The 54,696-nt window shown below is 59.9% G+C and carries 61 protein-coding genes and 1 tRNA gene (1 of these 62 cut by a window edge); 35 read left to right on the top strand and 27 right to left on the bottom strand.

The genetic code is table 11. The annotated features are described in order from the left end of the window. On the top strand, nt 1-117 hold the 3' portion of the coding sequence (rarD, locus tag AB1462_RS18350) for an EamA family transporter RarD (protein WP_090404011.1). The gene continues 765 nt to the left of window position 1, outside the view; 117 of the gene's 882 nt are visible here — the last part of the coding sequence; the start codon falls outside the window, past its left edge; it ends in the stop codon at nt 115-117. On the opposite strand, the gene AB1462_RS18355 is transcribed toward rarD, so the two are convergent. The 7 genes from AB1462_RS18355 to AB1462_RS18385 form a co-directional block, all read right to left on the bottom strand. Then, nucleotides 86-868 (bottom strand): molecular chaperone, encoded by a 783-nt coding sequence (locus tag AB1462_RS18355; RefSeq protein WP_367247560.1) that lies wholly within the window; start codon nt 866-868, stop codon nt 86-88. The genes rarD and AB1462_RS18355 overlap by 32 nt on opposite strands. Further along, a complete protein-coding gene (locus AB1462_RS18360) occupies nt 865-1,899 on the bottom strand; it encodes a fimbrial protein (RefSeq protein WP_259191107.1) in 1,035 nt (344 codons plus the stop codon). Before AB1462_RS18360 ends, AB1462_RS18355 begins: the two co-directional genes overlap by 4 nt. A 64-nt stretch (nt 1,900-1,963) precedes the next feature. Beyond that, nucleotides 1,964-4,552, bottom strand: a complete 2,589-nt coding sequence (locus AB1462_RS18365) for a fimbria/pilus outer membrane usher protein (protein WP_367247561.1) — start codon at nt 4,550-4,552, stop codon at nt 1,964-1,966. A 152-nt stretch (nt 4,553-4,704) separates the two neighbouring features. Beyond that, nucleotides 4,705-5,481: a molecular chaperone gene (locus AB1462_RS18370; protein ID WP_367247563.1), complete on the bottom strand. Its 777-nt coding sequence runs from the start codon at nt 5,479-5,481 to the stop codon at nt 4,705-4,707. A gap of 108 nt (nt 5,482-5,589) precedes the next feature. Beyond that, on the bottom strand, nt 5,590-6,153 hold the full coding sequence (locus AB1462_RS18375) for a fimbrial protein (protein WP_259191111.1): 564 nt from the start codon (nt 6,151-6,153) through the stop codon (nt 5,590-5,592). A 235-nt stretch (nt 6,154-6,388) separates the two neighbouring features. Continuing rightward, on the bottom strand, nt 6,389-7,465 hold the full coding sequence (gene hppD / locus AB1462_RS18380; RefSeq protein WP_090404003.1) for a 4-hydroxyphenylpyruvate dioxygenase: 1,077 nt from the start codon (nt 7,463-7,465) through the stop codon (nt 6,389-6,391). 246 nt (nt 7,466-7,711) lie between these two features. Beyond that, entirely contained in the window at nt 7,712-8,635 is a 924-nt protein-coding gene (locus tag AB1462_RS18385; RefSeq protein ID WP_259191112.1) for an EamA family transporter, read from the bottom strand. Nucleotides 8,636-8,711: 76 nt separating this feature from the next. Between AB1462_RS18385 and AB1462_RS18390 the strand changes: the two genes are divergently transcribed. The 3 genes from AB1462_RS18390 to AB1462_RS18400 all read left to right on the top strand — a co-directional run bounded on the left by AB1462_RS18390 (nt 8,712) and on the right by AB1462_RS18400 (nt 11,770). Next, entirely contained in the window at nt 8,712-9,638 is a 927-nt protein-coding gene (locus tag AB1462_RS18390) for a LysR family transcriptional regulator (RefSeq protein WP_367247565.1), read from the top strand. 27 nt (nt 9,639-9,665) lie between these two features. Further along, entirely contained in the window at nt 9,666-11,207 is a 1,542-nt protein-coding gene (locus tag AB1462_RS18395) for an EAL domain-containing protein (protein WP_090403998.1), read from the top strand. 197 nt (nt 11,208-11,404) lie between these two features. Beyond that, the gene (locus AB1462_RS18400; RefSeq protein WP_027606583.1) at nt 11,405-11,770 is read left to right on the top strand and encodes a histone-like nucleoid-structuring protein, MvaT/MvaU family; all 366 of its coding nucleotides are present in this window, start codon (nt 11,405-11,407) and stop codon (nt 11,768-11,770) included. A gap of 112 nt (nt 11,771-11,882) precedes the next feature. Here AB1462_RS18400 and AB1462_RS18405 read toward each other — a convergent pair whose 3' ends face one another. Further along, a complete protein-coding gene (locus AB1462_RS18405; protein WP_090403996.1) occupies nt 11,883-12,419 on the bottom strand; it encodes a DUF4946 domain-containing protein in 537 nt (178 codons plus the stop codon). A gap of 199 nt (nt 12,420-12,618) precedes the next feature. On the opposite strand from AB1462_RS18405, the gene gloA reads away from it, so the two are divergent. Next, entirely contained in the window at nt 12,619-13,140 is a 522-nt protein-coding gene (gene gloA / locus AB1462_RS18410; protein ID WP_053129696.1) for a lactoylglutathione lyase, read from the top strand. 64 nt (nt 13,141-13,204) lie between these two features. On the opposite strand, the gene ahpF is transcribed toward gloA, so the two are convergent. The 3 genes from ahpF to AB1462_RS18425 form a co-directional block, all read right to left on the bottom strand. Next, a complete protein-coding gene (ahpF, locus tag AB1462_RS18415; RefSeq protein WP_367247568.1) occupies nt 13,205-14,770 on the bottom strand; it encodes an alkyl hydroperoxide reductase subunit F in 1,566 nt (521 codons plus the stop codon). A gap of 130 nt (nt 14,771-14,900) precedes the next feature. Continuing rightward, a complete protein-coding gene (ahpC, locus tag AB1462_RS18420; protein WP_003173835.1) occupies nt 14,901-15,464 on the bottom strand; it encodes an alkyl hydroperoxide reductase subunit C in 564 nt (187 codons plus the stop codon). Between the two features lie 133 nt (nt 15,465-15,597). After that, nucleotides 15,598-16,530 carry a site-specific integrase gene (locus AB1462_RS18425; RefSeq protein WP_090403991.1) on the bottom strand — a complete coding sequence of 311 codons (933 nt, stop codon included), beginning with the start codon at nt 16,528-16,530 and terminating at the stop codon, nt 15,598-15,600. Nucleotides 16,531-16,700: 170 nt separating this feature from the next. Here AB1462_RS18425 and AB1462_RS18430 point away from each other — a divergent pair, with 170 nt between their 5' ends. Then, the gene (locus tag AB1462_RS18430; RefSeq protein ID WP_315336101.1) at nt 16,701-17,708 is read left to right on the top strand and encodes a DNA-binding protein; all 1,008 of its coding nucleotides are present in this window, start codon (nt 16,701-16,703) and stop codon (nt 17,706-17,708) included. On the opposite strand, the gene gorA is transcribed toward AB1462_RS18430, so the two are convergent. Continuing rightward, complete coding sequence (gorA, locus tag AB1462_RS18435) at nt 17,709-19,067, bottom strand: glutathione-disulfide reductase (protein WP_367247571.1); 1,359 nt, start codon at nt 19,065-19,067, stop codon at nt 17,709-17,711. A gap of 99 nt (nt 19,068-19,166) precedes the next feature. Next, the gene (gene galU, locus AB1462_RS18440) at nt 19,167-20,006 is read right to left on the bottom strand and encodes a UTP--glucose-1-phosphate uridylyltransferase GalU (RefSeq protein ID WP_003212579.1); all 840 of its coding nucleotides are present in this window, start codon (nt 20,004-20,006) and stop codon (nt 19,167-19,169) included. A gap of 310 nt (nt 20,007-20,316) precedes the next feature. Here galU and AB1462_RS18445 point away from each other — a divergent pair, with 310 nt between their 5' ends. Further along, complete coding sequence (locus AB1462_RS18445) at nt 20,317-20,502, top strand: hypothetical protein (protein ID WP_017528082.1); 186 nt, start codon at nt 20,317-20,319, stop codon at nt 20,500-20,502. Between the two features lie 142 nt (nt 20,503-20,644). Further along, nucleotides 20,645-20,926, top strand: a complete 282-nt coding sequence (locus AB1462_RS18450) for a hypothetical protein (protein WP_090403987.1) — start codon at nt 20,645-20,647, stop codon at nt 20,924-20,926. Between the two features lie 9 nt (nt 20,927-20,935). Here the strand turns inward: AB1462_RS18450 and AB1462_RS18455 are convergent, their stop codons facing one another. Next, nucleotides 20,936-21,166 carry a hypothetical protein gene (locus AB1462_RS18455; RefSeq protein WP_027606591.1) on the bottom strand — a complete coding sequence of 77 codons (231 nt, stop codon included), beginning with the start codon at nt 21,164-21,166 and terminating at the stop codon, nt 20,936-20,938. A gap of 20 nt (nt 21,167-21,186) precedes the next feature. Next, on the bottom strand, nt 21,187-21,537 hold the full coding sequence (locus tag AB1462_RS18460) for a hypothetical protein (RefSeq protein WP_027606592.1): 351 nt from the start codon (nt 21,535-21,537) through the stop codon (nt 21,187-21,189). A gap of 212 nt (nt 21,538-21,749) precedes the next feature. Between AB1462_RS18460 and AB1462_RS18465 the strand changes: the two genes are divergently transcribed. The 11 genes from AB1462_RS18465 (at nt 21,750) to AB1462_RS18515 (ending at nt 31,471) form a co-directional block, all read left to right on the top strand. Beyond that, nucleotides 21,750-22,052, top strand: a complete 303-nt coding sequence (locus AB1462_RS18465; protein WP_003173824.1) for a DUF1883 domain-containing protein — start codon at nt 21,750-21,752, stop codon at nt 22,050-22,052. Between the two features lie 25 nt (nt 22,053-22,077). Then, nucleotides 22,078-22,245 (top strand): hypothetical protein, encoded by a 168-nt coding sequence (locus AB1462_RS18470; protein WP_367247573.1) that lies wholly within the window; start codon nt 22,078-22,080, stop codon nt 22,243-22,245. A gap of 4 nt (nt 22,246-22,249) precedes the next feature. After that, nucleotides 22,250-22,915: a DNA oxidative demethylase AlkB gene (alkB, locus tag AB1462_RS18475; RefSeq protein WP_367247574.1), complete on the top strand. Its 666-nt coding sequence runs from the start codon at nt 22,250-22,252 to the stop codon at nt 22,913-22,915. 75 nt (nt 22,916-22,990) lie between these two features. Next, nucleotides 22,991-24,037: a bifunctional DNA-binding transcriptional regulator/O6-methylguanine-DNA methyltransferase Ada gene (gene ada, locus AB1462_RS18480; protein ID WP_315336111.1), complete on the top strand. Its 1,047-nt coding sequence runs from the start codon at nt 22,991-22,993 to the stop codon at nt 24,035-24,037. 105 nt (nt 24,038-24,142) lie between these two features. Beyond that, nucleotides 24,143-25,201 carry an NAD(P)H-dependent flavin oxidoreductase gene (locus AB1462_RS18485; protein WP_367247576.1) on the top strand — a complete coding sequence of 353 codons (1,059 nt, stop codon included), beginning with the start codon at nt 24,143-24,145 and terminating at the stop codon, nt 25,199-25,201. Between the two features lie 118 nt (nt 25,202-25,319). Next, nucleotides 25,320-26,078 (top strand): molybdate ABC transporter substrate-binding protein, encoded by a 759-nt coding sequence (gene modA, locus AB1462_RS18490; RefSeq protein ID WP_367247577.1) that lies wholly within the window; start codon nt 25,320-25,322, stop codon nt 26,076-26,078. After that, entirely contained in the window at nt 26,079-26,759 is a 681-nt protein-coding gene (modB, locus tag AB1462_RS18495) for a molybdate ABC transporter permease subunit (RefSeq protein WP_315336117.1), read from the top strand. Continuing rightward, complete coding sequence (modC, locus tag AB1462_RS18500; protein ID WP_367247579.1) at nt 26,759-27,844, top strand: molybdenum ABC transporter ATP-binding protein; 1,086 nt, start codon at nt 26,759-26,761, stop codon at nt 27,842-27,844. Before modB ends, modC begins: the two co-directional genes overlap by 1 nt. 78 nt (nt 27,845-27,922) lie before the next feature. Further along, nucleotides 27,923-28,951 (top strand): DNA topoisomerase IB, encoded by a 1,029-nt coding sequence (locus AB1462_RS18505; RefSeq protein WP_367247581.1) that lies wholly within the window; start codon nt 27,923-27,925, stop codon nt 28,949-28,951. A 123-nt stretch (nt 28,952-29,074) separates the two neighbouring features. After that, nucleotides 29,075-30,697 carry an ABC-F family ATP-binding cassette domain-containing protein gene (locus AB1462_RS18510; protein ID WP_367247582.1) on the top strand — a complete coding sequence of 541 codons (1,623 nt, stop codon included), beginning with the start codon at nt 29,075-29,077 and terminating at the stop codon, nt 30,695-30,697. A 69-nt stretch (nt 30,698-30,766) separates the two neighbouring features. Then, nucleotides 30,767-31,471, top strand: a complete 705-nt coding sequence (locus tag AB1462_RS18515) for a YoaK family protein (protein ID WP_090403968.1) — start codon at nt 30,767-30,769, stop codon at nt 31,469-31,471. Nucleotides 31,472-31,616: 145 nt separating this feature from the next. On the opposite strand, the gene AB1462_RS18520 is transcribed toward AB1462_RS18515, so the two are convergent. The 4 genes from AB1462_RS18520 to AB1462_RS18535 form a co-directional block, all read right to left on the bottom strand. Beyond that, nucleotides 31,617-31,970: a hypothetical protein gene (locus AB1462_RS18520; protein WP_090403966.1), complete on the bottom strand. Its 354-nt coding sequence runs from the start codon at nt 31,968-31,970 to the stop codon at nt 31,617-31,619. Nucleotides 31,971-32,141: 171 nt separating this feature from the next. Beyond that, nucleotides 32,142-32,453 (bottom strand): AzlD domain-containing protein, encoded by a 312-nt coding sequence (locus AB1462_RS18525; protein ID WP_090403964.1) that lies wholly within the window; start codon nt 32,451-32,453, stop codon nt 32,142-32,144. Further along, entirely contained in the window at nt 32,450-33,145 is a 696-nt protein-coding gene (locus tag AB1462_RS18530) for an AzlC family ABC transporter permease (protein ID WP_315336124.1), read from the bottom strand. The genes AB1462_RS18525 and AB1462_RS18530 overlap by 4 nt, the downstream gene beginning before the upstream one ends. A 71-nt stretch (nt 33,146-33,216) precedes the next feature. Further along, on the bottom strand, nt 33,217-33,432 hold the full coding sequence (locus AB1462_RS18535; protein WP_025856028.1) for a hypothetical protein: 216 nt from the start codon (nt 33,430-33,432) through the stop codon (nt 33,217-33,219). 175 nt (nt 33,433-33,607) lie between these two features. On the opposite strand from AB1462_RS18535, the gene AB1462_RS18540 reads away from it, so the two are divergent. The 8 genes from AB1462_RS18540 to AB1462_RS18575 all read left to right on the top strand — a co-directional run bounded on the left by AB1462_RS18540 (nt 33,608) and on the right by AB1462_RS18575 (nt 39,217). Then, nucleotides 33,608-33,964, top strand: a complete 357-nt coding sequence (locus AB1462_RS18540; RefSeq protein WP_090403959.1) for a metalloregulator ArsR/SmtB family transcription factor — start codon at nt 33,608-33,610, stop codon at nt 33,962-33,964. A gap of 19 nt (nt 33,965-33,983) precedes the next feature. Continuing rightward, nucleotides 33,984-35,267, top strand: a complete 1,284-nt coding sequence (locus tag AB1462_RS18545; RefSeq protein WP_090403957.1) for an arsenic transporter — start codon at nt 33,984-33,986, stop codon at nt 35,265-35,267. Between the two features lie 13 nt (nt 35,268-35,280). Beyond that, nucleotides 35,281-35,751, top strand: a complete 471-nt coding sequence (locus AB1462_RS18550) for an arsenate reductase ArsC (RefSeq protein ID WP_367247584.1) — start codon at nt 35,281-35,283, stop codon at nt 35,749-35,751. 11 nt (nt 35,752-35,762) lie between these two features. Further along, on the top strand, nt 35,763-36,443 hold the full coding sequence (gene arsH / locus AB1462_RS18555; RefSeq protein ID WP_259191147.1) for an arsenical resistance protein ArsH: 681 nt from the start codon (nt 35,763-35,765) through the stop codon (nt 36,441-36,443). A 50-nt stretch (nt 36,444-36,493) separates the two neighbouring features. After that, nucleotides 36,494-37,285, top strand: coding sequence for an AraC family transcriptional regulator (locus AB1462_RS18560; protein WP_090403951.1), 792 nt, complete (start codon nt 36,494-36,496; stop codon nt 37,283-37,285). 74 nt (nt 37,286-37,359) lie between these two features. Further along, nucleotides 37,360-37,971 carry a LysE family translocator gene (locus tag AB1462_RS18565; RefSeq protein ID WP_259191150.1) on the top strand — a complete coding sequence of 204 codons (612 nt, stop codon included), beginning with the start codon at nt 37,360-37,362 and terminating at the stop codon, nt 37,969-37,971. 232 nt (nt 37,972-38,203) lie between these two features. Then, nucleotides 38,204-38,731, top strand: a complete 528-nt coding sequence (locus tag AB1462_RS18570) for a DinB family protein (protein WP_090403946.1) — start codon at nt 38,204-38,206, stop codon at nt 38,729-38,731. 204 nt (nt 38,732-38,935) lie between these two features. Further along, nucleotides 38,936-39,217, top strand: coding sequence for a hypothetical protein (locus tag AB1462_RS18575; RefSeq protein ID WP_090403944.1), 282 nt, complete (start codon nt 38,936-38,938; stop codon nt 39,215-39,217). A gap of 45 nt (nt 39,218-39,262) precedes the next feature. Here the strand turns inward: AB1462_RS18575 and AB1462_RS18580 are convergent, their stop codons facing one another. Then, a complete protein-coding gene (locus AB1462_RS18580; RefSeq protein WP_027606617.1) occupies nt 39,263-39,454 on the bottom strand; it encodes a hypothetical protein in 192 nt (63 codons plus the stop codon). Between the two features lie 94 nt (nt 39,455-39,548). Then, nucleotides 39,549-40,013: a hypothetical protein gene (locus AB1462_RS18585; protein WP_090403942.1), complete on the bottom strand. Its 465-nt coding sequence runs from the start codon at nt 40,011-40,013 to the stop codon at nt 39,549-39,551. Nucleotides 40,014-40,238: 225 nt separating this feature from the next. On the opposite strand from AB1462_RS18585, the gene AB1462_RS18590 reads away from it, so the two are divergent. Beyond that, a tRNA-Leu gene (locus AB1462_RS18590) sits at nt 40,239-40,325 on the top strand. 234 nt (nt 40,326-40,559) lie between these two features. On the opposite strand, the gene AB1462_RS18595 is transcribed toward AB1462_RS18590, so the two are convergent. Together AB1462_RS18595 and AB1462_RS18600 are read right to left on the bottom strand one after the other, a co-directional pair. Next, on the bottom strand, nt 40,560-41,045 hold the full coding sequence (locus AB1462_RS18595; RefSeq protein ID WP_315336271.1) for a GNAT family N-acetyltransferase: 486 nt from the start codon (nt 41,043-41,045) through the stop codon (nt 40,560-40,562). Nucleotides 41,046-41,201: 156 nt separating this feature from the next. After that, on the bottom strand, nt 41,202-41,684 hold the full coding sequence (locus AB1462_RS18600; protein WP_090403781.1) for an Lrp/AsnC family transcriptional regulator: 483 nt from the start codon (nt 41,682-41,684) through the stop codon (nt 41,202-41,204). 143 nt (nt 41,685-41,827) lie between these two features. Between AB1462_RS18600 and AB1462_RS18605 the strand changes: the two genes are divergently transcribed. Both AB1462_RS18605 and AB1462_RS18610 read left to right on the top strand, forming a co-directional pair. Further along, the gene (locus tag AB1462_RS18605) at nt 41,828-42,868 is read left to right on the top strand and encodes a zinc-dependent alcohol dehydrogenase family protein (RefSeq protein ID WP_367247586.1); all 1,041 of its coding nucleotides are present in this window, start codon (nt 41,828-41,830) and stop codon (nt 42,866-42,868) included. A gap of 89 nt (nt 42,869-42,957) precedes the next feature. Then, the gene (locus AB1462_RS18610; protein WP_367247587.1) at nt 42,958-43,563 is read left to right on the top strand and encodes a cysteine hydrolase; all 606 of its coding nucleotides are present in this window, start codon (nt 42,958-42,960) and stop codon (nt 43,561-43,563) included. A 53-nt stretch (nt 43,564-43,616) separates the two neighbouring features. Here AB1462_RS18610 and AB1462_RS18615 read toward each other — a convergent pair whose 3' ends face one another. After that, nucleotides 43,617-43,814, bottom strand: coding sequence for a hypothetical protein (locus AB1462_RS18615; RefSeq protein ID WP_259191215.1), 198 nt, complete (start codon nt 43,812-43,814; stop codon nt 43,617-43,619). A gap of 331 nt (nt 43,815-44,145) precedes the next feature. Between AB1462_RS18615 and AB1462_RS18620 the strand changes: the two genes are divergently transcribed. The 4 genes from AB1462_RS18620 (at nt 44,146) to AB1462_RS18635 (ending at nt 48,558) form a co-directional block, all read left to right on the top strand. Then, nucleotides 44,146-44,997, top strand: a complete 852-nt coding sequence (locus tag AB1462_RS18620) for a sugar phosphate isomerase/epimerase (protein WP_259191217.1) — start codon at nt 44,146-44,148, stop codon at nt 44,995-44,997. 13 nt (nt 44,998-45,010) lie between these two features. Then, complete coding sequence (locus AB1462_RS18625) at nt 45,011-46,063, top strand: 2-oxoglutarate and iron-dependent oxygenase domain-containing protein (protein ID WP_090403771.1); 1,053 nt, start codon at nt 45,011-45,013, stop codon at nt 46,061-46,063. 76 nt (nt 46,064-46,139) lie between these two features. Beyond that, complete coding sequence (locus tag AB1462_RS18630) at nt 46,140-46,943, top strand: ABC transporter substrate-binding protein (RefSeq protein ID WP_259191495.1); 804 nt, start codon at nt 46,140-46,142, stop codon at nt 46,941-46,943. A 106-nt stretch (nt 46,944-47,049) separates the two neighbouring features. Further along, nucleotides 47,050-48,558 (top strand): amino acid ABC transporter permease/ATP-binding protein, encoded by a 1,509-nt coding sequence (locus AB1462_RS18635; RefSeq protein ID WP_367247590.1) that lies wholly within the window; start codon nt 47,050-47,052, stop codon nt 48,556-48,558. 60 nt (nt 48,559-48,618) lie between these two features. Here the strand turns inward: AB1462_RS18635 and AB1462_RS18640 are convergent, their stop codons facing one another. Together AB1462_RS18640 and gabP are read right to left on the bottom strand one after the other, a co-directional pair. Then, nucleotides 48,619-49,698, bottom strand: coding sequence for a GlxA family transcriptional regulator (locus tag AB1462_RS18640; RefSeq protein WP_259191219.1), 1,080 nt, complete (start codon nt 49,696-49,698; stop codon nt 48,619-48,621). Next, a complete protein-coding gene (gene gabP / locus AB1462_RS18645; RefSeq protein WP_259191221.1) occupies nt 49,695-51,104 on the bottom strand; it encodes a GABA permease in 1,410 nt (469 codons plus the stop codon). Before gabP ends, AB1462_RS18640 begins: the two co-directional genes overlap by 4 nt. Before the next feature lie 401 nt (nt 51,105-51,505). Between gabP and AB1462_RS18650 the strand changes: the two genes are divergently transcribed. Then, nucleotides 51,506-51,925: a VOC family protein gene (locus AB1462_RS18650; RefSeq protein ID WP_367247591.1), complete on the top strand. Its 420-nt coding sequence runs from the start codon at nt 51,506-51,508 to the stop codon at nt 51,923-51,925. A 118-nt stretch (nt 51,926-52,043) separates the two neighbouring features. Here AB1462_RS18650 and treS read toward each other — a convergent pair whose 3' ends face one another. Next, nucleotides 52,044-54,107, bottom strand: coding sequence for a maltose alpha-D-glucosyltransferase (gene treS / locus AB1462_RS18655; protein WP_367247593.1), 2,064 nt, complete (start codon nt 54,105-54,107; stop codon nt 52,044-52,046). Nucleotides 54,108-54,696 lie beyond the last annotated feature (589 nt).

The following is a 54,696-nucleotide window of genomic DNA, read 5'->3' on the forward strand; positions in this document are numbered from 1 at the left end:
CTGCTGGGTGAAGGCATCAAGGCGGGCGAATGGTTGACCTACATCCCGATCTGGATCGCGGTCATGGTGCTGGTGTTCGAAGGGTTCAAGCATTTGGTGCGACAGCGCCGGGCTTGACCGATGAACAATCGACAAACTGCAACAGTACCTGATGGTGTTGAGTGGCCCCATCATCGTCCAAGGTGGTGAACTGCAATTGCGCGCCGGACAGGCCCTCGCGAGGCAACCCGGGCATCGCAACCCGGGCAGTCGCATAGGGCGCAACCATCGGCGGTTCTTCGCTGCGATGCTCCACTGCGCTGAGTGTCAGTACCACACCGGACAAGGTCACGTGATACGGCGTGGGGTTAAGCACCTCCAACCCCGTGTCGCCCCCGCAGCTTAAGGACCATTGAAGCGCATGAGCCGCGTCCTGCACCTGTGCTGGCAGTTCGGCAGGCCTGAGGAAAAGCTTGATCCGCGTACGAAAGGCAAATTGCAGGGCGTTGGTTTCATCGGGTGCTTCAACGCTCGGCCTGATTGCCAGCACGTTCAGCCAGTACACGGACTCCCGGTCAGCCACCGGCTTCGGCGTTTGATAATGCATGATCCGCAAGGCGCGCCCGGTGCTCGCATTCATACGCGCGATGGGTGGCGTAATCGTGAACGGCACATCACTGTCCTCGGGCGCCGCCGCGGCGTCGCCGAGATCGATCCACGCTTGCACCAGGCGCGGACTGTCAGCCTCATTGTGCAGATTGACCACCACCGCGCGCGCGGCGACCGGGTAGATGACACGTGTACGGTCAATCACGATTTCGGCCTGCACGGCGATCGCCTGCAAACTCATCAGCACGCCCAGGCCCCTACCCCACAGCGCGATGCTCATCGGTAGCTCATTGTGAATGACGCCAGCCCGTTTGCGCTGCCGGGACGAATCGATGACCCCGTTTGGATATAACGTGCGGTCAAAGGGATCTGCACGGTCGCATTGCCGGTTGTGCCGACCAGCCACTGGTTCGGGTTCCCAATGGTCGTGGAGTCAGCGCCGTAGCGCACCAGCGTGTTCCCACGTAGCAATTGCAGAGCAACGCCGCTGGCCACAGAGGTACGGGTCAGGGACAACACATCGCTGCGATTGGCCGGCGTGGTCTGGTCTGTCACCGTTATAAATACGTCACGCGTCGCACCGGCGGTACCGCCCGTGCATGACAGTGTGATGTTGCGGGTCACGCTGCCGGCGAAGCTGCCCACACCGCGAAAATCACGCGCAGCCACGGCCGGCATAGGCATCGCAACCGAAGGCGTCGTGACGCTGCAGGTGGGTTTGCGGGGCGCATTGATAGTGACGTTGGAGAAGTTCACTGCGTAATAACCAGCGCCGCTGATGGGCGTGCCGGTGACGGTATACCTTGCAAGGTTTCTGGCGGTGATCGTGCCACCCGTTATGGCGCCTGTGGCTACAAAATAAATTCGGGTATCAAGCCCAAGGATAATGGGCCTTGCTCTGGCATCTCCAACAATCAGTGTGACACCTGCGGTGTTGATGGCTGCAAACGGTCGGTTCGGGTCCCTTGCCATCAAGGCAAACCCGACCCCAGGTACATTGGTGGCGTACACCGGCATTGAAAGCCCGTTAGCTGAAAATGTTCGGCCCGTCGGCGTGCTATTGACCAGAGCCAGCCTGGCCTGTGCCCCGATAGCAATGCGTTCGGTACACCGAAGCGCGGATCCTGGAAGGCTGTCAAAGCGATAGCCGCTGGCGGCTCCAATCACTTGCCCGATCTGTTGCCCCGCCGCAACGGTGATCGGGGGAACGGAAATATTCACCGACGAGCCTGGGGCGCAGACGATCGCTTGAGCTTCCAGCGCCACCATCCATCCTCCCAGCACCATGCTGACAAGTGAAAACCTAGTCATGAAAACAACACCTCTGTGAGATTGGATAAGTCACGCATCGCATCAGTCATGAATCGGCGCTCGCTCATGGCTGCCCCGCCACCTGGCGAGGCTGGCTCGCCACACATACCCCTTGCATGAAATCGGTAGTGACCTGTCGCTGGCCCGTGGTGGTCGACGGCATGTGGTAGTGGATGTCGCACTGCTCGGCGATTTTGCTGCCCCACTTGACGGTCAGGCGACCTTCCTGAGGGATGTCCCGGACGAAGGCTTTACTGCCCTGCCCCACCACGCCGACCTCACGCCCTTGCGCATCAAATACCTGTGCGGCAAATGGCAGCGGGTTTCCATTCTCGCGGACGCCCTTGACCACCACCGCCCGGCCGTTGACCGTGTCAAACTTGACCATTGATACCGCGCCCGACGTCGGTACGACGTTGCGAGTCGATTCCTGAAGCTCCACATCCAGCGACATGCCTTCCGGATCGATCTCCACCACATTGTTCTGGAACGCCGTCAGATTGGGCACGACGGCGTATCCCTTGCCGTTGACCCGTGTACCGCTGCCACCGCCAAGCCGGGCACCTTCTGCTCCTGGCACATGCACCAGCGCCGAGGCTTCACCCAGGCTTTGCGAAAACGCCACACCATCGGCGTGAACGACCACCCCTCCGTCGGCGCCAAACGAAAGCTGCGAGCTATCGCGGCTCTGGCCATATCCGGCGCGCAGGTGGGAGGCATCGGTACGATAGCCGGCATAGGTGTTGAACTGGCTGGAACTCGTGCTCTCACTGGTCGCGCGGCTGGCAGAAACACCGTAGTCGAACTCGGCGTTCTCGCCCAGGAAGCCGTTGATGCCCACCTGCTGCTGGCTGCCCCGTGTATCGCCGGTATCCCGGGACAACGAAGTATTCATCGTCGGCGACCTCGGCTCGCTCCCCAGCGGCATTGACAGCGTGAGCATGTAGCGGTTATCGATGCGCCCAGGTTGGCCGATACGCCCGAAAAACACATCGTCACTGAGCTCGCTTTGGGTCAGTTGCCGCGTGTCCTGGACCCTGGAGCGTTGCGCCGAGAGGTTCCAGTTGAGCTTTTTCCAGGTCGAGCCGTAGCTCGCGGTGAATGAAACCTGGCGCCCTTCCTGCCCGCCCCAATAGTCGACAGAGCTGCCGTACAGGCTCAAGGTGCCGATGCCCAACTGCTGGCTGATGGTCAGGTCAAGCCGGCTTTTTTGCCGGGCATAACCGTTGACATCACCGGACTGGCGAGCGATTTCACGCACATTCAATGCATCCGGAAGGTTCAGGTAACCCTCTGTAGAGAACCGGTAGGCACCCAGCGCAAAATGCGTACCCGAGGTGGGCAGACTTTTGTTGTAGCCCACGCCCAGGCTTTGGCCGGACAGGCGTCCATGATCAGCTACCTTGGTATGCGAGGTAGCGCCGTCCAGCGAGAAGGCACCGATGGACGTATTTAACGCAACACCGACCTTTCCCTGCTCATAGCCTTTGGAAAGACTGCCGCCGCCATACACCGTCAGATCATCGGTCAAGCCGTGTTGCAGAGTGCCTTGAAAGACGTTCGCGCCCTTGGCATCGATGCCCTTTTGCTGCACCTCACCCAAGGTGGCGCTGTATTTTGTCGTGTCGGCCCGCAGTAACTCCGGGGCCACCGAATACGGCACGACGAAGGTGTTTCGACGCCCGTCGACTTCCGTCACGCTGACGATCAAATCACCGCCATAACCCGTGGCATGCAGATCACTGATGACAAAGGGACCAGGCGCCACGGTGGTCTCATAAATGGTGTAGCCGTTCTGACTGATCGTGACCGTTGCATTACTGTCGGCGACACCGCGTACCTGTGGTGCGTAGCCTTGCTGCGTCTGCGGGCGCATGCGGTCGTCGGTGGCCAGGGTTACGCCCCGCAGACGTACCCCGTCGACAATCTGTCCGTTGCTGAAGGTGTCTCCGAGGGTCAGTTGTGACTGCCAGGGGATGATGCTGCGTTGCACATAGGTGGCCGTGTTCTGATAGGTCTCAAAGCCTGTGCGATTGTTCCAGCTCTGGGCCCCCTGGTGCCGCAGGCGCCAGGCACCCAGATTGATACCGGCGTTGAGGCCCAGGTAGGTGCGACCGTCACCTTCACCGGCAGTGACCGCACTGGTACTGAAGTTGTAATTGAGCAACCCGGCGGCAATTCCCTCATCAAACGACTCGGGGTCAATGTAGCCACGCATGGAACGCTTCATATAGGCCTGCGGCACGCTGGCGGCCAACTCGAGTGCACCTGGATCGAACGTGCTGGACGCCATCGGAATCCACTGCCCCAGGTCGCCGCAATACTGGCCGGCTGCGGCAGGGTTCGCGAGTTCACGCGTACGGGCATCGGTATCGACCTTATCCATCGCGATACCGATTTTTTCCAATACTTCGCGGCTCAAGCACGGCTGCGCGCCGGCCTTTGCATGGGCTGCGACGAACTCCACCTCCCTGCGCCCCAACGCCTGGCCGTTGACCACGATATCTATACGATATATGCCAGGACTCATCTGGTTGCCGGTATTGAACCGTGACATGTCAACCGACGACGCCAGGCCACTGGAGAATGCATTCAGATCAAAGCTCAACTCAGACGCAAGCGCGGTATCGCTTGCGATTACGGCCGCACTCATCAAACCGCCCAACATCATCTTGCGATGCTGGAATGGCAAAATCGGGGCGCAACGATGCACCCGTACTTGGATGTGACTAGGCATAGTTATGACTTCAGTGGACGCTGGGAAATTTACGTTTGCTTGCCATCAGCAACGTTCCGGGGGCGCGTTCAGCGATGCAAGACAGCAGGCTGCGCCGATGAAAAGCCGCCGAAATCGTTGATATAGGTGAAATTCACCCGTGCATCGGCGGGTATTACCTGCGCGGCGTTCGGTACCGGCACCTTCAACGTGCCTCCCGGCGCCACCATTCCTTCCGGCAGGGATAATTTTTCCGCGCCGGGATGGGAGCCCATAAGCAGGGCAATGTCGTTGAAGGTGACGTGATACGCCGATGGGTTGTGCACCTGTATCACGTTGTCCTGGCCGACCTGCTCCAGGGACCAGCGCAGCAGCCCTGGCGCCTCCTCGGGTGTTCCAGATAACTGCGCCGGGCGAAAAAACACTTTGGTGCGGATACGGAACGCGAACTTGAAGTGATTCCGCTGGCTGTCTTCAAGCGTGGGATCAAACTCACTGGTAGCGCCAGGTACTTCAAGGACGTTCAACCAGAACAGCGATTCTCTATCCGCAGGCAACGGTGCCTTGGTGTAGGACAAGCGCATGGACTGGCTTTTGCCGGCGTCCAGGCGAAATACCGGGGGAGACATCACGAAAGGCACATCGCTCAGTGTCGGCGCGGCCTCGGGGTCACCTGCGTCCAGCCAGGCCTGGACCAGGCGGGGTGCGTGTTTGTCATCATTGGTCACTCGAATGGTGACCTCGCGTCGCTGCTCGGGGTAAATCTGTCGCGTACCGTCGATAACTACCCCCGCCTGCGCCCCATGCGAGGCTATCCCCAAGGCCAGGCTCAACGCGACCGACACCACGCGATGACTTAAGAACATCAGTAAATCCTGCATCGGGTAATCCTTGAAAACAGTTGTCCTGCGCCCGACCGCTGGGTCGAGCGAGGATCTCAGGCAACAAACGCAATGGTCATCAGCGAGGCTGCATCAAGGAAAGGTGACCGAGTACTGCACGCTGCTGGTGACATTACCCGCGCCTGCCGCTCCGCCGTTGGCGATGTAGCGTGCGTAAAACGGCAAGGTCGCCAGACCATTGGTCACGGTGGCAACGGTCGAGTTATTACCTGTGCGCAAGTCCATTGGCGTGTTGGAAGCGCCATCGAGAATTTGTACCTCTACCCGCGAGGCGGGTGTTGCCGTGGCGGTATTACGCAGGTTGCCGGTTGCCGGGTTGATGCCAGGGCTGGTCGGCTCATAACGTACGGCGACCTTGGTCCCGTTCGGGCACCCGCCCGAGCCGCCCACATAGACAAAGTAGCGCTTGCTGCCGGCCGTATCGCCTGCTGCCCTGAGGGACGAGGTTTGCACGCGATCAAGCACTACCGGAAAGTTGGCACCTGAACCTGGCGAGGCTCCGGTACCGCCGCTGATGGTGCAGGTGCTGCCACTGACCGAGCCAGTGATCGTGATGGTGCCGTCTGCCGCATAAGCGGAGCTGGCAGCGAAGCCGCATAAAGCCAGTACTGCAGCCGCCAGAGTCTGTTTTTTCATAATCTGCCTTTCCTTAAAATTTGGGGTCGCGAAACGCATAATTTCGACACAGGAGAAGATCAGCTCTTGCGTCATCCATGGGTGGGAGTCTCGTCAAACTTTGTTCCACAGACCCGAGGAAATGTCCGTTACAAGACTTTTCGGAGCTGTTTGACAGACAAAAAAAATGCTCCGTACCTTTCGATACGGAGCATGCTCCTGAAGCGCCCGGACAGCCTGCCCGGCCTTACATGGATCAGTCGGTGGTCAAGACGCCACGGCGGACTTGATCGCGCTCGATCGACTCGAACAACGCCTTGAAGTTGCCCTCGCCAAACCCATCATCGCCCTTGCGCTGGATGAACTCGAAGAACACCGGGCCCATCAGGGTTTCCGAGAAAATCTGCAGCAATAGGCGCTTGTCGCCCTCAATGGACGAACCGTCCAGCAGGATGCCACGCGCCTGCAACTGATCCACCGGTTCGCCGTGGTTCGGCAGGCGACCTTCGAGCATTTCGTAGTAGGTATCCGGCGGCGCAGTCATGAAACGCATGCCGATCTTCTTCAGCGCGTCCCAGGTCTTGACCAGGTCGTCGGTAAGGAACGCCACGTGCTGGATGCCTTCGCCATTGAACTGCATCAGGAACTCTTCGATCTGCCCGGCGCCCTTGGACGACTCTTCGTTCAGCGGGATGCGGATCATGCCGTCCGGGGCGCTCATGGCCTTGGAGGTCAGGCCGGTGTATTCGCCCTTGATATCGAAGTAACGCGCTTCACGGAAGTTGAACAATTTTTCGTAGAAGCCGGCCCAGTAGGCCATGCGCCCGCGGTAGACGTTGTGGGTCAGGTGGTCGATGACCTTGAGGCCGGCGCCCTGCGGGTTGCGCTCGACGCCGTCGAGGTAGACGAAGTCGATGTCATAGATCGAGCTGCCCTCACCAAAACGGTCGATCAGGTACAGCGGCGCGCCGCCGATGCCCTTGATGGCCGGCAGGTTCAGTTCCATCGGGCCGGTTTCGATATGGATGGGCTGGGCACCCAGTTCCAGCGCGCGGTTGTAGGCTTTTTGCGAGTCCTTGACGCGGAACGCCATGCCGCACACCGACGGGCCGTGCTCGGCCGCGAAATAGGAGGCGATGCTGTTGGGCTCGTTATTAAGGATCAGGTTGATCTCGCCCTGGCGGAACAGCTGCACGTTCTTGGAGCGGTGGGTCGCGACTTTGGTGAAGCCCATGATCTCGAAGATCGGCTCCAGGGTGCCTGGGGTCGGCGATGCAAATTCGATAAATTCAAAGCCCATCAGGCCCATTGGGTTTTCGTATTGGTCGGTCATGGCCGGTGCCTCATCATTCTTGTGGGTAGCAATTGATTATTTGCGAGCAAGGATGAGGTCAGAGGGAGGCGCACACGAAAGGCCTCGCACGCTGCGGGCGAGGAAGTCACCAAAGATGAGAGGGGAGCCGAGTAGCTTCATGGTTACATCAGTCTCTGACGGCCGAGGCTTGCGTGAGCGCAAGTTCATATTCTTGTATGCGTAAATTGATTCTACACAGCGTAATCGTATTTGTCCGAACTCTTATCAAATCCCCATTGCCCTGGCCTGTGCAAGGGGTTTGTTGCACAGGTAAATGCCCAGCAGGATGACGCTTGCGCCCGCCAGCATCGGCGCGGTCAGCTGTTCACCCAGCAGCAGCGCACCGCAGATCACTGCCGTCAGCGGGTTGAGAGCGATAAACACGCCGGCGCGCGTCGCGCCGATGCGCCGGATGCCATCGTAGTAACCGATGTACGCCAGCGCCGAGCCCAAAACGCCCAGGTAGGCCAGGCTCAACCACTGGGTCATCGCTAAGTGAACAAGCGCTTCCAGGCTGACGCTTGCCGTGGCCACTGCGGTCATGGTCAACATCAACGTACCCAGCAGCACCGACCAGGTCACCGTCTGCAACGGCCCCAGGCTTTGGTTGAGCCCACGGGCACACAGCGAATAAACGCCCCACCCTGCCACACAGCCAAGGATCAGCAGGTCGCCGATCCACGCATCGGCGGTGGCCTGCAATACCTGCGGGTTGCGACTGACAATGACCGTCCCGGCACCGACCAGGCACAGCAGGATACCCAACAGCTTGATCCGGCTGAGCCGCTCCTTGAATAACAGCCAGCTCGCCAGGCCGATTACCGCCGGGTTCAACGCCACGATCAACGAGGCCCGCGACGCATTGATGTACTGCAACCCGTAGAAGAAGCACAGGTTGTAGAAAAAAATCCCGAAGAAACCCAATAACGCCAGTTGCGCAAGTTGCCGGAGGTTCGGGCGTGTCAGGCGGATACGCGCGCAGACCATGAACAGCAACAACGCCAGGCTGGCGAGGATAAAACGCAGGCTGGCGGCCAGCAGCGGATTGAGCTGGTCGGCCAGGAAGCGACCGGCGACGAAGGTTCCGCCCCAGATCATGGTGACGGTGGCGAGTTTGCAATAAGTCAGGCGATCGGAGGTGGGGCGCATGAGGATGACTCAAGGGACGGAAGAATTCGCGTATTCTTTGGCTAATACCTGATCATCGTAAAATGAGCGTTTACTCATGACCCTGACCCAACTGGAAATCTTCTCACTGGTTGCCGAGCTGCAAGGCTTCACCAGTGCCGCCCACCGCTTGGGCATCAGCCAATCGGCGGTGTCCCATGCCATCAAGGCTTTGGAGCAGGAGCTGGGTGTGGAGCTGTTTCGGCGCCACCAGTCGCTGGTAGAGCCGAGCGACATCGGCCAGCAACTGCTCGGACGCGCCCGTGCCATGCTCGGCCTGGCCAACACCCTGCAACAAGAGGCGGCCGATGCCCGTGGCATGCGGTGCGGCACCTTGCGCATCGGCTCGTTCGGGCCGACCGCGTCGATTCGCCTGCTGCCGGCCATCCTCAGCGAGTTTCGCGCTGCCCATCCGGGGATTGAGGTGCATGTGGACGAAGGGCCCGACCGCCAGGTGCTGCAGTGGCTTGATGAGCGTCGGATCGACGTGGGTTTTGTGGTGCTGGAACAGGAGCGCTTCGACACCTTCGCCTTGTTCGAGGACCAGATGGTGGCGCTGCTGCCGGCGGGTCATCCCTTGGCTGCGCGAGACACACTGGCCCTGCAGGACCTGTGTGACGATGCCTTTATCCTGACCGAAGCCGGTTCCTCGGAATTGGTCACCCGTCTGTTCGACGCCGGCCAACTGCGGCCAAAGGTCCGTTACCGCTGCGCGCAACTGCTGAGCACCCTCGAAGCGGTCAGCCGCGGGGACGGGCTGAGCCTCGTCGCCGAAGCCTCGCTGCCCCAGGCACATGATCCGCGCTATGTGAGGCGACCGCTTTCGCCCAGAGTGCCGCGCCAGATTGGCCTGGCGGTGCTTGATCGGCGGCAGTCGTCGCCGGCCACCCTGGCCTTTATCGAGATTGCGCAAAGCCTGGGTAGGTCGAGCAAATTCCAGGCGGGCCATCTATCATCGATACATTCCTCACCGGCCTGCCGGTAAAGCCCCCTGAGCAACAGGCCTGAACCCATGCCTCTCACCGTCAAAGGCCCGCGAAAGCTCCTCACCCGCTATTCGATCAGCGTGCTGTCGGGTCTGCTGCCGATCCTGCTGGGTGTGGCCATCCTGTATTGGCAAGCCGAACGCACCCTTGAACAAAGCACGGCGCAAACCGCCCAGGAAGCCGTACGCCAATTCGACCTGATGCTCGACAATACCGCCCTCGCCGCCCAGGCCTTGCTGCCACTGGCCGGACAACCGTGTGACAGTGGCGCGCAACTGGCGCTGCGTGAACAAGTCACGCGCCGCCCGTTTGTGCGGGCGACAACCTTGTCCTGGCAGAAAAACATCTATTGCACCTCGCTGTTCGGCAGCAACTACGAGTCGCCGGTGAATCCGGATGACTACGTCGATGGGCGCCTGTGGTTGATGAACGGCAACCCGGTTACGCCGGACACCGCGCTGCTGGTCTACCGATTGGTCGACGGGGACAAAGCGGCGTTTGCCTCGATTGACGGCTATCACCTGACCAACGCCCTGCGTCTGATCAGCCGCTATGCGCAGCTTGTACTGCAAGTGGGGCCTCACTGGCTCGGCGCCGATGGCAACGTGCATGAGACTGCGGTCCCGGTATTTGCCGTGGCCCATCATCATCTGGCGTCCGAGCGCTATCACTACAGCGTGGATGCCGGCATGCCGGCCGGTGAGGTGTGGCGTTATATGCAGGCCCGCTACCCCGCGTTGTTCAGCCTGGTGGTGTTCTTTGGCGTACTCGCAGGCCTGCTCGCACACTGGCTGCAAAAGCGTTCCTCGGCGCCAACCCATGAGCTGCGGCGGGCGCTCGGGGCCAATGAGTTCATCCCGTACTTCCAGCCGGTGGTACGCGGCGACACCCGCGAATGGGCCGGTTGCGAAGTGCTGATGCGCTGGCAGCACCCCAAGGAAGGCCTGGTCCGGCCCGATCTGTTTATCCCGCTGGCCGAACATTCTGGCCTGATCGTGCCAATGACCCGTGCTCTCCTGCGCCAGACCGCCGCCCAATTGGCGCCCCACGCGATGCGGTTCAGCCCGGGGTTCCATATCGGCGTGAATATCACCGCGCGCCATTGCCACGACCTTGCGCTGGTGGAGGACTGCCGTGAATTTCTCGCTGCCTTCGCACCGGGCCAGGTGACCTTGGTACTGGAGCTGACCGAGCGCGAGCTGATCGAGCCCACGGATATTACCCGTCGACTGTTCGATGCCTTGCATCAACTGGGCGTGATGATTGCTATCGATGACTTTGGTACCGGTCATTCCAGCCTGGGTTATTTGCGCAATTTCAATGTGGACTATTTGAAGATCGACCAGAGTTTTGTCGCCATGATCGGTGCGGATGCACTATCGAGTCACATTCTGGACAGCATCATAGAATTGTCCGGAAAGCTGGACTTGGGCATCGTTGCAGAAGGTGTAGAGACCGCCGAGCAGTGCGAATACCTGGCCGCTCATGGTGTGGATTTCCTACAGGGTTACCTGTTTGGCAGGCCATTACCCAGCGATGAATTCATTAAAAACCTGACCAGCCATTGAATAGCCATGCACTAGCGGGTTGAAATAGTGTTAATAAGGCAAAAGACGTGATTTACTCGTGGTGGATTAACTACTACAATTTTTCTTGCCTGTGCAGAACTCGCAGGACGACTTCTTCTGTGAGTCGCCTTAACGCTATTGGCTTATAGCTTTGTCTGTAGTTGACATCAGCCAAATACACTATTGGAGTACAGATTTTGTCCAGACTCGCCGAATTTCGCGCAGCAGAAAAAGCCCTTCAAGAGCAGCTTGCCCAGCTGGAATCCCTGAAGAACGACGCCGGCCTGAAGAAAGAAATCGAATTCGAAGAAAAGCTTCAAGGACTGATGAAAACCTACGGTAAAGGCCTGCGTGACATCATCCTGATCCTTGATCCAAACCCGGGCAAGACCAGCGCTGCCGCCGCCAGCGCACCAAAACAGCGCCGTGCGCGCGTGGTCAAGGTTTACCACAACCCGCACACTGGCGAGCTGATCGAAACCAAGGGCGGTAACCACCGTGGCCTCAAAGCCTGGAAAGAACAGTATGGCGCCGCCACTGTAGATTCCTGGCTTCGCGGCTGATCACAACGCACTAACAAAGAGCCCCGCACATGCGGGGCTTTTTTTATTCAACGGTTCGAAGCCGAACTTAAATAACATTTCACCTTGCTCAACATCGACGGATGAAATGCACTTAAAGTTTGAGGCTGTCGCGCACCGAACTGACTTCATCCTTGCTGGCTTCGTAAGCTTCGGCTTGACCCGCGTATGAAAAAACATAGGCTTTATCGGTATCAACCGCCCCCACCAATGTTTGTGAAAGCACGTGCCGTCCATTCTCGGTAATCACACACGTAGTTTCCACGGCCTCAAGACGACTCAGTGTTGTCGAGTGCATCTTGCTGCACACACTTTGGTAACCACCCTGGGCAAAATCTTTCTGGATGGACTTGCGCATCTCCAGCAATACGCCCTGAAGATTAACGTTATGCCCGGCCTCGATCGGCGTGCCCGTCAACTCCATCACCATCAATGTGTTGCCATTTTCATCGTTCTTGATCGCACGCTGCCGCGAAACCGGCTGCGGTCTTGCCGGCGCGTCCGCGTCGGGCACCACTTCCTCCACCTGCCAGCCGCTGGGCCAATGAATTTCCGGGTCGCCCGCCCACACCCAGGGGCTGGCCAACAGCAAACACAGAGCGCTCAACAGCGGTGTACGACATTCGATCATTGCAAAAGATACCCAAGGTTCAAGCGCCAAAGTGTGAGCCCCGCCACCGGCTGGTCGCAAGACCCGTGCGCGCTTTTTCATTTGGCGCAGCAGACGGGCCTTGCGTATCATGGCCTGGCTGCACGGACGCCAGCCGCAAGCCAAGGGAACGCTCCTCTCACCTGGAGCCGCGTTTGCCTCATTTTTTTCTGGAGGGCCCATGAGCCTGCACGAACTGAACACCTTTCCGGGCGTCACCGCCCAACCTGACACCGCCACCTCGAACTTCGTGTTCAACCACACCATGCTGCGGGTCAAGGACATCACCAAGTCGCTGGATTTCTACACCCGCGTCCTGGGGTTTTCCCTGGTTGAAAAGCGCGACTTCCCGGAAGCCGAATTCAGCCTGTACTTCCTGGCCCTGGTGGACAAATCCCAGATCCCGGCCGACGCCGCCGCGCGTACCCAATGGATGAAGTCGATTCCGGGCATCCTGGAACTGACCCACAACCACGGCACCGAAAACGATGCCGACTTCGCCTACCACAACGGCAACACCGATCCACGTGGCTTTGGCCATATCTGCATCTCGGTGCCTGATATTGTCGCTGCGTGCGAACGCTTCGAAGCATTGGGCTGCGATTTCCAGAAGCGCCTGACCGATGGCCGCATGAAAAGCCTGGCCTTCATCAAGGACCCGGATGCGTACTGGGTCGAGATCATCCAGCCAGCGCCGCTGTAAGTTTTTAACGCACAACAAAAAACCCCATGATCACTCATGGGGTTTTTCGTTTCCGTGCCGGGGGTTACGCCGGAGCGGACGTACGGATCAGGTGATCGAAAGCACTCAGGGAAGCCTTGGCGCCCTCGCCGACTGCAATCACGATCTGCTTGTACGGCACGGTCGTCACGTCACCGGCGGCGAACACACCCGGCAGTGAAGTCTCGCCACGGGCATCGACGATGATCTCGCCACGCGGGGTCAGCTCCACAGTGCCTTTAAGCCAGTCGGTGTTGGGCAGCAAGCCGATCTGTACAAAGATGCCTTCCAGGTCGATGGTCTTGAAATCGCCAGTATCGCGATCCTTGTAGGCCAGGCCGGTGACTTTCTGGCCATCGCCTTTGACTTCACTGGTCAGCGCGCTGGTGATCACGTCAACGTTAGGCAGGCTGTACAACTTGCGCTGCAAGACCGCATCGGCGCGCAACTTGCTGTCGAACTCCAGCAAGGTCACGTGGCTGACGATACCGGCCAGGTCAATGGCCGCTTCAACGCCAGAGTTACCGCCGCCGATCACTGCCACACGCTTGCCCTTGAACAACGGACCATCGCAGTGCGGGCAGAAGCACACGCCCTTGGCCTTGTATTCCTGCTCGCCCGGCACACCCATTTCGCGCCAGCGAGCGCCGGTGGCCAGGATCACGGTCTTGGACTTGAGGGTCGCACCGCTTTCAAAACGAATTTCATGCAGGTCACCGGCGTTTTTCGCTGGGATCAGGCTGCTGGCGCGCTGCAGGTTCATGATGTCCACGTCGTACTGACGCACGTGGGCTTCAAGGGCGCTGGCCAGTTTCGGCCCTTCGGTTTCCTGTACCGAGATAAAGTTCTCGATGGACATGGTGTCCAGCACCTGGCCGCCAAAGCGTTCGGCGGCCACACCGGTGCGAATGCCTTTACGTGCTGCGTAGATGGCGGCTGCGGAACCGGCTGGGCCACCGCCGACAACCAGCACATCAAAGGCATCTTTGGCGCTGATTTTCTCGGCAGCTTTTTCAATGCCGCTGGTGTCGAGCTTGGCGAGGATTTCTTCCAGGCCCATACGGCCCTGGCCGAAGTTCACCCCGTTCAAGTAGACGCTCGGCACCGCCATGATCTGGCGCTCGTCGACTTCAGCCTGGAACAGCGCGCCGTCAATGGCAACGTGGCGGATGTTCGGGTTAAGCACGGCCATCAGGTTCAGCGCCTGGACCACGTCAGGGCAGTTCTGGCAGGACAGCGAGAAGTAAGTCTCGAAACTGAACTCGCCTTTAAGGGCGCGGATCTGTTCGATTACTTCGACACTGGCCTTCGACGGGTGGCCACCGACTTGCAGCAGGGCCAGCACCAACGAAGTGAATTCATGGCCCATGGGGATGCCGGCGAAACGCAGGCTGATATCGGCACCCGGGCGGTTGATGGAGAACGACGGCTTGCGCGCATCATCGCCATCGGTCTTCAGGGTAATCAGCGTGGTGAGGCTGGTTACGTCCTGCAGAAGGGCAAGCATTTCCTGGGATTTCGCGCCGTCGTCGAGGGAGGCGACGATCTCGATCGGCTGGGTGACCCGTTCCAGGTATGACTTCAACTGAGCTTTAAGATTGGCGTCCAACATACGGGCGATTTCCTATTAATTCGGTTTATTGCAGACAAAAAAACGCCCGAGCGACTCTCGCCCGGGCGTTTTGAGGGCGGATGCAGCTTACTTAAGTGCGGAGTTCCGCCCTTGATACGTCTTCACAGACTTAGATCTTGCCGACCAGGTCCAGGGACGGAGCCAGAGTAGCCTCGCCTTCTTTCCACTTGGCTGGGCACACTTCGCCTGGGTGGGCAGCAACATATTGAGCGGCCTTGATCTTGCGCAGCAGCTCGGAAGCGTCACGGCCAACACCGCCGTCGTTCAGTTCAACGATCTTGATCTGACCTTCCGGGTTGATCACGAAGGTACCGCGGTCAGCCAGGCCAGCTTCTTCGATCAGTACGTCGAAGTTGCGGGAGATGGTCAGGGTTGGGTCGCCGATCATGGTGTACTGGATTTTGCCGATGGCTGGCGAAGTGTTGTGCCAGGCAGCGTGGGCAAAGTGGGTGTCGGTGGAAACGCTGTAGATTTCGACGCCCAGTTTCTGGAATTCGGCGTAGTTGTCAGCCAGGTCTTCCAGCTCGGTTGGGCAAACGAAGGTGAAGTCGGCTGGGTAGAAGAACACTACCGACCATTTGCCTTTCAGGTCAGCGTCGGTCACATCTACGAAGTTGCCGTTTTTGTATGCGGTAGCTTTGAACGGTTTTACTTGGCTGTTGATGATAGGCATCGTTGACTCTCCGTCAGGGGTTAAGAAGTTGATGAGGTGAATCCTACCCACTCTCTCGGTGGATGGCTCATTGGCAAACCTGATGCTGATGATTGGTTTTCTCTATCAGGTGACGGTATTAATAGAAGAAATCTCAAAGCAGCGCTTGGGTGGCCAATGTCATGCCGAGAAAGGGCGTCGCTTCAACATAGCGCATGGCGGATTTCATGTCGCTCCAGCCGACGTAACTCATCAACGACTTCAAGTCCCAGCCGCTGCGATGGGCCCAGGTGGCAAACCCGCGGCGCAGGGAGTGACTGGTGTAGTGCTCGGCGGCGATGCCCGCACGCTCAAGCGCCTGGCGCAGCAGCGGGATCACGCTGTTGGGGTGCAAGCCCTCCTCGCCCAGGTTTCCCCAGCGGTCGATACCCCGGAATACCGGACCACGCACCAGCGCCGAGGCGCTGAGCCATTCACTGTAGGCCTGCACCGGACACAGGCGCAGCAGCGCCGGGGTGTGATAGGTCTTGCCGAGGTTGTCGCGGTCACTTTTGCTGCGCGGCAGATACAGGCTGATGCCGACACTGGGTGTGGCCTGCACGTGTTCGATACTTAACCGGCACAACTCATCGCTACGAAAACCGCGCCAGAAGCCCAGCAGGATAAGCGCAGTGTCGCGCTTGGCGCGCAGCAATCGCGGTGGGTCATGCGCCTCACTGGCCTCTCGCGCCTCAGCCTCAAGGCAGGCCACGACCTGCTCCAGATGCCTGAGCTGCAACGGCTCGGCCTGCTTCTCCTGCACCGGGTGCACGGCGCGAATCCCCTTGAGCACCTTGCGTACCACCGGCGCTTTCGTCGGGTCGGGAAAGCCCTGGCTGGTATGCCATTGCGCTAATGCCGAGAGCCGCAGCTTCAGGGTGTTGACCGCCAGCACGCCTGCATGCGCCACCAGATAACGCGCCACGCTGTCGCTGGTGGCCGGCAGAAACCCGCCCCAACTGACCTCGAAGTGTTCGATGGCCGCACGATAGCTGCGGCGCGTGTTATCGCGGGTGGCGGCGCTGAGGTAACGATCCAGATCGCTCATGGGAGGCCTATTCGTACTACTGGCAGAGGTAAAAGCGTTCCAAACACTACTGACACGGGATAATACGCCAATATCCCATCTGTTGAATCATGAATTTCAACGGGTTTTTATTCGTGATATAGTATGTATATACATAATACATACCACAGTACTAAATCGACGGAGACCCCATGGCTCGCGGCGGCATTAATAAAGCAGTAGTTCAAACGGCACGCCTGGCGATCCTAGCCCGTGGCGAGAACCCCAGCATCGACGCGGTACGCATCGAGATGGGCAATACCGGCTCGAAAACCACGATCCACCGCTATTTGAAGGAGCTGGACGACAGCGAGGCCCGCCTGACCATTACCGAAGCCCCGATTGACGACGAGCTTGGCGAACTGGTTGCACGCTTGGCGCAGCGCTTGAAGGAGAAGGCTCAAGAGCCAATCGACCTGGCCCTGGCGCAGTTCGAACAGCAAAAAACCGCCCTGCTCGCGCAGATCGAGACGCTTGAGGACGCTCACCGCGAACTCAAGCAACAATTCGATATTCAGGCGGCCGCACTGGCAGAAGAAAGCGCTGCCCTGCACACCACCAGCACCAGCCTGCAAACCGAGCAAACGCGCAACGCCGGGCTCAGCCAGGCCTGCAGTGATTACGAACTGCGGATCAATGACAAGGATGAACAGATTCGCTCGCTGGAAGAAAAGCACCTGCACGCCCGCGAGGCGCTGGAGCACTACCGAAATGCGATCAAGGAGCAACGCGAGCAGGAACAGCAGCGCCACGAAGGCCAGTTGCAGCAGGTACAGGCAGAACTGCGCCAGGCCCAGCAAAGTGCAATGGTTCGCCAGGATGAGATCACCCAGCTGCATCGCGACAATGAGCGACTACTGATCGAACAGCGAGTGACGACCAGGGAATTGGCTGCGCTGCAGGAAGAAACCCGCAAAGGCCAGGCGCAGCAACTGAAGCTGAGCGAACACGCGAGCCAGATCGACAGCGAGCGCACTCTGCTTCAGGAGCGTCTGCGGGTTGCCTTGCTTGAAAACGAGTCACGCCAACAAGCGTTGACAGAACACGCGCACACCAACAAGTGCCTGGAACTGGACCTTATGAAGGCCCATGCCACTGTCGAAGCATTGCGCCTGGCCGCCGCCGTTGCAACGGCGCCAGAGGCAATGCCACCAGCCTGATCAGCCCGCCACAGGCGTGCGCATGGTGACGAACTCTTCCGCCGCCGTGGGGTGTACGCCGATGGTTTCATCGAAGTGCTGCTTGGTCGCGCCGGCCTTGAGCGCAATCGCCAGGCCCTGGACGATCTCGCCCGCGTCCGGGCCGACCATGTGGCAGCCCAATACTTTGTCGGTGTCGGCGTCGACTACCAGCTTCATCAAGGTTTTTTCCTGGCACTCGGTCAAGGTCAGCTTCATCGGGCGGAAACGGCTTTCGAAGACCTGCACCTTGTGCCCGTTTTTCTTCGCCTCCTCCTCCGTCAAACCGACGGTACCGATATTCGGCAGGCTGAATACCGCTGTCGGGATCATTGCGTAGTCCACCGGGCGGTATTGCTCGGGCTTGAACAAGCGACGCGCTACTGCCATGCCTTCGGCGAGGGCGACCGGCGTCAGCTGTACGCGGCCGATCACATCACCGATCGCCAGGATCGACGCTTCAGTCGTTTCATACTGGTCGTTCACCTGGACAAAACCGCGCTCATCCAGTGTGACGCCGGTATTTTCCAACCCCAGGTTATCCAGCATCGGACGTCGGCCGGTGGCATAGAACACGCAGTCGGCCTCCAGCACACGACCGTCTTTCAAGGTGGCCTTGAGGCTGCCATCGGCTTGCTTTTCAATGCGTTCGATATCGGCGTTGAATTGCAGGTCGAGGCCGCGCTTGGTCAATTCTTCCTTCAGGTGCGTACGCACTGAACCATCAAAGCCCCTCAGGAACAGATCGCCGCGATACAACAACGAAGTTTGCGCACCCAGGCCATGGAAAATCCCGGCGAACTCAACCGCGATATAGCCGCCCCCCACCACCAGCACGCGTTTGGGCAACGCTTTGAGGAAGAACGCCTCATTGGAGCCAATCGCGTGTTCACGCCCCGGAATGTCCGGAATCTGCGGCCAGCCGCCGGTCGCAATCAAGATATGCTTGGCCGTAAAGCGCTCACCGTTGATTTCCACCTGGTGCGGGTCAACCAGGCGCGCATGACCTTCATGCAGGGTCACGCCACTGTTGACCAGCAGGTTGCGGTAGATGCCGTTCAGGCGGTTGATCTCGCGATCCTTGTTGGCGATCAGGGTCGCCCAATCAAAATTCGCTTCGCCCAGGGACCAGCCAAAGCCACTGGCCTGCTCGAAGTCCTCGGCGAAATGCGCGCCGTACACCAACAGTTTCTTCGGCACGCAGCCGACGTTTACGCAGGTACCGCCCAGGTAACGGCTTTCCGCCACGGCCACCTTGGCGCCAAAGCCCGCAGCAAAGCGCGCCGCGCGAACACCGCCGGAACCGGCGCCAATTACATACAGATCAAAATCGTAGGCCATTTCACTCTCCTCGGCAGGACATCAGCATACCGACTTACATGGGGCTGAAAAACGAAAAAGCCACCCGAAGGTGGCTTTTCAAACGCAGGCAAGCGTGAATCAGTAAGCTTTGCCAGTCTTGTAGAAGTGCTCGTAGCAGAAGTTGGTTGCTTCGATGTAGCCCTCGGCGCCACCGCAGTCAAAACGACGCCCCTTGAACTTGTAGGCAATCACACAACCGTCTTTCGCCTGTTTCAACAGGGCGTCGGTGATTTGGATCTCGCCACCTTTGCCTGGCTCGGTTTCTTCGATCAGCTTGAAGATGTCCGGGGTCAGAATGTAACGACCGATGATCGCCAGGTTCGACGGTGCATCTTCAGGCGCAGGCTTCTCGACCATGTCACGTACGCGGATCAGGCCATCACCAATGTCGTCACCGGCAATCACGCCGTACTTGTTGGTCTCTTGAGGATCAACCTCTTGAACCGCAACGATGGTGCAACGGTATTTCTGGTACAGCTTGACCATCTGGGTCAGTACGCCGTCGCCTTCCAGGTTCACACACAGGTCGTCCGCGAGGACTACGGCGAACGGCTCGTCACCAATCAATGGGCGACCGGTCAGGATGGCGTGGCCGAGGCCTTTCATCTGGGTCTGACGGGTGTAGGAGAACGAGCACTCGTCCAGCAGTTTGCGGATGCCGACCAGGTATTTTTCCTTGTCGGTGCCCTTGATTTGGTTTTCCAGCTCGTAGCTGATGTCGAAGTGGTCTTCCAGTGCACGCTTACCGCGACCGGTGACGATAGAGATTTCGTTCAGACCGGCATCCAATGCCTCTTCGACGCCGTACTGAATCAGTGGCTTGTTTACCACCGGCAGCATCTCTTTGGGCATGGCCTTGGTCGCTGGCAAGAAGCGAGTGCCGTAACCGGCTGCTGGGAACAAGCATTTCTTGATCATATAAGTCCTTACAAAGGGCTGTGCGTACGGAATTCGGCGCAGTCTAATCAGGCCGCAGTCACCTTACAATGGGTCCTGCTGGCGTTGCGATGTCATCATAGAGAAAAAATGTCGGCGTAAGTTCCGCTGATATTACAAAGAGCGACTCCGCCATCACACTAAAAAAAACCGCTTCCTCCTGTTTAAAGGGGTCTGCAACCCTTTTAACACGCTTTTCAGCCCAGAACACTGACCTGGAATAACTTGCGCGGCCCAGGGACATTTGGCGCTATCATTACGCCCTTGAATCAGACCACGAGATTGTTAATAGATGTCAGAACCAAAAGGCGTGAACGGCTACCTGATCACCAAGCGAGCGGATGGCTGGCACCTGATCAACTTCCATGGAGACAGCGTCGCGGGCGTTTTCGAAACCGAAAGCATGGCCATCGCGGTCGCCGAAGTATTTGTGGATGAAGCGGGCCACGCGTCGAGCAAAAGACCGAAGGGCAAGTAAGCCTCCAGGCCCTGCGCAAAAAGCCCCGACTTACGGGGCTTTTTTGGTTTTGCCTGTACCTAGATGGCAGTTCGCTATAATCTTCCAAAAACGCCCCACGACAGTGTCAGCGCCCCTCCCACACCCTCGACGACGAACACACATGAACAAATTTCTGGCACTGACTGCGGTACTGGCACTTGCCGGCTGTACCACGACTTCCGATGTCTACCTCAAAAACGGTGAGCAAGGCCTGACCATCGACTGTTCAGGCGAAGCCAACTCCTGGGCCAGTTGCTACGAGAAAGCCGAGGCCTCCTGCGCAGGCACCGGCTATCGCATTGTCGGCACCGAGGGCACACCATCGCTGAAAGAAAGCGACAAGACCCTGGGCCAGGATGTGGGCAACTACAAAAGTCGCAGCGTGGTGGTGGTCTGCAAGTAACCCTGAGGGTTACAGGTGAATCTCGGCAAATTTGATGCCCAGCTCACGAAGGATCTCGCTTAGCTCGTCAAGGCTGGCAAAGGACTCGACTTCATCCTGATCATCCACCAGAAAAAAGCTGCGCCCGCCGCTTTTCTTGAAGAAGACGATCCACTCGCCCAGGTCGGCTGGGTTCTGGATGACATGGGTGGCCGAGATTTCACCCTCGGCATGACGGGCTTTGACGTGTTCACGCTTCATATCTGCTTTCCCCAGCGGCCTCAACCGGAAATGCACTCTTCTCCGGCCTTCTTCACATCACCCGGACGGATCGGCACGTTCGACATGCTCTCGTAGAGCTTGATGCTGCTACCGCTGGAGCGCTCTTCAATTTCGAAAATAGCCGAAGGATCGGCGGAAAATTTCTGCGGCACGATGACCTGCACACCGTCTTTATGCGGTTCAATCTGCGGCGGCCGACGGGTGGCCGACAATTTTCTTACCACACACGCGGCGTACTCCTGGGGTTTTTTCCCGGAAATGACTGCCAACGTCGGCGGGGTCTGCTTGATATCTGCAACCGAAGCACACCCACCTATCGCCAAGGCCAGAACCAACACACTCCACTTCATACAAATCCTCCAATAAAGACCCTACGACAGCGGGGATGGTAATTTTCTCCCGCCCACGTAGGATTTATCCCTGATAACTCGGTAAATAACTGTTTTAAATTGTCGACGTCATTGAAGACGAGCCGATAATAAACACGCTGGGGCTGATAAACTCTATCTTAACCTACGTATCATTCTGATTTTTCAGAAAAAGCCCTTCTGGAGACACCCTCATGAAATTCATCCACCAGCGCGAGCACCTCAACGAGGGAGACATTGTCGTCATCGAGTGCTCGCAGACTTGTAATATTCGCCTGATGAGCGACGCGAACTTTCGCAGCTTCAAGAATGGCGGTCGCCACACCTACCACGGCGGCGCCTTCGATAAGTTTCCTGCCAAAATCACCGCACCCAGCACCGGGTTCTGGAACATCACCCTGGACGTGGTGACGCGTCGCGCGATCAGTGTCACCCGCAAGCCCGCGTTGTCCCACAAGATCCGCATCGTACGTCGCACCAGCACCAAGCTGAGCTGACTCGAAGACGCCACAGGAAATCACCGTGACTGCTACCACCAAATACGTGATCAAGTACAAGCTCAACGGCGAACGCCGCTTTGAGTTCGCCCAACTTACGAGCAATAGCGTGGAAGAGGCCCTGCAAGCCTTGTCGAAAATTCACGATGCCGGTGATGTGATCACCGACATCAACGTGAGCAAGGCGCTGTAAGGCAATGCCCGGCCCCACTGCAGACTTGTTCGCTGACGACGCCCTGCAACAGCCCGCAGGGCGTGAGCAAATTGGCGAACAGTCCTACGTGCTAAGGGGCTATGCCCTGCCCTGGATTGAGCGACTTCTGCCAGCGTTGCGCAGCGTGCTGGCTCAATCGCCTTTTCGGCAAATGGTCACGCCAGGTGGCTTTACCATGTCGGCGGCGTTGAGCAGTTGCGGCGCCCTGGGCTGGACCACCGACACCACCGGCTATCGCTACAGCCCACTGGACCCGCGCAGCCAGCAACCGTGGCCGGCCCTGCCTGACGTGCTGCGTGAACTGGCGGTATCAGCTGCGGCAGACGCCGGGTTCAGCGATTTCGACCCCGACGCCTGCCTGATCAACCGCTATGTGCCAGGCGCCAAAATGTCCCTGCACCAGGACAAGAATGAGCGCTGCTACAGCGCCCCTGTGGTATCCGTGTCCCTTGGCTTGGCGGCGATTTTCCTGTTCGGTGGTCATGAGCGTGGCGATCGAGCCCAAAAGATCTCGCTGTTCCACGGTGACGTGGTGGTCTGGGGCGGCGTCGACCGCCTGCGCTTTCACGGCGTGATGCCGATCAAGGAAGGCGTGCACCCGATCATGGGCCCGCAGCGCATCAACCTCACCTTTCGCACCGCCGGTTGATTTGACCGCAAGCTTCGGAGTGCCAGGCCAGCACGGCGAGGCTAATCTGGCCAGGATCCGTCAAGAGTGCCGACCATGACTACCGAACACGACCCGCGCTGGGCTGCAATCGTCGCCCGCGACCCCAAAGCCGATGCGCTGTTCGTCTACGGCGTGAAGACCACCGGCGTGTACTGCCGACCCAGCAGCGCCTCACGCTTGCCGCGCCCGGAAAATATCGAATTCTTCGACACGCCGGCGCAAGCCGAAGCGGCGGGTTATCGCGCGAGCAAACGTGCGGCCGGCGACCAGACCCAACGAGCAGCTCAGGATGCACAACGGGTGGCTGACGCGTGCCGCCATATCGAGCAGGCGGATACCCCGCCGAGCCTGAACGCGCTCGCCACCCTCGCCGGGCTTAGCGCCTTTCATTTCCACCGCATTTTCAAAGCCGTCACTGGCCTCACTCCCAAGGCCTACGCCAGCGCCCATCGCTCACAAAAAGTACGCGACGGGCTCAAGGGCCAGCATTCAGTGACCGATGCGCTGTACGGCGCAGGCTTCAACTCCAACAGTCGCTTTTATGAGTCGGCCAACCACTTGCTGGGCATGAAACCCAGTGACTACAAAGCGGGTGGCACCAACAGCGAAATTCTATTTGCGGTGGGGCAATGTTCGCTTGGGGCGATTCTGGTGGCCCGCAGCACCCGCGGCGTGTGCGCGATCCTGCTGGGGGATGACCCGGACCAACTGGTGCGTGACTTGCAGGATCAGTTCCCCAAGGCCGAGCTGGTGGGTGCTGACCACGATTTCGAACAGCTGATTGCCCACGTCATAGGTTTCATCGAGGCCCCCGCCCTCGGCCTGGACCTGCCGCTGGACCTGCGTGGCACGGCCTTTCAGGAGCGGGTGTGGCAGGCCTTGCGCGAAATCCCGGTGGGCAGCACAGCCAGCTATGCGCAAATCGCCCAGCGTATCGGCGCGCCTACGTCTTTTCGCGCGGTGGCCCAAGCCTGCGCGGCGAACAGCCTCGCGGTGGCGATCCCCTGTCATCGGGTGGTGCGCAGCAATGGCGATTTGTCGGGCTATCGTTGGGGGGTTGAGCGCAAGCGGCAGTTGCTGGACCGCGAACGAGACCACTGAAGCGCACGAAAAGCCCGCCTCGTCCAGTGAATAAAACAGACTGGCCGGGTGCCAGGTACCCTGCTAAAACAGCGAAAAACCTGACTGACGCTGGAGAAGCATCCGATGAGCACCTGGCCAGACACTCGCATTCTCGACCTGCTGGGCATCGACGTGCCCATCATCCAAGCGCCGATGGCCGGCGCTACCACGGCCGCCATGGTCATCGCCGCCAATGAAGCGGGCGCCCTGGGCTCGATGCCAGCGGCAACACTGAACATTGAGCAACTACGCGAAGCACTGACCCGCATTCGCCAGGCCAGTACGCGCCCGATCAACGTCAACTTCTTTTGCCACCAGCCCCCTGCAGCCGACGAAGCGCGTGATCGACGCTGGAAGGATCTGCTGGAGCCCTACTACCGCGAGCTGGGCGCCGATTTTGAGGCGCCAACGCCGGTGTCCGATCGCGCACCGTTCAACGACGCCGCGTGCCAGGTGGTTGAAGCGTTCCGGCCCGAGGTTGTCAGTTTTCACTTTGGCCTGCCGGAAAAACCCCTGCTGGACCGGGTAAAAGCCACCGGCGCCAAGGTGCTGTCGTCGGCCACCACCGTTGAAGAGGCGATCTGGCTGGAGCAGCACGGTTGCGATGCGATTATTGCCATGGGCATTGAAGCTGGCGGCCATCGTGGGATGTTCCTGAGCGACGACCTCAACAGTCAGATAGGCCTGATGGCATTGGTGCCGCAGATCGTCGACGCGGTGACCGTGCCAGTGATTGCTGCCGGTGGCATTGGCGATGCGCGTGGCATCGTCGCAGCCTTGGCATTGGGTGCTTCAGCGGTACAGATCGGTACGGCGTATCTGTTCACGCCCGAAGCCACGGTCACAGCCTCCCATCACCACGCGTTGCGCCACGCCCAGGCCAGCGAAACCGCCCTGACCAACCTGTTCACCGGGCGCCCGGCGCGGGGCATCGTTAACCGAGTAATGCGTGAGTTGGGCGCGATCAACCCCACGGCCCCCGCGTTTCCCAGGTCTGGAGGCGCATTAATGCCACTCAAGGCCAAGGACGAAGCAGGCTTCAGCAACCTGTGGTCCGGCCAGGCGCTGCGCCTGGGCAAAGACACAAGCACCTACGAACTGACCCGCGAGTTGGCCGGGCAGGCCTTGGCGAAACTCAAGTAGCGCCTTCACCTGTGGCAACTTTGCACTGTACCGGCAATGGCTAACCGCTATATATTCCCATACATAGCGGTCACGCCCTCTACCTATAACAAGCCGTACAACCCCAAGGAGCTGCTTCATGAAGATTCACGCCTCGCGCCTGGCCATTCTGGTCGCCGCCCTCGCCTTCGGTCCGGCGCACGCGGATGAAGTCCAAGTGGCTGTAGCGGCCAACTTCACCGCACCGATCCAGGCGATTGCCGCCGACTTCGAAAAAGACACCGGGCATAAACTGATCGCGGCCTACGGCGCCACCGGGCAGTTCTACACCCAGATCAAGAACGGCGCGCCGTTCGAAGTGTTCCTGAGTGCCGATGACACCACCCCGCAAAAGCTTGAAAACGAAGGCGACACCGTCAAAGGCTCGCGCTTCACCTACGCCGTGGGCACCCTGGCGCTGTGGTCGGCCAAGGACGGTTATGTGGACGCCAAGGGTGAGGTCTTGAAGAAGAACGAATTCAAGCACCTGTCCATCGCCAACCCGAAAGCCGCGCCTTACGGGCTGGCCGCCACCCAGGTACTGGTCAAGGAAGGGTTGACCGAGAAGGTCAAGGACAAGCTCGTCGAAGGCCAGAACATCACCCAGGCCTTTCAGTTCGTGTCCACTGGCAACGCCGAGTTGGGTTTCGTCGCCTTGTCGCAGATCTATAAAGACGGCAAAGTCACCAGCGGTTCGGCGTGGATCGTCCCGGCGGCCCTGCACGACCCGATCAAACAAGACGCGGTGATCCTCAACAAGGGCAAAGACAGCGCCGCAGCCAAGGCCCTGGTCGAGTACCTCAAAGGGCCGAAAGCCACTGCCGTTATCAAGTCCTATGGTTACGAGCTGGCCAAGTAAATGCCCCTGTCGAGTGCCGATTTTTCCGCGATCTGGTTGACCCTCAAACTGGCGTCGCTGACCACTGTGATCCTGCTGGTCATCGGCACGCCGATTGCCCTGTGGCTGTCGCGCACGCGTTCATGGTGGCGCGGCCCGATTGGCGCGGTGGTGGCCTTGCCGTTGGTGCTGCCACCCACCGTGATCGGTTTCTACCTGCTGTTGGCCATGGGCCCCCACGGCTACGTCGGCCAGTTCACCCAATGGCTGGGCCTGGGTACCCTCACCTTCAGCTTCGCCGGGCTGGTCATCGGTTCGGTGATCTATTCCATGCCGTTTGTGGTGCAGCCATTGCAAAACGCCTTCTCCGCCATCGGCACTCGCCCATTGGAAGTGGCCGCGACCCTGCGCGCCAATCCCTGGGACACCTTCTTCAGCGTCATCCTGCCTCTGGCGCGCCCGGGGTTTATCACCGCTGCCATTCTCGGGTTTGCGCACACCGTCGGTGAGTTCGGCGTGGTGCTGATGATCGGCGGCAATATCCCGGACAAGACCCGCGTAGTCTCGGTACAGATCTACGACCATGTCGAAGCCATGGAATATGCCCAGGCCCATTGGCTGGCGGGTTCCATGGTGGTGTTCGCGTTCCTCGTGTTGCTGGCGCTCTACTCCAGCCGTAAAACCAAGATGGGCTGGAGCTGATGTCGATGATCAATGTGCGCCTGAACGTGAAGTACCCAGGCTTTGCCCTGGACGTGGACCTGCAGTTGCCCGGCCGTGGGGTGACCGCGCTGTACGGGCATTCCGGCTCCGGCAAGACCACCTGCCTGCGCTGCATCGCCGGCCTTGAGCGTGCCGAGGACGGCTTTATCCAGATCAACGATGAAGTCTGGCAAGACAGCCGCAACGGGTTGTTCGTGCCCCCGCACAAGCGCGCGCTCGGCTACGTGTTTCAGGAGCCTAGCCTGTTCGCGCATTTGTCGGTGCGCGCCAACCTGGAGTTTGGCCTCAAGCGCATCCCGCGCCAGCAACGCCGCGTTGATATGGCCCAGGCCACCGAACTGCTCGGGATCGGTCATCTGCTCGATCGGCATCCCCAGCACCTGTCCGGCGGTGAGCGCCAACGCATCGGCATCGCCCGCGCCTTGCTGACCAGCCCCAACTTGTTGTTGATGGATGAGCCCCTGGCCGCCCTCGACAGCAAACGCAAAGGCGAAATCCTGCCGTACCTGGAACGCCTGCACGACGAACTGGACATCCCCGTGCTGTACGTCAGCCACGCCCAAGATGAGGTGGCGCGCCTGGCCGATCACATCGTCTTGCTCAGCGACGGCAAGGCCCTGGCCAGTGGTCCTATCGGCGAAACCCTGGCGCGGCTCGACTTGCCGATGGCGCGAGGGGACGACGCGGGCGTGGTGGTCAACGGCAACGTCAGCGCCTACGACGATCACTACCAACTGCTGACGCTGCAACTGCCCAACAGTGCCCAGCACCTGCGTGTCGCCCATGTTCCGCTGGCGCTGGGCAAAGCCCTGCGGGTGAAGGTCCAGGCGCGCGACGTCAGCCTCAGCCTGCAAGCCGAGGAACACAGCAGCATTCTCAACCGCCTGCCGGTGACGGTTACCCAGGAGATTGCCGCGGATAACAGCGCACATGTGCTGGTGCGCCTGGACGCGGATGGCACACCGTTGCTGGCGCGCATCACGCGTTTCTCCCGCGATCAGTTGCAACTGCATCCCGGCCAGACCCTATGGGCACAGATCAAGGCGGTCGCCGTGCTGGCGTAAAAAACCTTTTGGCACGACCGCATACGGCTGCGGTCAATCAGGCATACCGGTCTGATTTTTTGCCAAGGAATTTGCCCCATGCCCGACTCCGCGCTGCCCGCCGACCTGCCCCGCGACCTGCATTACGTTGACGACACCCAGCCGGGCATTCGCCGCAAGAAGCTGCGCGGCAAGTTCCAGTACTTCGACGCGAAGGGCGGGCGCATCCAGGACGCCGATGAGATCAAGCGCCTGAACGCCCTCGCCGTCCCGCCGGCCTATACCGACGTGTGGATCTGCGCCGACCCGCGCGGCCACCTGCAAGCCACCGGGCGCGACGCCCGTGGACGCAAGCAGTACCGCTACCACGCGCGCTGGCGCGAAGTGCGCGACAGCGACAAGTACGCTCGGCTGCAGGAATTCGGCACCGCCCTGCCGAAACTGCGCAAACAGCTGGAAGCGCAAATCGCCGAACCCGGCTTCACCCGCGAAAAAGTCCTGGCCACAGTGGTGATGCTGCTGGACGCCACGCTGATTCGTGTCGGCAATACCCAATATGCGCGAGACAACAAATCCTACGGGCTGACCACCTTGCGTAACCGCCATGTGGACGTGAAAGGCAGCGAAATCCTGTTCCAGTTTCGCGGCAAGAGCGGTGTGGAGCACCAGGTCAGCGTCAAGGACCGGCGCCTGGCCGCGGTGGTCAAGCGCTGTATGGAATTGCCGGGGCAAAACCTGTTCCAGTACCTGGACGAGGACGGTGAACGTCACTCGGTCAGTTCCCAGGACGTGAATGCCTACCTGCACAGCCTCACCGGCGCCGACTTCACCGCCAAGGATTACCGCACCTGGGCCGGTACCGCCATGGCACTGGCGGTGTTGCGCGAATTGGAATGGCAGCCCGAATCCGATGCCAAGCGGCACGTGGTGGCGATGGTCAAGGACGTTGCCAGGCAGCTGGGCAACACCCCGGCGGTGTGTCGCAAGTGTTATATCCACCCGGCGGTGCTGGAGCACTTCAGCCTGGGCGAGTTATCCAAGCTGCCCAAGCCTCGGCTGCGCAAGGGGCTCAAGGCCGAGGAAGTCGCTCTGGCCATGTTCCTTGAACAGCTCGCCAAGGCGAGTTAGGCTTTGCCCCCCCTCCAACCCTCGGGATGACCGCCGACGTGAATCACTAAGCCTTCCAAAATGTACCTGCAACGAGCCGCCTGGCGCGCTTGTTGGCCTGTCCGACATTTTTTGGAGGTGCTGATGACTGACGTCAACCGGCTGCCCGTATTGGTTTCCCTGCAACACCTGTGCTTCCAGTTCGCCAACGGCGAGACCTTGCTGGACGACCTGAACCTGTCCATCGACCACACGCCCACTGGCATTGTGGGGCGCAATGGCCGAGGTAAAAGTATCCTCGCCCAACTGATCGCCGGGGTGCTGTCACCCTCCCGCGGCTCACTCGGTTGCTCGGCCAGCGTGGCGTATGTGTCGCAGAACGTGGTGATCGCTGCAGGAGATACCGTCGCCCACGTCACGGGCGCCGCCGAGGCCTTGGCGGCGCTTGAGCGCATGGCCCTGGGCGCAGCGCAGGTCGACGACCTGGCGTTGATCGACGAGCGCTGGGACCTTGCCGATCGCCTGCGTCGGGCCCTGGATGCCGCAGGCCTGGAACAGCTCGGTGTTGAAACCCCGGCCGCGCAACTCAGTGGCGGCCAATTGGCGCGGGTTGCGCTGATCGGTGCACTGTTGGCCGCCCCCCAACTGCTGGTACTGGATGAACCCACGAACCACCTCGACAGCGCTGGCCGCACGTGGCTGCTGCGCGTGCTGGCGGATTGGCGCGGCGGCCTGGTGGTGGTCAGCCATGACCGGCAACTGCTGGACACCCTCGGCCGCATCATCGAACTCTCGCCCCTAGGAACGCAGGTGTACGGTGGTAACTACCAGGCCTATCGCATCCAGCGCGACCGGCAGCAGCAAGCCGCCCTCGCCGCGCTGGAGCACGCACGCCTGGAGCGCAGCCGTGAGCGTCGGCGTCTGCAAAAAGACCATGACAGCCTGCAACGCAATGCCGCCCATTCACGCAAACAGGCAGAGACGGCCAATGTGGATCGGTTTACCAAGGCCCGTTGGAAAGGCGCCGCCACCGAGGTCGTGAGTACGCAGCGCAGCGCCCACCACGCCCACAAAAACCAGCTTGATGACCAAGTGCGCCAGGCCTATGCGCGGGTCGAGGAACAAACCCCCACCCTGTTAGCCTTGCCGGGATCGGCGGTGCCTAACGGTCGGCAGGTGCTGGCCTTGCTCCATGCCCGATTACCGTGGCTGGACCACCCCGCGTTGACGCTCAACCTGATGGGCCCGGTGCGCGTTGCCATGCGTGGGCCCAACGGTTGCGGCAAATCCACCTTGCTCAAGCTGCTGGCCGGCCAGTGGCAGCCACTCAGCGGTGAATGCCACGTGCATGTGCCCATTGCCTATATCGATCAGCGCCTGGCACTGCTGGATGACCGGCGCTCCGTCGTCGAACAGCTCAACCTGCTCGATACACCGCTGGCCGAAGCCGAACTGCGTACGCGCCTGGCCTTGCTGCAACTGGATGCCCGGCGGGTGATACAACCGACCGCGCACCTCAGCGGCGGCGAGCGTTTGAAAGCCGCGATGGCGATTGCCCTGTGGCGTGAAACACCCGCGCAACTGCTGTTGCTCGACGAGCCCAGCAACCACTTGGACCTGGAATCGGTGATCGCTTTTGAGCAGGCGTTGCAAGGTTTTAACGGGGCGATGGTAGTGGTGTCCCATGACGAAGCGTTCGTGCAGGCGATCAAGCCCACTCACGTTTTGACCTGGGCGGTTGAGGGTTGGTGCCTGGAGAGTGTCTGAGGTCATTGCGCGCGCAATCAAAGCGTCCTAGGGTAGTGGCCGGATAATCTCACCGAGGAGCCCGGCCCTATGTTGCCTTCGCCCCAAAAGCCTTATGCCAATGCCGCACTGGCCCACCAAAAGCGCTGGCGCGGCCGCGTCGGCCTGATGCTGGTGGCCAGCCTTTCGGTATTGGCAGGTATGACTGACGCCATTGGCTTTATGGCCAGTGGCGACTTTGTTTCGTTCATGAGCGGCAACACCACACGCCTGGCAGTGGCTATCAGCGTTGGAGATCTCGGTTTGACCGCACGCCTGTTGTTGCTGGTCGCCACATTCGTCGCCGGTAACGCCTTGGGGGTCGTGGTCGGCCGCCTCAGCCGGCGCCATGCCCTGCCCCTGTTGCTGTGTATCGCAACGTTGCTCTGCGGCGCAGCCGTGTTGCCCTTCGCCGACACATTACCCGCGCTGCTGGCGGCGATCATTGCGATGGGCATGCTCAACGCGGCCGTGGAAGAGGTCAACGGCTTGCCGGTGGGGCTTACCTACGTCACCGGCGCGCTGTCACGCTTTGGCCGCGGGCTGGGACGCTGGATGCTGGGGGAACGCCGCAACGGCTGGCGGGTACAACTGATTCCATGGGCGGGGATGTTTGTCGGCGCGGTGATCGGCGCGTTGCTGGAGCAGCACATGGGGCTGAAGGCGCTGATGGTCAGCGGCGTGTTGGCGGGCGTATTGGGGCTGGTGTCGCTGAAGATTCCCCGACGCTGGCATTTGGGCTTTATGCCGCGATAAGGAACCAAAGATGCCCGCCCGACGGTTAGGCCTCGACGTCCGTGTACTGGTAAAGAGCCATCGTGTCGGGCGGGCGGAGTGAATCATAAGCGAATGTCCGGCGGCTGTCCCGCCGGGCATTTCCTAAAAAGACTAAGGCAACGGCTTACAGACACGTCGCGAGTGCGGCCAAACGACGTTTGGCGGGCATCGTATCTTCAGCGGCGTAGTACTTGACGGACGAACCGGCACCGGCGCTTTGCACGTCGACGAAGTAATCGCCACCCGTGGTGTAGACGGTGAAACCACCGGCCCCGTTCGGCTCTTTGAAGCCACCGGCGTCGACGCCAAACACGCTTTCATCCTGCCAGCCAAACTGGATGCACTCGGCAACCACCAGGGTGGCCTTGTCCGATGCCATGGCCTTGTAGGGAGCACCCAGGCGCGCCTCGTTCATCTTCGAACCCGCGCAACCGGACAGTGCTACCACTACCAATGCGCCCATTACCACCTTGTGCATGCCATTGCCTCGTTGGAAAAAACGCGACTGTACCATTGCCGCAGGGCTGACTGACGCCCCCATGAACTTTGTTTCACTGTGGGGGGAGAATTTGCCGCCCATAGTGGCCTGGCTCATTTTTAGAAGTCTCCCTTCTGCCCGCCCTCCCGCGGGCTTTTTTTCGCCTGCGCTTCAGAGCCACCAGCGAAACAGGTAGAACAACGCCATGCTCAGCAGCACGGTGAGCAGCACATTGCGCGTCCAGAACATCAACGCCACCGCACAGATACCTGCCAGCAAATACGGATTGGCCGGGCTCAGGTTGAGCTGATGATCAGCCAGGAAAATAATCGGCCCGCAGATCGCCGTGAGCATACCCGGCACCGCAAAGCCGAGAAATTCCCGCGCCCCACGGTTGAGGCGCACCGGCAGGCGCGGCTCGATAAACAAATAGCGGTTGAAAAAAACCACCAGGCCCATGGCCACAATCATCAGGTAAATCATCGCTGCCCTACTCCCAATCGCTTGCAGGCAAACCCTGCGCTCATGCCCAGCACACCCGACACCACCACTGCCGACTCCCAGTGCAGGAAGCTCAACCACACCGAACACAGCAGCGACACCGCCACGCAGACCACCGTCGGCACGTCGCGCACCACCGGGGTAATCAGCGCGATAAAGGTGGCGGCGATGGAGAACTCCAGTCCCAACTGGTCGAGGCCGGGGATACTTTTGCCGAGCACGATGCCGGCCAGGGTAAACAGGTTCCAGATGATGTAAAACGTCAGGCCGACGCCCAGGGCATACCAGCGATTAAAGGTTTCGCGGTCATAGTGGCTGACCAGCGCAAAAAACTCATCGGTGAGCAGAAAGCCCAGGCTCATGCGCCAGCGCGTCTTGAGCGGCGAAAGAACCGGACGCAGGTGCATGCCATAGAGCAGGTGCTGGGAGGTCAGCAGCAAGGTGGTCAGTACGATGGAGATCAGGCTGGCGCCGCTCTTGACCATGCCAATGGCGACCAACTGCGCAGCGCCGGCAAACACAATGGCGGACAACCCCTGGGCTTGCAGCGGCGTGAATTGCGCATCGATGGCCATGGAGCCGGCCAGCAGCCCCCAGGGCGCACAGGCCAGGGACAAGGGAATGACGGCGATTGCGCCGCGAGCGAAAGCGTAATGAGGTAAGGCAGCAGGCATGGAAACAGCTCATCGACAGACAGTCGACAAGCATGCCAGCGCAAGATGGAGCTTGTCTTGAACGATCTTGCTCAGGCGAGCCGGACCGACACCTGCTCCACCGAATCCCGCGCTTCACGCAGTTCGTGAGCGTCCTGGTTGAGCCGGTGGATGGTGTTGAGCAAGCGCTGGCGCAGCACTTCATCGCCGAGTTTTTCGACCGCGCGCATCAGGTCGAAGGCCGCGGTTTCGTTATTTTCCGCGACGGAATCCAGGGTCTTGCGCAGGTTGCGAGTGGCACGGGTCACGCGGGGTCTTCCTTCATCAGCAATGGGGAGGCACTTTAGGACATTCGTGTTTCATTTTAATTTCAATCACTTGTGGCAGTTTTCCCGAGCGTTGATCCATATCAATTGAAACAGGGTTTGACTGACATATATGGAAATACGTATATTCGAATCTCCATATATACAGGCCCTGCCCATGTCGGACCTCATCTCACCGCCCACCCTGTTCAAATGCCTGGCCGATGCGACCCGGGCGCGCCTGACGTTATTGATTCAGCGTGAAGGCGAACTTTGCGTGTGCGAACTGATCCATGCCTTGGACGACAGCCAGCCAAAAATCTCCCGCCATCTGGCGCAACTGCGCAGTTGCGGGTTGTTGCTGGATCGTCGCCAGGGCCAATGGATCTACTACCGCATCAACCCGGCACTCCCCGATTGGGTGACCCAGGTGCTGGACATCACCCTTAAAGCCAACCAGCCATGGTTGCATAACGACGCACAGCGCCTGGATGCAATGGGCGACAGACCACAACGGGCCAGCACCTGCTGCTGAGCCATCGGAGCGTTTATTCATGCTTGTCGCAGTTGCCATTTTTATCTTCACCATCGTTCTGGTCATCTGGCAGCCCAAGGGCCTCGGCGTGGGCTGGAGCGCCACGATGGGGGCGATCCTGGCCCTGGCCTGTGGCGTGATCAGCCTGGCTGACATCCCCGTGGTGTGGCACATCATCTGGAATGCCACCGGGACGTTTGTCGCGCTGATCATCATCAGCCTGCTGCTGGATGAGGCCGGGTTCTTTGCCTGGACAGCGCTGCATGTGGCGCGTTGGGGACGCGGGCGTGGCCGGCGGTTGTTTGCCTATATGGTGCTGCTCGGGGCGTTGGTGTCGGCGCTGTTTGCCAATGACGGCGCGGCGCTGATTCTCACGCCCATCGTGATATCGATGCTGCTGGCGCTGCGTTTTTCGCCGACCGCCACCCTGGCGTTTGTGATGGGGGCGGGGTTTATTGCCGACACGGCGAGCCTGCCGCTGGTGGTGTCGAACCTGGTGAATATCGTCTCGGCGGACTACTTCAAGATCGGCTTCAACGAATATGCCGCCGTCATGGTGCCAGTCAACTTTGTCAGCGTCGCCGCCACCCTGGCGGTCTTGCTGTGGTTCTTTCGCCGCGACATTCCGCAGAGCTACGACCCCGCCGATCTGGCCGACCCCGCCAGCGCAATCCACGACCGCGCCACCTTCCGCGCCGGCTGGTGGGTGCTGGGCATCCTGCTGATCGGCTGTTTTGCCCTGGAACCGCTGGGCATTCCCATCAGCGCGATTTCCGCCGTGTGCGCCGTACTCCTGCTGGTGATCGCCGCCAAGGGCCACAAGATCTCCACACGCAAAGTGCTGAAGGAAGCGCCGTGGCAGATCGTGATCTTTTCCTTAGGGATGTACCTGGTGGTCTACGGCTTGCGTAACGCCGGCCTCACCACTTACCTGGCGACCTGGCTCGATACCTTCGCCACCTACGGCGTGTGGGGTGCGGCCATGGGCACCGGCGTGCTGACAGCATTGTTGTCCTCGGCGATGAACAACCTGCCGACAGTCTTGATCGGCGCGCTGTCCATCGAGTCCAGCCATGCCGTGGGCGTGGTCAAGGACGCAATGATCTACGCCAACGTGATCGGCAGCGACCTGGGCCCGAAAATCACCCCTATCGGCAGCCTGGCCACCCTGCTGTGGCTGCATATCCTGGCGCGCAAAGGCATCACCATCACCTGGGGCTACTACTTCAAGGTCGGGATCGTGCTGACCTTGCCGGTGCTGTTGATCACCCTCGCCGCCCTTGCGTTGCGCCTGAGTATTTAAAGGAGAGACCGCAATGAAAGTCCTGTTCATGTGCACCGCCAACAGCTGCCGCAGCATCTTGTCCGAAGCGATGTTCAACCACCTGGCACCAGAGGGTTTCGCCGCGATCAGCTCCGGCAGCTTCCCCAAGGGCCAAGTCCTGCCGCGCAGCCTGAGCACGTTGCAGGCGGCGGGTATCAGCACCGAAGGGTTGTACAGCAAGGGCAATGACGCGTTTGAAGGCAGCCCGCCGGACCTGGTCATCACCGTCTGCGACAAGGCGGCCGGCGAAGCCTGCCCGGTGTATTTCGGGCCGGCGGTGAAGGCGCATTGGGGCCTGGAAGATCCTTCGGACGCTCAAGGTGACGAGGCCAGCATCCAGGCCGCGTTCGACGCCACGCTGGCGACCATCGCCACCCGTTGCCGGGCGTTTTTCGCCCTGCCCTTCGGCCAGCTCAGCCCTGCTGAACTGAAAGCAGAACTCGAGCGCATTGCGCTGTTATAACCGGAGCATTTATGACCACCCTGCCCAACCTGGACACGACCTTGATCCAGCCTGCCGGTTCGGCCCAGCCGCCCCGTATTCTGCTGCTCTACGGCTCGACCCGCGAGCGCTCGTTCAGCCGCCTGCTGGTGGAAGAAGCCGCGCGCCTGCTGCAACACTTCGGTGCGCAGACCCGCATCTTCAACCCTAGCGGTTTGCCGTTGCCCGATGACGCCCCCAGTGACCACCCCAAGGTGCAGGAGCTGTTGGAACTGATGCAATGGTCCGAAGGCCAGGTCTGGTGCTCCCCCGAGCGGCACGGCTCGATGTCGGCGGTGTTCAAGGCACAGCTTGATTGGGTGCCGCTGGCCCTTGGCGCCGTCCGCCCGACCCAAGGCAAGACCCTGGCGGTGATGCAAGTGTCGGGCGGCTCGCAGTCCTTTAATACCGTCAATCAGCTGCGCGTACTGGGCCGCTGGATGCGCATGTTCACCATCCCCAATCAGTCCTCGGTGCCCAAGGCCTTCATGGAGTTCGATGACCAGGACCGCATGAAACCTTCAGCCCTTTATGATCGCGTTGTCGACGTGATGGAAGAACTGCTGAAGTTCACCCTGCTGCTGCGTGACCGCCCGGACCTGGTAGACCGTTATTCGGAGCGCAGGGAAAGCGCCGAGCAACTCTCTCAACGGGTCAATCAACGGTCGATTTGAACCGCGTTGCCGGCGTATCCTCAGCCTTTGCCCCTGAACGAGCCAACTCGATGAGCGCCCTTCAACACGCCTGGCTGGGCCATTACGAAATCAGCAGCACCACCTGCACCGGCCTGAACTTTGCCCGCCACAGCCACGACGAGTGCGTGATCGGCGTGAACCTGGTGGGCGAGGAAAAGGTGTGGCTGGATCGCCGCGAGTTCGAGGCCGGGCCGGGCTCCATCACCCTGTATAACCCAGGCCAGATTCAGGGCGGCGGTGCGGCGGATGGCGCGCCTTGGCAGTTTGTCAGCCTGTACGTCACGGCGGATCAATTGGCCAATGACCTGGGCCTGACGCATCTGGAGTTTGATCGCTCGTTGTGTTTTCAGCCGGACCTGGCGCAGCGCCTGGCGGCAGCGGTAAAAGGCGCATTGAGCAGTGATGCGTTGCTCCGCGAGTTAAGCGAAGACGCCTTGGTGCTGTTGCTCGGTGACGTGGTCAGCCTCAGCGGCGTGCGCGTGCCCGGTAGCGCAACAACCGGCAAAAGCCTGATTGGCCGTGCCCAGGAAATGCTCGCCGAACACCTGCATCAAGCACTGCCTCTGGACCGGCTGGGCGATGAGCTGGGGCTATCGAAATTCCACCTGCTGCGCACCTTTCAGAAAGAAACCGGGCTCAGCCCGCGTCAATGGGCCATGCAATTGCGCACCCGGCGCGCCAAGGGCCTGTTGCGCACTGGTATGGCGGCCAGCACGGTGGCCCATGACCTGGGCTTCGCGGACCAAAGCCATCTCAATCGGCATTTTCGCGCGGCCTACGGCATTACACCGGGCCGCTACCAAAGCGCGCTGAAGGGCTGAACAGCGCAATCTGGTTCAAGACACCCCGCCTCTGCACCCGCACACTGCCCGCCATCACTTGAAGGAACGCGGGCATGCTGACGATCTTTTTTTACGCGCTGGTATTCGGTTTTGTGTTTTGCCTCTCCCCCGGCGCCGTGCTGGCAGAGACCTTGCGCCGTGGCTTACTCCACGGTTTCACACCCGCCTTGCTGGTGCAGTTTGGCTCGCTGGTCGGCGACGCAGTCTGGGCGGTGATCGGCCTCACCGGCATCGCGCTGTTGATCCAGCATGACGCGGTGCGCGTACCGCTGACGGTGATTTGTGCGTTGTACCTGGCCTGGTTGGGCATACGCAGCCTGATCGACGCCTGGCACTTGCCCGAAGCGGACAGCGCGCCGACCAGTACCCGACAAAACGCGCTGGCCGTGGGCGCGGCAATCTCCCTCGCCAACCCGAAAAACATCGTCTACTGGGGGGCATTGGGCAGCGCGCTGACAGGCATCGTCGGTGCCACGCCCAGCCATGGGCAGACGCTGATGTTTTTCGCCGGATTCATGTTGGCTTCGGTGCTGTCATGCTTTCTGATCGCCGCACTGGTCAACCTGCTGCGCAAGAATGCATCGCCCACTTGGCAGCGCATCAGTTATGGCGCCTGCGGTTTGGTATTGATCTATCTGGCCGTTCTCGCCGCACGCGGCATATGAAGTTATATATCGGGTAACTTTCGAGCGCCTCTTGTCTGAATGAACTCTAAACGGTGGCGGTCGCCCAGCCGGGTGGTGATGACACATCCGGAATGGTCTGCCGGGCCAGAGCCAGCGGCGTTTCGGTACTGACGGTAGAAAACTGCATTCAAGCGAGGTGCCGTTGCAACTGCGGGGCGTCGAGTTGATTGCCTTATGATGGCGGCACCATTGCCAACGAGGGACGTAGCACGTGAACCGTATCGAACAAATGGCGCTGCTGGCGACCTACAACCAGTGGATGAACCGCAAGGTCTATGACGCGGCCGCCAAGCTCACGGACGATGAATTGCGCGTGGACCGCCAAGCGTTTTTCGGCTCGATCTTCGGCACGCTCAACCACCTCACGTTGGGCGACACCGTCTGGCTCAAACGCTTTGCCCTGCACCCCGCCGGCTATGCGGCGCTGGCGCCGCTGAGCGCCATTGCCACCCCGCCGGACCTCAAGCAACTGGCGTTCGCCGACCTGGGTGAACTCGCGGCCCAGCGCCGTTGGCTGGACCAGTTGATCATCGATTGGGTCCACACCCTGCGCGAGCCCGACCTCGACCATCGCCTGCACTACCACAACATGCTCGGCGCGGCGGCCAGCAAGCCGTTTGGCGACCTGCTGGTACATTTTTTCAATCACCAGACCCACCACCGGGGCCAGGTCACGACGCTCCTGACCCAGGCCGGGCAGGATGTAGGCGACACAGACCTGCTCGCCTTGATTGACTGAACTCAGCGAGCACTGAACTCGGCATAGGCCTGCAACAACCGGGCAAATTCCTGGGGTTGCGGCAGTTGCTCGAAGCTTTCGAGTGCTGAACGCTGCTGCGCCCGTGGGGTCGTAATCTCAGGGGCCGGGATTTTTAATCCCCGCCCTCCCCGCGTGCATTGTGGGTTTACCGATGCGCGTACCCAATAAGAAGGAGACGCTTGCATGGTCATTCACTTCAAGGTTGCCGGGCATCTGGCCTGCGGCCATCACGGCAATAGCCTGCCCTCCAGCACCGAGCTGAACCGGGTCAAATGCCGCACCTGCCGCAACACCGATGCCTACAAGGAAGCGCGCCGCAACCAGCGCAACGCCGCTCGCCGTGCTTCGCGCCAAGCCAAGACCCACATCAGCACCGACTGGCGCAGTGCGTGGACGCAGCACCTGACCGGATTGCCAGGGCTGCAACGCCTGCCACGTGGCTTCGGCGCACAACCGTTCGTATAAGCCAGAAACGCAGAAGCCCCGGTCAAACCGGGGCTTCGTTTTCAATCAATCATCATTGGACACCGGCCTGTTGCGTGCCTGGTACCCCGGCAACGTGGCGGCATACGCCAGTGCCTGTTCACGGGAATTAAACGACGCCAGCCGGTCCTGGGGCGTACACACCCGCCATGGCCCGAAATTGACCTGCACGATGTCGTACCCATTCAGATGCAGTTTCTTCAGCAGTGGAGCGCTCATAGTCACCTCGCTTTCCTGAGATTTCCCAGCGTTACACGCCCTACCTTACACCCGCATCCAAGGTCATGACTGACCGAATGTCGCAGCGGCCAGGCTACTTGACCTTGCTGCTCAAGGTATCGACGCTGCGCTTGAGATCGTCCAGGCTGCGCTTCAAGCCATCGATGTCACTTTTCTGCCGTTCGATCGTGCTTTTCTGATCCTCGACCGTGCGCTTGAGGCTCGCCAACTGGCTGTCACTGGAACTGGAACTCGAACCGTCCTTGCGCTTGAGCTCATCGAACGCACGGTCCTGCCCTTCCAGCTTGCTTTTCAGGCCTTGCACTTCGCTATCGGTGCGTTTCTGCGCAGCTTGCAGCTGTTCAATATCCCCCACCGAAATGCTCGACGTCTTCAACACATACTGGTTACCTGCCTCCAGCGAAGCCCCCGTCAACCGGTCACCCGCTGACGCACTGAAATCCCCCCACTTCACCGGACTCCCAGCCTGTGCCGTACCGGCCAACAGTCCCATGACGCCTACAACCACCATCCAAGAGCGCTTGCGAACACTGAGCATCAACTGATTCCTTTCCAGACTGCCGGGATGGCATATCGCTATGACTGTCATTTATGCAACTTGTTCCCGCACTGTAGCAATCCTCTGAATCTCCCGTTAAAGCCGATGTAGATCACTGATCTGCCAAGCTTTTTCGCGCGTCCCCTGATGCAATAAAGCGGCAACCCGACCTTGCGCCGAAGCGCCTGGATCTATATATTCCCAACCCTGCAACAACGCGCTACCGCCCGAATGGCGAAACTGGTAGACGCATGGGACTTAAAATCCCCCGCTCGTAAGGGCGTCCCGGTTCGATTCCGGGTTCGGGCACCATATATATCAAGGGCTTGCATGATGAACTTCATGCAGGCCCTTATCTTTTTGCTCCGCAATTTCATTTCTCCGGCGTTCTGCCGACCTGAAGCAAGGCTACAGAAGCTGTTGCATGAACGCCTGAGTCGGAATACCCAGTCGCCGCTTAGCCCTCAGGTTGAATACGCGAATGCGCGTAATAGGTATGTATGACGCTTATGGCGCGGTATGGGACTGAGCCTTTCAGGGTGAGTATCATCGCGCCACTCTGCTGCGAGTCATATGGATAAGTGCTGATCTACGGCCATCCGGGGAAACTCGCTCTTCGACAGCAAAGGGCAAGAAGCCCAGTTTCGGATAAAGCAGCAAACCTGCGGTATTTTCATTGAAACACGAGAGCTGGACCTCTGTGGCGTCATAGCGGTCGAACGCCAGCGCAGTCATCGTCTCCACGATGAAGGTCGCCACGCCCTTTCCTCGTACCTCTTGGGCAACGATGACATTGCCGATACAGCAAACCCCACCCGGTTCAGCCCTATAAAAGTTAGCAAAGCCGACAACCTTGTTTCCGGCCTCAACAACCGTCGAGTTGAATCGTTGAGCGATTGCGTTAGAAAGCTGAGTTTGAGTAAGCGGGTATTTAGCTTTCGGGAACATATAAAACAGTTCCCGAGCGTTCAGGGGAAAACTACAGATAGTTTTAATGTCATCCGCCTTCACTGGCCGGTGTTGCAATATCATCGCGCATCCTTGGGATCTATTCATCGAGCATTCTGGCTCTGGTTAAGCATCTTGCCTGATTGGGACATCCATCACTTGGCTGACGACCACATGCACCATTACCGTCAGCTCGCCTGGAAGACAGGACCAGGGCCTTCGCGCCCGGCCTGACAGCCTTCAGATACTCAAGAGTTCGCTGACGGGCAGTCGATTAGTGGTCTTCATCTCTCGCAGGGAGAGGTTCGAGCGAATACTTGAAACGCCAGGGAGCGTCCTCAGCACTTTTTCGACAAAGCGGCTATAGCTGTCCAAGTCCCGTGCCACCACCTCAAGTAGAAAGTCCGCCTCGCCCGTTGTGTTATGGCAACTCAGGACCTGTGGCGCCGCCTGAATAATCTTTTCAAACGTTGCCGTGGCTTGTTCACTGTGATCAGTGCAAGAGATCTGAACAAAGGCCTTCAGGCCAAGCCCGAGTTTCTTTCGATTGAGAATGGCTTGGTACCCCTCGATAACCCCGCACTCTTCCAGCCGTCTTTGCTTGCGCCAACAGGACGCTTCGCTGAGGGACAGCTGCTCGGCCAGCTTGACATTCGACAGCTTGCCGTCGCGCTGCAGACGTTCCGATATTGCAATGTCCGCCTTATCGAGCTGCTCAATCATGAAATAACTCCTCACATGCCGGCTTAAAAATGAAGGTTAATTTCAGCTCTTGCGTTCAGTCAATTGCAACTTGAAGGGTAATTTCACGGCGTTCATTCATAATGGCAATGCCTGGATCGCCCCTCCAACCAAAGGTAATTTGCATGAAAGCAGTCGTCTACGAAGCCTTTTCCAAGCCGCCGCGCCTGATGAACGTGGCAGATCCGTCTCCGGAACGTCATGGCGTGGTGATCCAGGTGCTTGGCACCGGGGTGTGCCGCAGCGACTGGCATGGCTGGAAAGGTCATGACCCCGACATTGAACTGCCGCATGTACCGGGCCATGAGCTGGCGGGCATCGTGGCCGAGGTGGGCAACGACGTCACGCGGTGGAAGGTCGGCGACCGTGTGACCGTACCGTTCGTGGGCGGCTGTGGTGCTTGTGCGCAGTGCAACAGCGGCAATCAGCAGGTCTGCCACACGCAGTTCCAGCCAGGCTTCACCCATTGGGGTTCTTTTGCCGAATACGTCGGTATCCACCAGGCGGATCTGAACCTGGTCGCGCTGCCCGAGAGCATGGACTTCGCTACCGCTGCCAGCCTGGGTTGTCGCTTCGCCACCTCGTTCCGTGCAGTCGTTGACCAAGGCAAAGTCAGCGCCGGTCAGTGGGTAGCGGTTCACGGCTGCGGAGGCGTAGGCCTGTCTGCCGTGATGATCGCCCGAGCCATTGGCGCGAACGTGATCGCCATCGATATATCCCAGGAAAAACTCGACCTGGCACGCGCGCTCGGCGCTGTCGCCACCATTAATGCCCAGTGCGTCGCGGACGTCACCGAAGCCGTGCTGGAAATCACCCAAGGCGGTGCCCACGTATCGCTGGACGCATTGGGCCACCCAACCACGTGTTTCAACTCCATCAACAATCTGCGCCGTCGCGGCAAGCACGTCCAGGTGGGGCTGATGCTCGCTGATCACGCCACGCCGGCCATCCCCATGGGCAAGGTCATCGCCCACGAACTGGAGATCTACGGCAGCCACGGGATGCAAGCGCATCGCTACGGCGCCATGATCGAGATGATCACCTCAGGCAAGCTGGCGCCGGAAAAACTCGTGGGTAAAACCATCAGCCTGGAGCAGTCCATCGATGCGTTGACAAATATGGACCGGTTTGAAACGGCAGGTGTCACCGTCATAACCGAGTTTTAACGCATAACGCCATCCTGAGCCGCGATGAGGAGCGCTCACTTAAGGCGGACTATGCTAAGACGCTTATCGCCACGTAACGGAGACTCACCATGAACCCGCACAGCACGGCCCTGGTCCTGATCGAATACCAGAACGACTTCACCACCCAAGGCGGCGTGTTCCATGACGCCGTCAAGGACGTCATGCACACCTCCAATATGCTCGCGAACACCGCCACCACGGTTGAGCAGGCGCGCAGGCTCGGGGTGAAGATCATCCACCTGCCGATCCAGTTCGCCGAGGGCTATCCGGAGCTGACCACCCGCGACTATGGGATTCTCAAGGGCGTTGCCGACGGCAGCGCTTTCCGCACGGGCAGTTGGGGCGCCGAGATCAGCGAGGCGATTACCCGGGAAGCCGGCGACATCCTCGTGGAGGGCAAGCGTGGGCTCGACGGTTTTGCCACCACGGGCCTGGACCTGGTGCTGCGCAACAATGGCATCCAGACCCTGGCGGTGGCGGGTTTCCTGACCAATTGCTGTGTCGAAGGCACGGTTCGATCGGGTTATGAGAAGGGCTATAACGTGGTGACCCTGATCGATTGCACCGCGACCTTCACGGACGAACAACAACAGGCCGCCGAACGCTTCACGCTGCCGATGTTTTCCAGGACGTTGCAACACACAGCGTTTCTTGACGGGCTGAACGCCCAGTAGCCATCGAGCAGGAGGCGGCCCTACAGCCGCCTGCCTCTCAGATCTAGCACACGTCAGTTATCGGGGTGTTCGCTCGCCACTGAATCGGCAGCGTCCACGTCAGACATATCCTCTTCAAGGGGGGCGTCGTCGTCCGGCGGCAGCGGGATCTTATCCTCATCACGCCTGGGGTCGTGCCCTGTCTCGTTGTCCGTGCCGCGCGTTACCGCCTGCTGTGAAAGGTTGCCCGGGGCATTTTCATTGATTTCCATGCTGGCTCTCCGTTCTTAGGCTCGGGGTATCCGCGCTTAAAATTGAGAAACGCCAAGGCGCCCAGAGTGCCGGGCAACAGACGAATGGACGCGCGTGCCCAGCGTACCCCGCCGCCCTCAATAGTTTAGAAATCTCTGAACTATCTATTTGCACTTCCCTATTCTTTCCGCCAACCGCCCCTCCCTACTATTGGCGGCAACAAAGGAGCCTTTCCACAGAGATGCGGCCCGAAGATTGCTTTTTCTGATTGTCACTGCCGTTTTTGTGCGTTTCGGTTAGCGCCGCAACGCCGCCGTGTCAATCATGCGAAGGCACCTTTGGAGCAGATCGATGAAGTTGGAAATATTCCGAACGTTGTGGGGCTACACCGCGACCAAGGCACAAGCGCTCGAAGAGCTGCTTGAAGCCGGGTTCGATGGCATGGAAGCTCGCCTGCCCATGACCGCCAGTGAACGCGCCGAGTTCGCAGCCTTTCTACGCGCCAACCATGTCAGCTATATCAGTACGGTCTTCAGCGCCTACGATGTTCTGCCGGAACAATCGGCGAGCGTTGACGAACACCTTCTGGACCTCGATAAAAAACTCGCTTGGGCGGCTGAGTTGTCGCCGCGCTTCGTCAACCTGCTGGCTGGCAACGACCGCTGGCCACTGGCACAGCAAGTCGACTTCTTTGGCCGCGCGATGGACGTCGCGCGCAAGCACGGCCAGGTGTGCGCCTTTGAAACCCATCGTGCGCGCTCGTTGTTCAACCCCTGGGTCACCCTCGAGCTGATTCGTCAACTGCCGGACCTGCGCTTCACCAGTGACATCAGTCATTGGGTCGTCACCTGCGAGCGCCTGCTCAACGATCCGCAAGACGACCTCAGCGCCTTCGTCGAACGCGTTCACCACATTCAAGCCCGGGTCGGTTATGACCAAGGGCCCCAGGTTCCCCACCCCGCCGCCCCCGAGTACACCCAAGCGCTTGCCTTCCATCAGCAACATTGGGAGGCCATCTGGCGATCCCAGGAAAATCGCGGCTATCAGGTCAGCACGCTGACCCCGGAGTTCGGTGCCGACGGTTATCTGCATCACCTGCCCTTCACCAATGTGCCGGTGGCCGACCTGTGGTCGCTGAACGTGTGGATGGCCAACACCGAGCGCGAGCATTTTCGGCATTTCAGCGGTGCCTCAACTCGATAAGGAGCGTTACCTCATGCCTGACAAAACGCCAAAGGCCGCCAACTTCAATCGCATTCCGCTGGTGGACATCGCCGGGCTGTACAGCGACGACATCACCCAGCGCCAGGCAGTGGCCGAAGAGCTCGGTAACGCCGCCCGCGCCGTCGGTTTTCTGTACATCCAGAACCACGGCATCGAGTCGTCGCTGATCGACGGCTTGCGTCACGCGGCAAAGGACCTGTTTGCGCAATCCCTTGAGTACAAGATGCAGCATTACATCGGCACCTCCCGCAGCCACAAGGGCTTTGTGCCTGAAGGCGAAGAGGTCTATGCCAAAGGCAAGCCCGATCACAAGGAAGCCTTCGATGTCGGTTTTGAAGTGGGCGAAGACGATCCGCTGGTCAAGGCCGGGACCCCATTGATCGGCGCCAATGAATGGCCAGACCTGCCGGGTTTTCGCCCCGCCGTCGAAGCCTACTACGCCGCTGTGTTTGCGCTGGGTCGCCGCCTGTTCAAGGGCTTCGCGCTCGCATTGGGCCTGGAAGAGGACTATTTCGAGGCACTGGTTACCCGCCCACCGTCGAAACTGCGCCTGATTCACTACCCATTTGACCTGGCCGCTCAAGACGCGCCAGGCATTGGTGCGCATACCGACTACGAGTGCTTCACCATTTTGCTTGCCGACAAGCCAGGCCTCGAGGTGATGAACGATCAGGGGCAATGGATTGATGCGCCGCCCGTGGACGGAGCCTTTGTGGTCAACATCGGCGACATGCTGGAGGTCATGACCGCAGGTACGTTCGTCGCTACGGCTCACCGAGTGCGAACCGTCAGCGAAGAGCGCTACTCCTTCCCACTCTTCTACGCGTGCGACTTCCATACGCAGATCAAGCCACTGCCGCAGTTTCTTGAAGGCGCTAAGGATTACGAGGAAATCACCATCGGTGAGCACATGTTCGGCCAAGCGTTGCAGACCTATCAGTACCTGCGCCGCAAAGTCGAACGGGGCGAACTCAAGCTGTACGAGAAAGCGCGCAAGCCATCGAGCTTCGGTCACTTGAAGAGCCAGGCGCAGGACGCGTCCTGATGCAACCCTCAGCCTGGTCCCACCCCCTGTTTAACCACCCGCCCAGCCCTACTTTACCGACGTGGAGTCATCGATGATGCGCAATCCAATCAATAATGCTGTCCGCTTGACCCTGCTGGCCGTCGCACTCCTTGGTGCGACCGGCGCCCATGCCGCAACGACGGTGACACCCGGCGTACTCAAGGTCGGCATGGAAATCACCTATCCGCCCTTCGAGTCATACGACGAACATAAAAACGTCGTCGGTTCCGACCCCGAGCTGGCGCGCCTGCTCGCCAAGCACCTGGACCTCAAGGCCGACTTCGTTGACACCAAGTTTTCCAACCTGATCCTCAGCCTGAACGCCGGTCACTACGACGCGATCATCTCCGGCATGTACATCACTCCCCAGCGGCAGACGCAAGCGCAAACCATCCCGTACGCCAAGACCGGCGCAGCGATCATGGTGCTTAAAGACAGCCCGCTGAAACCGAAAGTACCGGAAGACCTCTGCGGCCTGAAAGTCGGCCTGGAAAAAGGCACCACGTGGGTGACGCAATTCAACACGCTCTCGACGGACTACTGCACCCCGAATAACAAGGGCGCGATTATGGTCAGCGAGTTCCCGTCCGCACCGGAAGTAACCCAGGCGCTGCTCTCCGGCAACGTGCAGGCTCAGGTGGAGATCGACGGCGCCGCCGGCATGATCGCAGAACGTACCAAGGGCCGCGTCGTGGTGAGCACCGAGCACTCGATCTATCAGCAGACGCTGGGTATTTACGTCAAGAAAGGCAACGACGCGCTCTATCAGGCATTGCTCAAGGCCTTTGATGCGAGCAAAGCATCAGGTGAATACGCCGCCCTGTTGAAGAAATACAACCTGGAAGAACCGACTAACTGACTCAGTGCAGCCCTGTGGGAGCGAAGTCGCTTCCACAGTCGGCGGCTTTCGCTTGACTGCCCGGCCTAGGTGAAGCCTGTGTCGACGCCAGCAGTTGGAGATACACATGCAATTTGAATGGCCTTACTTTTTTTCTCTGTTTTCGGTCGCGGACTTCTGGAAAGCCTGCATTACGGTGGTGGAGCTCAGCACGCTGGCCTGGTTCATCGGCATGCTGCTGGGCTTCCTGCTGGCTTCGGCCAAGCTTTCGGCGGCGCGTTGGATCAGCGTGCCGGCGTCAATTTATATCTGGTTCTTTCGCAGCGTGCCGCTGCTGGTATTGGTGGTGTTCGTCTATAACCTGCCGCAGATGTTCCCGGTCACTCGTGGGGTACTCTCCAACGCGTTCTATTCCGGCCTCTTGGCATTGGTGGTCACCGAAGCGGCCTACATGGCGGAAATCCACCGTGGCGGCCTGATATCGGTGGCCAAAGGACAGAAAGAAGCCGGCCGCGCGCTGGGCATCGGCCTGCTCGGTTTGCAGCGTCTGATCGTGATCCCACAGGCGTTCCGCATTTCCCTGCCGACGCTGATCAACGAATACATCACCGTGGTAAAACTGACCTCGCTGGTCTCGGTGATTTCCTTGACCGAACTGTTGACCGTGGGCCAACGCCTTTACGCGCAAAACTTCCTGGTGATGGAAACCCTGTCGGCGGTAGCGGTGTATTACGTGCTGATCGTGACCGTGCTCGGCTGGCTGTTTCATTGGCTGGAGCAACACCTGGAACTCAACAACCGCACCCCCCAAACGTTGGATGACATCAGCGTGCAGCGTCTACGCGCGTCACCGGCGGTGCGCCCTGCGGCAAGCGCGGGTAAAGCGTCCGGGCCCGGCTCGGCACCCGCCCTGCAACTGGTCAACATTCACAAGCGCTACGGCCAGCACGCTGTGCTCAAGGGCATCAACCTGGATGTAAATGTGGGCCAGGTGGTTTCCATCATTGGTCCGTCGGGATCGGGCAAAACCTCGCTGATCCGTACCGTCAACGCCCTGGAAAGCATCGATCAAGGCGAGATCATTCTGTTCGGCGAAAGCTATATCCACGCCGGTGACAACACCAACACGCAACAAGTACGCCGTGGGGTACAGCGCATCGGCATGGTATTCCAGAGCTTCAACCTGTTTCCCCATCGCACCATTCTCGACAACGTTACCCTCGCACCGCGCTATCACGGCCTCGACAAGCTCATCAGCGAGCAGCGCGCCTACGCCCTGCTGGACAAGGTCGGACTGCTGGCTCACGCGCAAAAGTATCCGCATCAGTTGTCTGGCGGTCAGCAACAACGCGTGGCAATCGCCCGCGCATTGGCCATGGATCCCCACATCATGCTGTTTGATGAGCCGACGTCAGCCCTTGACCCGGAACTGGTGGGCGACGTGCTCAAGGTCATCAGCGACTTGGCAAAAGACGGCATGACCATGCTGATCGTGACGCACGAGATGGACTTCGCCCTGTCCATTTCCGACCGGGTGATTTTCATGGAGGACGGCCTGGTTGCGCTGGATGCGGAGCCTGGGATGATTCGTGCCGATCAGTGCGGCGAGAGAATCAAGGCATTCATGAGGGTTTGAACCCGGTGTGAGTGGCTCCTGAAACTCAAGGCGCAATACTCACACCCACGCATTCTGCTGTCAGTTCCGGGTTTTGAGCCGGATACTGGCAAACGTCGACTCTCCCCGCGCCTGCTCCAAGGTATTCATCGGCATCGGCATCGTCACGGCGCGAATCATCGGCTTCAAGACGATGGCCCGCTCTCCAGCCGTCACCAGGCGCTCGTCGCTGGGCGGCACGCCAAAGTACTCCCGGTAGCATTTGGAGAAGTGCGGTGTGGACACAAACCCGCAGAGCACAGCCAGCTCCACGATCGAGATGGGGGTTTGCTTAAGCAACTGGCGCGCGCGGATCAGCCGCAACCGCAGGTAGTAGCGCGAGGGTGAACAGTGCAGGTACTTCTGGAACATCCGCTCAAGCTGGCGACGTGACAGGGCCACATACTCCGCCAATTCATCCAGGTTGATCGGCTCTTCCAGGTTAGCCTCCATCAGCGCGACGATTTCCTGCAGCTTCGGTTGCTGGGTGCCCAGCATATGCTTGAGCGGTACGCGCTGATGGTCTTGCTCATTGCGCATGCGCTCGTACACGAACATATCCGAAATCGCCGCCGACAACTCGTGCCCATGCTCACGCCCGATCAAGTGCAGCATCATATCCATGGGCGCGGTACCGCCCGAGCTGGTCAGGCGATCGCGGTCGAGGGTAAACACGCTGGAGCTGAGGCTCACCCGTGGAAAGGCTTCCTGCATCGCCGCCAGCCATTCCCAGTGCACGCTGCATTCAAACCCGTCGAGCAACCCCGCCCGGGCCAACACCCAACTGCCGGTACAAATACCACCCAGACGCTTCGAATAACGCGCCTGGGTACGCAACCACTTCATCAGCGCGTCGGTCACCGTGCCTTGAATGCCCGTACCGCCGCACACCAGCACGATATCGGCGCCAGGCGCACTGCCTATCGAACAATCAGGTGTGATCGGCATGCCATCGCTTGCCCATACCGGATTACCGTCGGTGCTAGCAGTGTGCCAAGAGTAAAGTTCCTGGCCTGATAGCTGGTTGGCCATGCGCAGCGGCTCTACCGCAGACGCCAGTGAAATCAGGGTGAACTGGTCCAGCAACACAAACACCAGGCGGGTCACCGGGCGAGCGTTCATGGCTGCGAGGCGACCGGCATCGGCTTGCGCGCGTGTTCGGGTTGTCGTGCAGTCACGACGCCGACCAAGGAAATCAGCAAGGCCAGGACGATCGTCGAAGACACCTCGAAGCGATGCTCGGGTGTCAGCAGCATCACCGCCAATGCGCAACAGATGAAGACGATGACCACCCAGGTCAGCCAGGGAAACAGCCACATCTTGAACGTCAGCGTGACATTGCGGCGGTGCAGGACCTTGCGCATGCGCAGTTGCGAAACGGCGATCACCAGGTACACCAGCAAGGCGATGGCGCCAGAACTGGCCAGCAGAAACTGGAACAGACCGGCTGGCATGAAGTAACTGAGCAAGGTCACGCCGGCACCGAGGACCGTGCTGGCGACCACGGCGGCCCTTGGCACACTCGCTGCCGAGGTCTTTTTCATCAGCGCGGGCGCGTCCCCACGCTTGCCCAGGGAATACAGCATGCGCGAAGCAATGTAGATCGACGAGTTCATGCAACTGGCCACGGCGATCAACACCACCACGTCCACCAGTAACTTGGCGTGGGGAATGTTCATCAGCTCCAGGGCGCGCTGGTAAGAGCCGACCGACGCCAACAGCGGGTCATTCCAGGGCACCACGGAAATCACCACAAAGATCGACAACACGTAGAACACGCCGATACGCCACATCACCGAGCGCGTGGCCCGGGCGATATTCTGCGCCGGGTTATTGGACTCGGCAGCCGCAATGGTGACGGCTTCCGTGCCGATAAAGCTGAACATGATGGTAATGAATGCCCCGACCACCGCAGACAAGCCGTTAGGTGCAAAACCACCGTGTTCTTCCATCAAGCGACTCAAGCCGCTGGCCTCCCGCTCGGGGATCCAGCCCATCAACACCGCGCCTCCCAGGCCGATAAAGCCGATGATAGCCACGACCTTGGCCATGGCAAACCAGAACTCGAATTCGCCGTACTTGGAGACGCTGAACAAGTTGGTGATCACCAACAAAAAGATCGACAACAAGGCAAACAGCCAAGCGTCGACCTGCGGGAACCACTGGTTGAGGATATGCCCGGCGGCCAGGGCTTCGATGGGAATAACCAGTACCCAGAACCACCAGTATAACCAGCCGATCGTAAACCCGGCCCAGCGACCGATGGCCTGGTCAGCGTAGGTCGAGAATGAGCCGGTGTCCGGATTGGCCACCGCCATCTCCCCCAGCATACGCATGACCAGCACCACCAACAGGCCGGAAAACAGATACGCCAGCATCACGGCCGGACCCGCCGCCGCAATGGCGTGCCCAGACCCGACAAACAACCCCGCGCCGATGATGCCTGCGATGGAGAGCATGGTGACATGACGCGGCTTGAAGCCCTGCGCCAATTGGCCGTTGGAATCCTTGGAACTGAGGCTATTCATCGTTGTTTTTATTCTCTGTGATCGACGTTAAGACGTACTGACTGGAGGGTCAGGCGATCATCGTTTCTTAATGACAGGTCACAGTACGCGGCACGCGCCCCCTCGAAATAGCCTGATAACGCCACTCGAACGCCTGATATCGACAAGGGGGGCATCATCCGATTCGATACGAAGCGCGAACCAGACTTGAAATAGTGGAGCGCTGCCGGTATTCGTGGTGCACATTACGTGAAGTAAAACGAGGCCTCTCCACGCGTGAATACCTCATTGCAATCCGGCCCGGCAGGCCCGTTCGATTGCCTCCAGGCGGTTGCGGTGTCGTCGTGCATCGGGGAGGTTATCCATCTGACGCGTTGACAGTTGAGGGGTACCCCTGTCAGCCATGCCACAGGAGGACCGTTATGCGCAGTTTTTCAATTCAACGTATAGACCACGTGGTGCTGCGGGTGCAGGACATTGAGCGCAGCCTGGTTTTCTACACATCTGTACTGGGGTGTGAGGTCAAAAAGCGCCGTGACGACCTTGGCATGATTCACCTGAGCGCAGGGGCATCCATGATTGACCTGGTTGATGTGAATGGGCAGATCGGGCGCCAGGGTGGACAGCCCGCCGGTAAGCAAGGGCACAACGTCGATCACGTATGCCTGCGGGTTGAGCCATTTGACGAACAGGCCATTCTCAGCCACTTGGCTGATGCCGGTGTCCGCGCTGAAAAGGCCGTCATGCGCTATGGAGCAGAGGGATCAGGGCTGTCGATTTACCTCAATGATCCTGACGACAATCAAATCGAGTTGAAAGGCCCGGTTCAGCCATTCGAATAAGACTCGTCAGGTCCTGGCGCAGCTGTTCACAGAGCAACGCCGCACTGGCGAGCCTGGAGGCGCGGTGAAGTGTACGCCCCTCCCACATTGGGTTCTTCAGTGCCTGGAGGATTGGGGGTTACATCGGCGTGCTGCCGATAACCCGCAGCGCCAAGCCCTCGTATGCATCCAGGGTAATGGTGAACTCACCCTCCGCCGTCAGGTCCCCTTCTACCCGTTCGTTGATGATGTCCACCACCATCCCCGCCGCGATGTCCGGCAGGTGCAAGGTTTCGGTAATCGGCGTGGCGCCGAAGTTCAGCGCGGTGATTTGCGTGCCTTTGCCGGCAGGCAATTCGTGAACCATGATCAACAGGCCAGGGTTCTGTACGTCCGGCACCAGTATCTGGCGGCTGGCGGCGATGTCGTAGGCACGGCGCACGGCGAGGATTTTTTGCAGTTGCGAGGCAAACGACTCCGGGTCCTGCAACTGGCTGTTGAGGCTGCCGTACAGGCTTTTCGAGCGCGGCATCTGGCCCGCCGACAACTCTGCGTCCGGGTTCAGGTCCACCAGGTCGTAGGCGCCGCGATGAATCCAGCGCGTATCGCCATCCTGCATCAAGTGCGCGACCTCATCGGCCGCCAGCGGCAGCGCACCTACCAGGTCCCAGCCGGACAAGGCAAACACTCCCGGCTGCATGGCGTTGTACATCACCAGCAGTAAATGGATCTGGAGAATCTGCTGAATATCGGTAGCGCTGATCGCCTCCAGGTCACGAATGCCCAGCGCCGCCGTGATGATGCTGGCGGTGGTGCAGGACACGCCATTGGTGACGAACTTGAGGTTATACGGTGCGTGTTCGCCAGCCAGGCGCTCATACATCTGCTCGCGGATGTGCTCGCGCAGGATATTGCCGGGGAACGTCTGGCCCTGGTAAAGGAAGGTGTCGTGGGCGTGCAGGGTCCAGAAGTGCACCAGTTCCAGGGTCAGTTCATCGTGGTTCTGCAACGCATGGATCAGCGAGCCGGGGTCGATACCCTGGCGGTGCATTTCGCGCAGCATCAGGCGCAGGAATTCGGCATCGCCCATCAGCAGCGCGTGCTGGTACGCCGGGCGGGTGATGAAGTCATAGGACAGGTCGGCGCCGCCATGGGACATCGATGCGATGTCGTCCACCGTGAGGTTCAACTCCTGGAAGCTGAAACCGCCGGCCTTGCGAATCGCCCCGCCCAGCAGTTGGTTGCCGGTGATCGACAGCGGATGGCTCTCGGACCAGGCCGTGCCATCGAGGGTGCGTTCCACGCCGAGGAAACCATTGGCATCCAGGCGCAGGATTTTCGCGCCCATCACGTCGATGGCGTGCAAGGCGTCGCCGATGATCATCTGCTGCGCGGCGAAGGTCGGGTCGAGCCAGTTCAGCGACGGTTGGCCTTCCTTGAAGTAGTGCAGGTACACCCAGCGGCGCGGTTTGCCATCCACGCCGATGACCACGGGCGTGGTGCTCCAGTCGGTCTCCTTGACGCCGGGCTCGAAGAAAATCACCCGCTGCAACTGGCCGACGATGTAGTGCTTGTCGCGCAGTGCATCGACCTGCAGCGGGCTGAGGTTCTGCGCATCGCGGCCTTCGGCCACGTCGGGCAGCAACGGCCAGTCTTCCTCGCGGATCTCCACCATGTGGTAAAGGCCGGGGTAATCCTCGTAGGCCATCTCCGCCAGGCGAAAGTCCGCGCCCTTGCCGGTGTGGGACGGAATCACGTCGTCGATGATCACCGCGTTATGGGCTGCGGCCATGCGTGTCAACGCTTGCAACTGCGCCTCGGTGCCCAACTGCGGGTCGATCTCGAAGCTGATGCGGTCGAAATTGCCGTCGATGGTCGGCGTGTGTTGGGTGCCGGTAAGGCCACCGGATTTTTTCAGTGGGCCATTATGGATGCCTTGGATGCCGATCTTCGACAGCGCATGCCACAGCGTCTCGTCCCCCAGTGCCTCCAGCACCGTACCGCCCTCGCGCGTCACAATCGACGCCGGGTAGGCGGTGAACCACACCGACGACAAGGCCGAGGCATCACGCGGCCGGGTCTGCGCATACGGCTGTTGCCACAACCGGCCCTGGCCAGAATAGAGCTTGGCGCGCTGGCGTGCCGCGTGCAGCATCGATTGTTCCACCAGCCAGTTCACATGGTTGTTTTCAGCCGCGGTCATAAGCTCGGTACCTGTCGTCGTTAAACATTACTCGTGAACATATGAGGGTTCGGCGGACCATTCGTTGCATTGCAATGTGGCGTACCTGAACGGGCGTAGATAACGCCTTATCCAACACCGCGCAAAACCGTAGCAGCTGCCGAGCGCAAGCGAGGCTGCGTCAGGCGCGCTGCCGATTCAAGCCCGAGTCGCGGCCAACGCAGCCTCGCCGGGGCTCGACAGCTGCAAATACCAACCCCATCAAGGCCCACCCCCGTAGCAGCTGCCGAGCGCAAGCGAGGCTGCGTCAGGCGCGCTGCCGATTCAAGCTCGAGTCGCGGCCAACGCAGCCTCGCCGGGGCTCGACAGCAAATACCAACCCCATCAAGGCCCACCCCCGTAGCAGCTGCCGAGCGCAAGCGAGGCTGCGTCAGGCGCGCTGCCGATTCAAGCTCGAGTCGCGGCCGACGCAGCCTCGCCGGGGCTCGACAGCTGCTTGTATCTCGACTATCGCTCCGTCAGGAGTAATAGTTCTCGACTGATCATCGAGGGAGGGGCTTGGAAGCCGCACAGCTGCTTAGGCTTTTAGCCTGTAACGTAGATCGGGCTC

Source organism: Pseudomonas sp. SB113 (assembly GCF_040754745.1).
Classification (GTDB): domain Bacteria; phylum Pseudomonadota; class Gammaproteobacteria; order Pseudomonadales; family Pseudomonadaceae; genus Aquipseudomonas; species Aquipseudomonas grimontii.

Coding starts and splice junctions, on each gene's coding strand:
- gorA (WP_367247571.1), bottom strand. CDS start 19,067: ATGGCCTACGATTTTGATCTGTATGTAATTGGCGCCGGTTCCGGCGGT.
- ahpF (WP_367247568.1), bottom strand. CDS start 14,770: ATGTTGGACGCCAATCTTAAAGCTCAGTTGAAGTCATACCTGGAACGG.
- AB1462_RS18355 (WP_367247560.1), bottom strand. CDS start 868: ATGAGCATCGCGCTGTGGGGTAGGGGCCTGGGCGTGCTGATGAGTTTG.
- arsH (WP_259191147.1), top strand. CDS start 35,763: ATGACCACCCTGCCCAACCTGGACACGACCTTGATCCAGCCTGCCGGT.
- modC (WP_367247579.1), top strand. CDS start 26,759: ATGTCGATGATCAATGTGCGCCTGAACGTGAAGTACCCAGGCTTTGCC.
- AB1462_RS18430 (WP_315336101.1), top strand. CDS start 16,701: ATGGCTCGCGGCGGCATTAATAAAGCAGTAGTTCAAACGGCACGCCTG.
- AB1462_RS18635 (WP_367247590.1), top strand. CDS start 47,050: ATGCAATTTGAATGGCCTTACTTTTTTTCTCTGTTTTCGGTCGCGGAC.
- AB1462_RS18370 (WP_367247563.1), bottom strand. CDS start 5,481: ATGTTCTTAAGTCATCGCGTGGTGTCGGTCGCGTTGAGCCTGGCCTTG.
- AB1462_RS18565 (WP_259191150.1), top strand. CDS start 37,360: ATGCTGACGATCTTTTTTTACGCGCTGGTATTCGGTTTTGTGTTTTGC.
- AB1462_RS18650 (WP_367247591.1), top strand. CDS start 51,506: ATGCGCAGTTTTTCAATTCAACGTATAGACCACGTGGTGCTGCGGGTG.
- AB1462_RS18560 (WP_090403951.1), top strand. CDS start 36,494: ATGAGCGCCCTTCAACACGCCTGGCTGGGCCATTACGAAATCAGCAGC.
- AB1462_RS18385 (WP_259191112.1), bottom strand. CDS start 8,635: ATGCGCCCCACCTCCGATCGCCTGACTTATTGCAAACTCGCCACCGTC.
- AB1462_RS18585 (WP_090403942.1), bottom strand. CDS start 40,013: ATGCTCAGTGTTCGCAAGCGCTCTTGGATGGTGGTTGTAGGCGTCATG.
- AB1462_RS18365 (WP_367247561.1), bottom strand. CDS start 4,552: ATGAGTGCGGCCGTAATCGCAAGCGATACCGCGCTTGCGTCTGAGTTG.
- AB1462_RS18630 (WP_259191495.1), top strand. CDS start 46,140: ATGCGCAATCCAATCAATAATGCTGTCCGCTTGACCCTGCTGGCCGTC.
- AB1462_RS18390 (WP_367247565.1), top strand. CDS start 8,712: ATGACCCTGACCCAACTGGAAATCTTCTCACTGGTTGCCGAGCTGCAA.
- AB1462_RS18395 (WP_090403998.1), top strand. CDS start 9,666: ATGCCTCTCACCGTCAAAGGCCCGCGAAAGCTCCTCACCCGCTATTCG.
- AB1462_RS18620 (WP_259191217.1), top strand. CDS start 44,146: ATGAAGTTGGAAATATTCCGAACGTTGTGGGGCTACACCGCGACCAAG.
- AB1462_RS18465 (WP_003173824.1), top strand. CDS start 21,750: ATGAAATTCATCCACCAGCGCGAGCACCTCAACGAGGGAGACATTGTC.
- galU (WP_003212579.1), bottom strand. CDS start 20,006: ATGATCAAGAAATGCTTGTTCCCAGCAGCCGGTTACGGCACTCGCTTC.
- alkB (WP_367247574.1), top strand. CDS start 22,250: ATGCCCGGCCCCACTGCAGACTTGTTCGCTGACGACGCCCTGCAACAG.
- hppD (WP_090404003.1), bottom strand. CDS start 7,465: ATGACCGACCAATACGAAAACCCAATGGGCCTGATGGGCTTTGAATTT.
- ada (WP_315336111.1), top strand. CDS start 22,991: ATGACTACCGAACACGACCCGCGCTGGGCTGCAATCGTCGCCCGCGAC.
- modA (WP_367247577.1), top strand. CDS start 25,320: ATGAAGATTCACGCCTCGCGCCTGGCCATTCTGGTCGCCGCCCTCGCC.
- AB1462_RS18530 (WP_315336124.1), bottom strand. CDS start 33,145: ATGCCTGCTGCCTTACCTCATTACGCTTTCGCTCGCGGCGCAATCGCC.
- AB1462_RS18575 (WP_090403944.1), top strand. CDS start 38,936: ATGGTCATTCACTTCAAGGTTGCCGGGCATCTGGCCTGCGGCCATCAC.
- ahpC (WP_003173835.1), bottom strand. CDS start 15,464: ATGCCTATCATCAACAGCCAAGTAAAACCGTTCAAAGCTACCGCATAC.
- AB1462_RS18545 (WP_090403957.1), top strand. CDS start 33,984: ATGCTTGTCGCAGTTGCCATTTTTATCTTCACCATCGTTCTGGTCATC.
- AB1462_RS18360 (WP_259191107.1), bottom strand. CDS start 1,899: ATGACTAGGTTTTCACTTGTCAGCATGGTGCTGGGAGGATGGATGGTG.
- AB1462_RS18615 (WP_259191215.1), bottom strand. CDS start 43,814: ATGGAAATCAATGAAAATGCCCCGGGCAACCTTTCACAGCAGGCGGTA.
- AB1462_RS18580 (WP_027606617.1), bottom strand. CDS start 39,454: ATGAGCGCTCCACTGCTGAAGAAACTGCATCTGAATGGGTACGACATC.
- AB1462_RS18505 (WP_367247581.1), top strand. CDS start 27,923: ATGCCCGACTCCGCGCTGCCCGCCGACCTGCCCCGCGACCTGCATTAC.
- AB1462_RS18610 (WP_367247587.1), top strand. CDS start 42,958: ATGAACCCGCACAGCACGGCCCTGGTCCTGATCGAATACCAGAACGAC.
- AB1462_RS18600 (WP_090403781.1), bottom strand. CDS start 41,684: ATGATTGAGCAGCTCGATAAGGCGGACATTGCAATATCGGAACGTCTG.
- AB1462_RS18540 (WP_090403959.1), top strand. CDS start 33,608: ATGTCGGACCTCATCTCACCGCCCACCCTGTTCAAATGCCTGGCCGAT.
- AB1462_RS18595 (WP_315336271.1), bottom strand. CDS start 41,045: ATGATATTGCAACACCGGCCAGTGAAGGCGGATGACATTAAAACTATC.
- AB1462_RS18510 (WP_367247582.1), top strand. CDS start 29,075: ATGACTGACGTCAACCGGCTGCCCGTATTGGTTTCCCTGCAACACCTG.
- AB1462_RS18445 (WP_017528082.1), top strand. CDS start 20,317: ATGTCAGAACCAAAAGGCGTGAACGGCTACCTGATCACCAAGCGAGCG.
- AB1462_RS18515 (WP_090403968.1), top strand. CDS start 30,767: ATGTTGCCTTCGCCCCAAAAGCCTTATGCCAATGCCGCACTGGCCCAC.
- AB1462_RS18425 (WP_090403991.1), bottom strand. CDS start 16,530: ATGAGCGATCTGGATCGTTACCTCAGCGCCGCCACCCGCGATAACACG.
- AB1462_RS18625 (WP_090403771.1), top strand. CDS start 45,011: ATGCCTGACAAAACGCCAAAGGCCGCCAACTTCAATCGCATTCCGCTG.
- gabP (WP_259191221.1), bottom strand. CDS start 51,104: ATGAATAGCCTCAGTTCCAAGGATTCCAACGGCCAATTGGCGCAGGGC.
- AB1462_RS18520 (WP_090403966.1), bottom strand. CDS start 31,970: ATGCACAAGGTGGTAATGGGCGCATTGGTAGTGGTAGCACTGTCCGGT.
- gloA (WP_053129696.1), top strand. CDS start 12,619: ATGAGCCTGCACGAACTGAACACCTTTCCGGGCGTCACCGCCCAACCT.
- AB1462_RS18550 (WP_367247584.1), top strand. CDS start 35,281: ATGAAAGTCCTGTTCATGTGCACCGCCAACAGCTGCCGCAGCATCTTG.
- treS (WP_367247593.1), bottom strand. CDS start 54,107: ATGACCGCGGCTGAAAACAACCATGTGAACTGGCTGGTGGAACAATCG.
- AB1462_RS18375 (WP_259191111.1), bottom strand. CDS start 6,153: ATGAAAAAACAGACTCTGGCGGCTGCAGTACTGGCTTTATGCGGCTTC.
- AB1462_RS18525 (WP_090403964.1), bottom strand. CDS start 32,453: ATGATTTACCTGATGATTGTGGCCATGGGCCTGGTGGTTTTTTTCAAC.
- AB1462_RS18605 (WP_367247586.1), top strand. CDS start 41,828: ATGAAAGCAGTCGTCTACGAAGCCTTTTCCAAGCCGCCGCGCCTGATG.
- AB1462_RS18640 (WP_259191219.1), bottom strand. CDS start 49,698: ATGAACGCTCGCCCGGTGACCCGCCTGGTGTTTGTGTTGCTGGACCAG.
- modB (WP_315336117.1), top strand. CDS start 26,079: ATGCCCCTGTCGAGTGCCGATTTTTCCGCGATCTGGTTGACCCTCAAA.
- AB1462_RS18460 (WP_027606592.1), bottom strand. CDS start 21,537: ATGAAGTGGAGTGTGTTGGTTCTGGCCTTGGCGATAGGTGGGTGTGCT.
- AB1462_RS18455 (WP_027606591.1), bottom strand. CDS start 21,166: ATGAAGCGTGAACACGTCAAAGCCCGTCATGCCGAGGGTGAAATCTCG.
- AB1462_RS18450 (WP_090403987.1), top strand. CDS start 20,645: ATGAACAAATTTCTGGCACTGACTGCGGTACTGGCACTTGCCGGCTGT.
- AB1462_RS18485 (WP_367247576.1), top strand. CDS start 24,143: ATGAGCACCTGGCCAGACACTCGCATTCTCGACCTGCTGGGCATCGAC.
- AB1462_RS18405 (WP_090403996.1), bottom strand. CDS start 12,419: ATGATCGAATGTCGTACACCGCTGTTGAGCGCTCTGTGTTTGCTGTTG.